Raw genomic sequence first — 57,671 nt, 5'->3', positions numbered from 1 at the left:
GTGTATTACTTGCCGATTTCAGGACCGGCGAATTACACGGTCAATGTAAATGGCGTGGACTATGCTTTCGCATTCGAACAACCAGATTTACCGGTCGGTGATTTGACGACAGGTGGTGGTAATAACGGCGGTGATAATGGTGGAACGCCGGGTACGTGCAGTTCAACGGGCGTTAACGCTTACCCTAACTTCCCGCAAACCGATTGGCAAGGCAACCCAAGTCATGCCAGCGGTGGAGACCAGATGAGTCACAATGGAGTGGTGTATAAAGCAAAATGGTGGACCAATTCTATACCAGGTAGTGATGGTAGCTGGGAAGAAGTGTGTACGTTGTAATAATCGAACTGTGCACGGCGTGATGAGTGCGAGTCATTCACTGAATCGTTACATCATGTAAAAAGCGAGAACGAATAAGCCCGCCTGACCATACTAGTCTGGCGGGCTTTGCATTAGGCAATCTTTTTTGATGTGTAAATTGTACTTGTTAAATTGCTATGGCTTTACTTGCTGCTAGCTAAATAGCTAAATAGCTAAATAGCTAAATAGCCAGCTAGTTAGCTAAATTGATACCCTTCTGAAACGACCACAATGCCTTTATCTGAAATAGTAAACCTGGCCTGATCTTCCGCAGGGTTTAATCCAATGACAGTGCCATCTGGGATCTGAACATGCTTGTCAATTATACAGCCTTGAAGTTGGCACTGCTCACCAACGGTGACACCATCAAACAAAATACTATCGGCAACGGTAGCACCATCATTAATTCTAACGTTTGACGACAAAACTGAACGGTGTACTGACCCACCTGAATTCACCACCCCGTTTGAAATAATCGAATTAATGAAAATACCTTCGTTTCCCGTCGCGGAAGAGACGGTTCGAGCAGGAGGGAGTTGTGGCTCATATGTTCGAATTCCCCAATCATTTTGGTACAGATTCATGGGGGGAACAGGCTCAAGTAGATCCATGTTTGCTTCATAAAACGAGTCGATTGTACCAACATCTCGCCAATAGCAGTCCTTGGCCACTCGACCGGTTTCTTCACCAAAGTGGTAGGCGAAGACTCCTGAACTATCAATCAGCTTAGGTATCAGGTCATGACCAAAATCGTGACTAGAGGACTCTATTTCAGCATCTTGGTTGAGTGCATCTTGCAGAGCTTTCATGGTAAAAACATAAATCCCCATTGAGACTAGAGACTTTGATGGGTCATTAACCATTGAGGCGGGATCAGTCGGTTTTTCTTTAAAATTAACCACTTGTTGTTTGTCATTGGTCTCGATCACCCCAAAAGCGGAAGCTTCGTCTCGTGGTACATCCATACAAGCGATGGTCAACTCTGCGCCTGTTTTTTTATGAGCGTCAATCATCGCTGCATAATCCATGCGGTAGATATGATCACCAGATAGCACCACGACATGTTCAGCTTCGCTGCGCGAGAGTAACCACATGTTGTGATAGATCGCATCAGCAGTCCCTTCATACCATTTACCGCCTTTACGCATTTGCGGAGGTACGACAGTAATGAATTCTTTCAGCTCAGGATTGAATATCGACCAACCATCTCGAATGTGTTTATGAAGAGAGTGTGACTTATATTGAGTCAGTACCAATATCTGTCTTAGTCCTGAATGGAGACAATTGGTCAGGGTGAAATCAATAATTCGATATTTTCCGCCGAATGGCACTGCTGGTTTTGCGCGGTCATCGGTAAGGGGACTAAGGCGAGACCCCATACCCCCTGCGAGTACGATCGTGAGAATATCTTGCATGTTGACTCTCCTGTTTGGTGCACGAGTGATTGAATACAGGGTTAACCTTACAAGAATCAAGCCAATAAGTAAGTACTTGAATGTTGGTTGATATTCATGTTTTTTTTCATGCTTTGCACCATTTTAAATCGACGTGTAAAACGTGCGCACTCATGTGGTGCAGTTGTCATTGCAAAATCAAGGCAAGATAATATTTGGTGTTATTACAAAGAGGTAGTGGCTACGATCACAGCTATGACCATCTGAAATTGTTATAGTTTACGTAATGTTGATGCGACGACTATTTTGACAACTATACAGAGGTAAGTGTCGATGAGATTGATGGCTCATATTCTATTTTTGGCTTTGTACTTACCCAGTACTGCGCTATTGGCTCAAACCCCGACTGAAATAATTGAGCAATCTGATCAATCCATGCGTGGTGACGCCAGTTACTCAGAGCTGACGATGAGGATCATTCGTCCAGAGTGGACTCGTAGTATGAGCATGAAGAGTTGGACAAAAAACCAAACGTTGTCATTAGTGTTAGTGACGGCACCTGCTAAGGATAAGGGGTCAGCCTCACTAAAGCGTGATCGCGAAATGTGGAACTGGATTCCAAATATCGAGCGAGTCATTAAGATTGCTCCTTCGATGTTGGGGCAATCTTGGATGGGGTCGGATTTTACCAATGACGACCTCATCAACCAGTCGTCAATTGTGGTGGACTATACCCATGACCTAGTGGGTGAAGAAACGTTCGACGGTGTGGATACGTGGGTGATTGATGCGGTTGCTAAGCCTGATGCACCTGTTGTCTGGAGTAAAGTAAGGCTCTGGATCTCAAAAACGTCTTATTTACAGCGTAAAGCTGAATTTTATGATGATTTTGATGAAAAAGTCAGCACGATGCAGAGTTTTGACGTTAAGACGTTAGGGAATCGAATGGTGGCGACGCGTATGGAAATGGTACCAGCGGATAAGCCAGGCCATAAGACAGAGATGATTACCCATGCTGCGCAATTTGATTTTGCTATTGAAGATAGCTTCTTCTCACAAAGCCAAATGAAAACACTAAGATAACCTGGCGCCACTCTGATAGCGGGTGATATTCAACAGTAACAAAGGGGACTCAATGCTGGTTAAGCTTGCATGGCGTAATTTGTGGCGACAAAAAAGAAGGACGATATTGACGGCGTCTGCACTGGCGTTGGCACTTTGTTTGTCGTTGCTCACACGAAGCTTTCAGGAAGGGAGCTATAACGCCAATATCGATAACGCGGCACGTTTTTATACTGGGTTGATTCAGTTACAAGATCCTGATTATGCAGACAATGCGAGCATTGATGACTTGTTATCCGGTAATCTAGACGATTTTAAATACCTGAAATCTGAGGCATCAATTGAATATATATTACCTAGGCTAGAAAGTGTCGCATTGGCAGCGGCGGGTGATCGTTCCAAAGGGGTGATGGTACTGGGGGTCAACCCTGAGCTCGAAGATCGTTACTCCGGCATTAGTGAGAAGGTTTCTCAAGGGCGTTTTATCCTTGATAGTGAATTCGAGAAAGGAAGCGGTGTCCTTATCGGGGAAGGACTGGCCAAGTATCTACGATTAGAGGTTGGTGACGAGATAATATTGTATGGGCAAGGCTACCAAGGGCAGACAGCTTCGGGTCTTTACACTGTAAATGGCTTGCTCAAATTCCCGGTAATGAGCTTAGATAATCAACTTGTTTATATGCCAATACGCGAGGCGCAGCGATTATACAGTACCGGAAATCAGCTGACATCTTGGGTTTTACACACACAAACGCTTAACGATGTTGGAACAGTAGAGGCTTCATTAGCGGCTCACTTTGGTGATGCGATTCGAGTGAGGGATTGGAAGGATCTTTCTCCCGAAATGGCGCAGCAAATAGAGATGGATCGAGCTGGTGGTATTTTTCTCATTTACTTACTGTATGGGATTGTTGGTTTTGGATTGTTTGCGACGATCATGATGATGACACTTGAGCGCCAACGAGAATTCGGCGTGATGCTGGCCGCTGGTATGAGCCGAGGAAAGCTGGTGTCTTTATTATTTATGGAATCGAGTTTTATTTGTATTTTGGGGATCGCTCTTGGTATTACACTTGCCATGCCTATTCTTGGCTATTTCCATTTTAATCCTATCCATATAACAGGCGAAGCCGCTAAGGTTATGCTAGAAGCTGGATTTGAGCCGATTCTTCCCGTCTATCTTAGTTTAGCTCTATTTATAAATCAGGCGCTTGCGATCACACTCATGTTACTCATATGCCTATTAGGTCCGACTTGGAAAGTGCTACGCCTGAATCTGGTTGGTGCATTAAAAGGAGGTGGTCATGATCATTAAACTGGCGTGGCGAAACCTTTGGAGGAACAAACTACGAACCAGCATTATGCTTGGGGCGATGGTGTTTGGTTTGACTGGCGTTGTTACCATGGTGGGCTTTATGAATGGGCTTGTTGATAACATGGTACATAATGCTATTGCTTGGCAAACCAGTCATTTGCAGATTCAGAATAAGCAGTTTAAGGAAAATGCGGACATCAATGCGTATGTTTTCGATTCTCAAGCGATCGCAGAACAGTTAGATAATCAGCCCGACGTGTTGAAATGGAGCTCCCGGTTTCTAGTTGATGGCATGATGGCATCTGCTCGCAGTACTCGTGGCGTGAGAATTGTTGGCGTGGATCACGAGATAGAGGCAGACTTTACTCCGCTGTCTCAACATATTACTGATGGGTCGTGGTTTGATGGGACAGGACGACATCCTATCCTAGTCTCAGAGAAAAATGCGGAGCGATTAAAACTACGAGTGGGATCTAAAGTCGTTTTAACGTTGACGGATCAAGGTGGTGAAGTCACGGGCGCCGCTTTTCGTGTTAAAGGCATTTTCAACACCCCCTCAACCAGCTACGACGAAGGTAATGTTTTAGTACAAAAGTCGGATATTCAATCCATAGTTCATCTTCCAGAAGTTCATGAGTTTGCTATTCTAGCCGCCGCTGAAATTGGCGCAGAGAGTCGACAATCTATTATGACACTCGTTTCCAAAATCAACGCGTATTTACCCCCAGAAAATGAAGCGCGAGCATGGTTTGATATACAGCCATTACTGGCATCAATGATGGCAACGATGGACGTGAGTAATCAAGTGATGCTGGCCGTGTTCGTGGTTGCGATGGGGTTTGGCATTATTAATATTATGCTGATGTCTGTGTTTGAGCGCACTCAAGAATTTGGTGTGCTGATGGCCGTAGGTATGCCTAAGTTTAAGATCTTTTTACTTATCATGTTTGAGACATTATTTTTGGGTTGCGTCGGAGCGGTACTGGGTGTGCTTAGTAGTGTATCCGTTATTGGCGTACTGAACTTCACGGGAATATCCCTTGGCTCACATTCAGACGGTCTTGGCGTGTATGGTGTGGACACTGTTTTGTATCCACAAGTCAGCGTAGACCAGTACATTATGGTTTTTATTATGGTTCTATTCGCATCTAGTGTTTCAGCGCTGTATCCAGCACGGCAAATATTAAAGCAGCGCCCCGTAGAAGCCATGGCCGAGAGGAATTAATGATGAGAATCCTTAAGGGGCAATTGGAATTCCGGCGTGTGACTTTTCAACGTATGGGGCTAAATACCATGATTAATCGAGCAACGGGTATGTAATTTATGACAATATCAATGAGCGCGTTGACCAAAACCTATAATGCGGACAGTGAATTTCCAGTTCATGCCGTGCAAGGGTTATCTCTAACGATTGAACAAGGTGAATTTGTCGCGATTATGGGGCCTTCAGGGTCTGGTAAAACGACCATACTTAACATGATAGGCGGCATTGATGAGCCGACGTCAGGCCAGATTATCATTGATGGGCAAGATATCGTTGGGTTATCTGAGAAACAACGTATTGTATTTCGACGTGATCATATTGGTTTCATTTTTCAAGACTACAGTTTGTTACCGGTATTGACGGCGATGGAAAATGTAGAATTTGTTATGCAATTACAAGGCGTAGAGGAAGCGAAGTGTCGCCAACGCGCGAATGAATTATTGGATCAAGTCGGGTTATCGAATCAAAAGCATAAACGTCCAGCGAAAATGTCGGGTGGGCAGCAGCAACGAGTCGCTGTTGCGAGAGCGCTCGCGTCTAAGCCACGATTTGTGATGGCAGATGAACCCACCGCAAATTTAGATGCAAAAAGCACAAGTGAGCTGTTAGACATTATGCAAAAACTGAATGAAGGAGAGGGGACCACATTCATCTTTTCTACTCATGACCCTCGCGTTATTAAAAGAGCGAAACGAGTGATTGTTTTTGAAGACGGGCAGTTAGTATCAGACATTTTGCAACGTGGTCAATAATCGCATGTTGTTAATCGTCAGCTCAATCATCAATTTACCCATCTATCGATATCGTGCGGTACAAGCAGGCGCAACGACCCAATGATGCTGAAGAAATTAGTCGCGAGCCTATTTATTGTCGGTGCTGCGTGCTACATGATAAAAGTCAAAGCTGAGATCCCAGGGTTGGTTCCAGAGAGTAATTGGGACCTTGGCGGATACGTTAAATATATGGCGACCGGTTCGGTGCCCGATCATAGTGATAACGCATTGGATCACTTAGTCCATCAACGCTTCAACTACGAATATCGTTTTACTTCATCATTTCGTTTTAACGCAGGAATGCGTAATCGAGTCCTAATGGGGGATAGTTTGTCGTTACCCTATTACTCGCAAGTGACGGAGTGGGATGCGGGGTATTTTGATCTATCACGCAATATTGTTGATAACGATAAGGTCATCGTAAATAGTCAATTTGACCGTTTGTATTTGGACTGGCAAGGAGAGAAATGGCGCTCTCGTGTTGGGCGTTATCGTGTTAATTGGGCGATGAATACGATATGGAACCCTAATGATATCTATAACGCGTACTCTATCTATGATTTTGACTATGAGGAAAGACCAGGGACTGACGCAATTTCTATTAGCCGTCAGTTAGGCTTTGCCAGTAGTGTCGATGTGGTGTACAGCCCAAGCAAAGACAGTAATTTACAGCGTTATTCCGCCCGTTATCTCTTTAACTATCACGGTTGGGATATGCAAACGTTGTTAGGACGTTCGGGGGTGGACAATGTGCTCGGGGCGGGTTTTGCTGGGGACATCAAAGGTGCGGGCATTCGCGGCGAGTTGACTTGGTTTGATCCTTGGTTGAAGGACTATCAAGGGCAAACGTACCAGCAAACCCCAATTTACCAGCAAACGATTGTGTCTAGTATCGAAACGGACTACAGCTTTGGCGGTCAGCGTAATTGGATTGCTCGGGCTTCTGTTCTATACATTAGTGAGCCTCAACAAGCGTTTGATGCGGCGACGTATTTAACCTTACCATTGACGGCAAGAACACTTAGTTTTACTCGCTATACAGGGTATGCTGATGTGAGTTTTGAACTGTCACCACTGAGTCAGTTCAGGGCATCAGCAAGTTACTACCAAGATGGATCGTATTTTATTGGTGTGTCTAACCGCTATTCATTAGCCGATGACTGGCAATTGCTCGCGGTCGTGCAGAGATTTGATGGTAGTGCAGAGAGCTTGTTTGGAGAAACGCCCTCTACACTGCTATTTGCCAATATAAAATGGTCATTTTAAAAGGTCATCGTATACCGTTATCCCAGCATACTAAGTTTAATTGCTCTTTTATTAACAAGCGACTTACTGAGCTGCTCAGCGGCCTAAGTCCCTTGCTACTTAGTTATTTAGCTATCTAGCTACTTACTTAGCTACTTAGCTACTTAGCTACTTAGCTATGAATATGCTGTTTCACTTTGTTATAAACAAGTGTAAACCAAGCGGTAAATTCATCGCGATGAGTGAGTAATCTTGCGTCGAGTTCGCCTTCTTTCCACCACTTGCAGTCACTGGCTTCATCGGGGTTTAACTCAGTACTTACCTCATCAATATTGGCAATCACCACATAGTCGAGCTCATTTTCTGTTAGGCCATTAGAGAACTTTGCACAGTAGCTAATGTGGCCTATCTCTTCAAGATCAAGCGTATCTTCAATGCCCATCTCTTCATAAAGACGTCGAGATGACCCTTGTGTGATTTTTTCGTCCGGACGCGGGTGAGAGCAGCAGGTATTGGTCCAAAGACCACCGCTGTGGTATTTGTTTAGCGCCCGTTTTTGCAGAAAATATTCAAATCCATCATTGGTCTTACGATAAAGCAACACTGAAAATGCTAAATGCCTTAGACCTAATCGGTGCGCGTTTAACTTTTCTTCTACACCAATTTGATTGCCTAATCGATCTACAATGATCACTACATCGTCATACATATCGTTTGCCTTATCGCTTTATATAAAGTGAGCAAAGCTCCAAGCCTTGTTTACTTGTAAAGATAGCTCACGATGCTCCTTTCGCGAGTGCCGGCGACTATAGCATAATTCCATTTCTACAACGCCAGTTAAAACAAGCGTAGTGTTGGCAGTTTTCAGAAGAATCTAATGTAGTAGGTTGCCAATGTAATGATGGGCTACCTGGGTATTAAGACAAGGCAGGCGGAGTTTTCGGGCTTTTGATGACAAAATTAAGCAGCATAAGCAGTGCGATTGGAAATAGTGAGGCAACTAGCATCCACGTCCAGCCTTGTGAGAACAACACCATGCCAGCCCCTAAGGACCCAGCGGCCTGAAAAGTAGTAATGGAAAAGTCGTTCACGGCTTGGACTTTAAACCGTTCGTGAGTGTGATAGGTTTGTGGTAATAAGCTGGTACCGCCGATAAACAAAAAATTCCAACCGATTCCAAGCGCCACCAGTGCCCACCAATAGTGATGTACAGAATGGCCAGCTAACCCCACAGCAATGCAGCCAAGGAAAACCACACAGCCAACAGTGATCAGTTTGTAGAGACCAATACGCTTAATAATTAAAGGCGTGATTAAAGAAGGGAGGTACATCGCCATAACGTGGCTCTGAATCACCCATTTTGCATTTTGAATATCGTGACCATGTTCCTGCATTGCTAACGGAGTCGCCGTCATCAAAAATGCCATCACTGCGTAGGCGGTTAGCCCAGATCCTATCGCTAACCATAATATTGGTTGTTGAAAAAGCTGTGGTATGGTTCGGACTGGTCCTGGATTGGTATCCGTTTCTCTGATTTCGAGTGGCTTCATAGCCACCGCCAAAATACACGCCCCCACCGCCTCAAGTATTCCTAGCGCAACATAGGCATTGGCGTATTCCGAGTCGAATATTGCGACCATTTGACCAAGATTTAGCAGTTCCGGACCTACCCATGCAGCGGCGATTCCACCCACTAAGACTAGGCTAATGACCGATGGATGTTGAGCAGGGGTGTGGCAACTTTCTATCGCCGCAAAGCGGTATTGCCCCACATAGGAAAGTTGTGTACCCAGGATAAAGGTGCTGAGTGTGAAGCCCAAAAAGTGACCTTGTTCAATGTTCCAGCTGGCAAAAAAGGCAGCTAGGCTGCTGACAACTGCTGCAATAATAAACGCATTTTTACGCCCAATAAGACGTTGAATTTTTGCTGCGGGGAAAACGTTTAGCGAGACACCAAGGATCAAAGTGGTGACTGGGAGGGTCGCATAAGCGGGTGAGTCGTGTAGGGCTGCACCAATGATACCACCAAGAAACACATTCAATGCACCGACCGACAACACAAAAGGTTGCACAGCAGCAAGTAACCAGGCATTCCATGGCAGGTTTTTCATTCAGTTGTTTCCGACGTTGAAGCAAAGACACTGACTGTTGTACAAGAAATATCTATAAAATGAAAGAGAAAGGCCTTAATAGTCGAATATCAAGGCCTTATCGTGCTGTTAGCTGTTAGCTGTTAGCTGTTTGAAGTTCTGCTTTAGCTTGTTTTTGAGCTAGGAACTTAGCGATAACGGTCACACCAGCAATATACATTGCGCCGCCTAGCAGGCCTGTCGCCATCCAAGAGAAGCCGTGCTCAACAACGTGATCTTTATGTAGGATACACATAACGACGTACGCGAAGGTAATGTAACTAAACGCAAAATGTGCAACAGGGCCTAAACCAATAGTAATCAGTACTACGCCACCGACATAGATGTAAAATGCATTTAGACCACCTACGTATGGTGCTAAAGCGCCAAGAACAGAAGGGATTAACATACCCATCGCGATGCCAGCAATACCTGCGGCAAAGATGTTCTTTAATTTGCTTAAGTCGAATTTTGCTTCAAAGAAGAAAATAAGCGCAAGGAAAGCTGGCCATTTGTCGTGAATGCCCAGCTCTTGAAGAATAGCGGTGCCCGCCACAATCCAAAGTGTAAGTAGGACAGTTTTTGTAATATGTGCAGAATTGAATACTTGATTCATGTTCAGGTTCTCTGTAGGGAGTGAAGTAAAACGGTTTGGGCGCGCATTCTATAGATACATGGAGATTGGGTCACTAGGGGGAAACCATGCAACTATCTGAATTATTGAGGTAAGTGGCCGCTCGGTATCAGCTATTTCTATTGGTGTGTAAAATTCAAACAGTAGTATTTTGTTTTCAGATGTAAGGCGGGCGTAGTACTGGCTTTGGTGGATTATATAGTGCGAGAGAATACTATTCACCATGGCAATTCAGTGGTGGCAGGGGCGCTGTTGTCTGGAATGTTTTAACGTTTTGGGCGTTAAATGAATAACGCTTAATCACAACCCAAGAGGCATGATTAAGCGTTATATATTATGTTGAACTCTCAATGATCCATACAAGCGCTGCTATTACGCAGCGTTATTCTTTACCGCGGACGGTTTCTCTTCATCGTCTGATTGAGACGTATCACTTAACACATCGGCCAGCGTTGATTTTGAAAGGTGACCTTGTAAGTCGCCGTTATCATCGACTACTGGCAGCGGGTGGTCACTGTCGAGGGTTTCAGGGATAACGGCTTCGAGCAACGCATCACTTTGAACCGCAGGGACATCATCAAGCATCTGAGATGGGATCTCTTTGTGGTAATCTTTTTGCTCGACTTGGTCTAACGTTTCTTGCGTAATCACACCTTGGTAACCCTCATCGTTAACGACATAACCATAGTCTTCTGACGATCGGCGCATTTGTGTTATGGCTTCACCCAGTGTTTCGGCGGTAATACGAGCAATAGGCGGCTGCATGACCGTTTCAACGGTAAGCGCTCTTGCTCGATTGACGTCTTTTACGAACGCTTCGACGTAATCATCGGCTGGGTTTAACAAGATGTCCACCGGTTTATCTTGCTGCACGACCACACCATCACGGAGAATTGCAATGCGATCACCTATGCGTAGCGCTTCATCTAAATCGTGTGTAATAAAGATGATGGTCTTATGCAGTTTCTCTTGAAGTTCGATCAGTTGATCTTGCATCTCACTTCGAATTAATGGGTCGAGTGCAGAAAAGGCTTCATCCATCAGCAAAATATCGGCGTCAGTACACAATGCTCGAGCAAGTCCGACTCGTTGCTGTTGTCCACCAGAGAGCTGGCTAGGATACTGTTGTTCATACCCATCAAGCCCTACCGTTTTGATCCACTCTCCCGCTTTTGCGTAACGATCTTCTTTACTTAAACCTTGAATTTGTAACCCATAAGCGACGTTATCGATAACGGTTTTGTGCGGTAGCAGGCCGAATCGCTGGAATACCATCGACATTTTATGGCGTCTAAAGTCACGTAGTTCTTGGTTAGAAAGCTTCATCACATCGGATCCATCGACAATGATTTCGCCCTCAGACGGGTCAATAAGTCGGTTGAAGTGACGAATCATCGTCGACTTACCCGAACCCGATAACCCCATAATGACGAATATCTCGCCGGGATAAATATCAAGATTAATATTTTGCAATCCAAGGGTATGACCGGTTCTAGCAAGAAGATCATCTTTGCTTTCGCCATCTTTTACCGCTTGCAAGTAGGATTTGTCTTTTGGGCCAAAGATCTTGTACAGATTTTTGATCTGAATAATAGGTTGAGGCTGAGTCATTAGTCTCTTCCTCCTAAATGTGCTTGCGTACGCTTAGCATAGCTTTGCGAGACGCGGTCAAAGATAATAGCCAGAGCTACGATCGCGAGACCGTTGAGCAGACCAAGAGTAAAGTATTGGTTAGTGATGGATTTGAGTACCGGTTGACCTAATCCCTTAACACCAATCATAGAGGCAATAACCACCATCGCAAGTGCCATCATGATAGTCTGGTTGATGCCAGCCATAATATTTGGCATAGCCAGTGGCACCTGTACACCAAATAAGCGCTGCATCGGGCTTGCGCCATAGGCAGTAGAGGCTTCTAACACATCTTTATCCACTAAGCGTATACCTAAGTCGGTTAGGCGGATAACCGGCGGGATGGCGTAGATAACAACGGCAATAACGCCAGGAATTTTACCAATGCCCAGTAGCATAACAACGGGTATAAGATACACGAAGGCGGGCATCGTTTGCATGATATCGAGAATCGGGGTAATGACGGCTCGGGCTTTTTTCGATTGAGCCATTAGTATTCCGGTTGGAATGCCCAGCGCAATGGCGACAAAGGTTGAGACGAGAATGATACTCATGGTTCGCATGGTATTATCCCACATACCAAAGAAACCAATTAAAAAGAAGGCGACGGCAACGGAAAGAGTCAGTTTCCATGAGCGACTGGCAACAAATGCCAGACCTGCCAGAATGCCAATAATGAGCCACCAGGGGCTACTTAGAAGCAGTTTTTCAAACCAAATTAGGAAGCTTAGAAGAGGATCGAATAGCGATTCAATCGTGTCTCCGTATTCTCTGGAGAATTCTCTATACGCACCATCAAGTGTTTTTCGTATATCGAGTAGTTGTTTTCTATCAAGCTGAGGAATTTCACTCAACCAGCTGGCATCGGACATCTGTCACTCCTTGACCACTTATGCCACTATTTTTTGCCATGTTAATGATTCACCACAAGGGCTTATCATTGGTGACCTCTTAAAAGGAAAACCATGGCTCAATAGCAAAAAAGGTCGCTCGGTTTAGCATCTTTGCCTAAAAGGTGAAGAGATTACGCTAATCCAAAGGCGACCATACTTATCTTTCTTATAAAGAGAGCATTGATCGAAACGGGTAACACTTGTCAATGATCAATGCTCGTTCGCTACGATAACTAGTAATTACGCTCGAATTACAGTGCGTCGATAGCAGCTTGTACTTTAGCGGCAACATCAGCAGGTAGCCACGTCGCCCATGTATCTTTGTATTCTTTCATGAAATGTTCAGCGGCATATTCACCGTCAGCTTGCTCATCTTCCATCCAAGCCAGTAGACCATTCATCTGCTCATTGCTGAAATCACGTTTAGCGAAGTATTCCATCGCGGCTGGTGAGTTTTCTGCAAATGACGTTGTCACAACCGTCTCGACAACAGAAGGTGGATACATTGTTGCTTTTGGTGTCAAACAGTCTTCACTCGTAATACATTCTTTGAAGTATTCTTCGTCAACGCCACTACCGAAATCGACCTTAACCATTTTGTATTTACCGAGTACAGCAGTAGGTGCCCAGTAGTAGCCAAACCATGCTTCTTCGCGCTCGTAAGCTTTAGCGATTGAACCAGAGAGGCCAGCGCCTGACCCTGGGTCAATGACTTCAAATCCGGCTTCTTCTAGATTAAGAGCGGTAAATAGGTTACCTGCCGAAATTTGGCAGTTCCAACCCGCTGGACAGGAATAAAAACCTGACTTAGCAGGATCTTCCGGGTGACTAAAGAGTTTGGCATTAGCGACTACGCCTTCAATGGTGCCAAGAGACGGATCTTTTTCGACCATATAAGCAGGTACCCAAAAGCCTTCTTCACCGCCATCAGACAGTGTCGTACCAGCGTACTTAATACGGCCTTCTTTTACACCCGCGTCTAGCGCTTCACGCATAGAGTTACTCCAAAATTCAGGAGCAATATCAGGCTGTCCTTTTGAAATCATGGATGCGCCGGTTGGCATGGTATCGCCCGGAACAAGTTCTGCTGGACAGTCATAACCATTTTCTAGGATAAACTTATCGATATTGGCAATGAGAGTAGCGGAGTTCCAGTTCATGTCAGCGATGGTGACAAGTTCACATTCACTAGCAGAGGCGGTTTGAAGGGATGAAGCGACGAACAGTGAAGAGATTAGCAATTTCCTTGCAAGGTGTTTCATAATGATTTTCCATATCAGGGTTCACTATTAAGTATATGAAATATGTCAAAATATTACAAACCCCATTCACATTCTGTTCACACCCAGCTCACTAATTGTCAATTATCGTCGATTTAATATGCGATCGATTGCGCTTTTTTTCTCGCTTGGTAAGCCAAATAATAGGCACGACGATCATCAAGGTTCCGATTGCCATAAAGATATCGGGCATTTCGCCAAACCATAATAGACCGACAACCACAGCGCCAATCAGCCCACTGTACTCGGCACTGGCGATTTTATTACTGTCTACGGCGCGGTACGTTAACACGCACGTCGCAGCGTAAATTAAAATAAATGTACTTGAAGCTGCAGCGGTGGGAAAGGCACTCCAATCCCAAGCTTCTCCTTCCAAATAGGCCAAGCAAAGCGCGACAGGGATACCCGCTAAGTTAGTCATGAGTAAGGTGTGCGCAACAGATTGATCCTTAGGTAATTTACGAATAAGCAAATTGTTAATCGCAATAGTGAGTGCGACCACTAATGCGGCAAGAGCAGCAAAATCGATTTGATCGGGGCGAATAATGACCAGTACTCCGGCAAATCCCATGATTGCCGCAGAGATGGTTTGTGAAGAGAGTTTTTCGCCAAAGAATAGGGCAGCCAGCGGCAACATTAATAATGGAGCAGCATAAAAAATTGCATTGGCGGTCGCTAAAGGCATGGATGAAATAGCGTAAACCATGAATACGGCCCCAAATACCCAGACGTGTGCACGAACAAAGTGCCATTTGAGTCCAGCGGTTAGTTTTTTAGGTTTACTAAGCAAAAATAGAGGTAATAAAAGCAAGACCGCTGAGATTTGGCGGAAAAAAACAAACTGGAATACGGCGACGTCATTACCCACGCTTTTAATCATCGCGTCAGACAAAATCGCAACTTGATTTCCAAAAACAAGCAATAACATTGCGGTGGTGACTGACATCGTTTTCATAACATTCCTCTTCATTTCTTTACCAGAGAATAGAGTTATCTTAGGATGAAGTTAAGTGATAAATATTTTCTTAGTATGAGTTATTTAGATAATGAAATTACCTCCATTGAGAGCGGTGCATTGTTTCGAATCCGTTGCGCGAAATTTAAGTTTTTCGACAGCAGCCGCGGAACTTAGCGTCACGCAAAGCGCAATTAGTCATCAAATCCGTTTGCTTGAAGATTATTTGGGTGAAGCGCTGTTTATTCGACAGGGGAGGAAACTGTCTTTGTCGGAATGTGGCGAGCAGTACTTAGAAGAAGTGAGCCCCGCAATTGCATCCATTGCTAAAGCGAGTCAGCGTATCAGAGAAGGTGAGCAAGGGACTATCCGCTTGGCGTTATACAGTTCGCTTGCAGTGAAATGGCTCATACCACGTTTATCAGAATTCAAGCGATTGTACCCAGATATCGAGTTGACGTTAAACATGGTCGCAGAGGATCCCGATCTTTCAGACAAAACTGGGGACTGTTTTATTACTGTTGAACAGCCAACCAGAAACTATGTCGCTGAACCACTATATAATGAAGTGCTTTACCCCGTCTGTAGCCAGAAAATTTGGAAAGAGATCCGTGATAAATCGTTACCAGAAGCGATTTGGGACTATCCGATACTCTCAACCGACTCGGTGTTTCGGGAACGAGGCAGAGATTGGAAAAAGTGGTGCGAAGCGGGAGGAATAGCGCTGCCAAAGAACCTCGATATGCAGCATTTTAGCCATATGTTATTGGCTGTAGAAGCCGCCAAGTACGATCAAGGGATCACATTTGCGAATGGTTATATGATGACGGAGCGAGATTTACAAGATTTGGTAATGATACCGTCCCACGGTTTGGAAACGGGGGATAATTTTTACTTTGTCTACAAGAATAGCAGAGCGCGTCAACCAGAAATCAAAAAACTGTCCAATTGGTTACAGCAACAATGTGTCCAGCGATACGTGGATTAAGACTTGTCAGTGTAGGAGAGGCCTCCTGACACTACACGAAAGACATCGTGAGCATCAGGACATGTGGCTAAACCATCTCTTCTACTTGATGGGTGTTGTGCAACAGTTGCAGCACTTTATCGATCGAGAAATGTTTATCGACTGCTAAGGTAAATTCACACAAGGCGACTTTAATGATCAACACGTTCAACTCAGGGAAAGTGGGATGAGGTTCCAATGCGATACTTTCGATAAGTCCTAACCGTATGAAGGTGTGACCAAACTTATAATTAGCATCCTTGACATCAATAATGTGCTTACCCTGGTTGGCGATGATCAAATCCACACCATCTGTCATTATCATTGAGCGAAGCAGTTTGTACTGCACGAAGTTGTGGTACAGATCCATCAGACTACTGCGTTTACGTTCGGTTAACGATAGCCCGCTTTGATAGGCCAAAATGTGTAAAGGGTCGAGGGGCTTTTCCGTACCGCAATAAAAGCTATAAGTGACTTTGTCGAGTAGACTTTTATCATTCAGCTCGTTAGAAACTGGGTAATGCTTACGTGGTGATACCATTTCGCGTAGCAATTTGATGACATGGCTCGCGACGTCTTGAGAGACAAGATTATACTTGATGACCATCTCACCTTGAATGGACTGCAATCCAATATAGTTATCGAGTAAATCCCCTCCGTGAGTGAGAAAGAGTACATCGGTATACCACATTTTTTCAGCCTGAATGCGTTCACCGTCTATCTTTAAATGCAAAATAAAGTCTTTTTGAATGATGACCACTTCAGGGTAGAGCAGCATGCCTGGTTTCATGTTCCTACGTTCTTGATGAACCGGTATTTTGAAACTGTAGACGGCATCGTCAAAAAACTGCTGTTGCTCGGAAAACTGCGGCGGAATATCTTGTTCTGACTTGATTTCGACCAACCAAGGGCCGAACTGGTCATACTCTTTTTTTAGGTCGTACATACCTTACCTTCCTTGCTGTCTAGTAATTAATCAATACAACTCTATGTAAAATAATAGCACTTTGTTGTGATCTTTCTCGAAAGACACTGGAAAGGAGGCTCATATAAAGAGAAGTGAAAGGATAATTGCAAGTTCCTGGTTCCTAGAGATAGATGTTAGGTGGCAAGTGACAAAAGAAAAAGGAAACAAGAAAAATCGTTTCTCATTTCCTTTTTGATTAGGGTTCTTTGTTAAAGGCGAGCCATATCGGTCTCGTCGTTTGGGCGATATCTAGTTAGAAAAATACCGCTGCGCCAAGGAAGAAGTGGCGGTTTCTGCCATAGTAGTCATGCGTCCCTCCTGTGACCCAGTTGGTAGAGCCATTTAAAGTCACCGCGTCAGAGTAGGACTCAAGGTATACTTCTCCCCAAGGCACGGGCGCCCACGCGGTGCCAAGGTTGAACATGGATGTTTTGGTGCCCACGGCGTTAGTGTTGTTGTCCCGCTCGATACCAAATTCATACCCGCCATAAATGCGCACAGAATCTAATACATATAAGTTTGCGCCTAGACCGAAATTATCGGTGGTGGTGTTCAAATCTGTCCCACCATTACCGTTGCGCGCTTCAAAACGCTCAAATCTGGCAGATAAAGAAGCGCCACCATCGAAAAAGTGGTGTTCTACGCCAAGCGCCAACTGTTTGATATTGGCATTGCTTAGTGTGATCTCTTGATTGGCGTCGCCCAGTAGATCAATCACTTTTCCAGAAATATTATCGGCTTGGTTATAAGCGGCGACAAAGTAGGTGCCGAAGGAGGTGGTATAAGCGGTGGCGGCGCCAAAACCACTATCGATGGTGATTTCGTCACTTACGGCAGGCAGGAATGCACCAAAGTTTAGGCGGTTACCAAATCCAATATGGTCTTCGGAACGCTTGGCTTGATATTGCAGTCCAACATAGAAGTTATCGGTTTCTTTCTTCCATATTAGGGTGTTTTTGGTGCGACGACTGCCCAGCTGGTCTGACTGCATCATGTTTAATCCGCCCGCAAAATAGGCGTAGTAACCAACGTCGGACTTCACATAGGGGCTTTCTTGGCGACCAATCGTAATGTCGCCATAGGTCGTATGGCCAAAGCCTACATAGGTTTGTCGTTGGGCTAAAGCGACATCGGATTCATCGGATTGAGTGCCAAAGTTGACATCGTATTCAAGTTTAACAATGGCGCGATAATCTCCGAGGGTATGGGTGATGTCAAATCCAATCCAGGAGCCGGGATCTTCGATGTAGAGATTGCCGGACTCGTAACCAATGGCATCGCCACTGCCCATTGGAGATTCTGGGTCATAATGATAGCTGCTCAAATGCGCGGCAATGGCACCATACATCGTCAGATCTGTGTTGTCATCGTTGTAGAGCTCCACTGCAGTGGAAGAAAAAGTTGCCAAAACTAGCAGGGAAAGGGCGTGCGAAAAATTTAAATGCTTCATATTCTTGTACTTATATTAGGTAATTAAAAGCGAGTATTTGTTTAAAACACCAGCGACTACTTTATTAATTAGATAATACTTTGATTATTGATATGTATAATATTTGTTAATGTGAATAATGGTCTTAATAACCAGTAATTATCGCAAGCAGTCTATTAATAAAACGCCATTGCATTTATGAGGATTATCACAGTTTATTTTTTTATAAGTTTTTATGCATTCGATTGTCAGGGGGTAATGGAGGTGTTGTATTGATAAATTTAATTGATTCTGTGATTTGTACCATTATTGGTAGTTATAACGAGTTTGAGGTGAAGATGAGTGATCTGGAGTATTGTTGAAGAGATGTAAAAAAGCCCTTAAGAAAACTTAAGGGCTGGATTGGTCAGTACGTTTTTATCTAGATTTGGCTTAGAAGAATACGGCTGCGCCTAGGAATACGTGAGTGCCTTTACCTGCCTCTACTTCATAAAATTCATTTTTATCATTATAGGCTTCAAGGTAAACCTCGCCCCAAGCAACAGGCGCGTAAGCGGTACCAACAGCAAACATGCTGAAGTCGCTAACTGCTATATCAAGTATGTTGCTTTCTTCTTTGCCCATTTCATAGTTAGCGAAGATTCGCCATTGATCGCTTAGGTACATGTTTGCACCAATACCGAAGCTGTTACCGCTTACATCGTAAGTCGCTGTCGCTGCGCCATCTTTTGAATCATAGTGCTCGTAACGTGCTGAAAGTGATATACCGCCGTCCATAAAGTGCTGCTCTGCTGCAACCGAGTATTGTGAAAACTCTGCATTTGTAAGAGTAGTTTTAGGAGCTGTTACTGGGTCTAAAAAGCTGTTTAGATCACCGTTAATATCATCGTTTCTGTTATACGCTGCAGCAATGTAAGTTCCGGTGCTTTCAAAAGTGTAAGCAATCGCTGCCCCAAAGCCGCTGTCGATGGTTGTATCGCCCACGAATACCTCGCCATACGTACCACCATTACCAAATGCAATCTGGTCTACTGAACGCTTGGCTTGGTACTGTAGGCCGACATAGAGATTATCAAAATCATTTTGCCAAACGACAGCATTTAGAGCACGACGAGAGCCTAGCTCGTCAGAGAAGCTTTGGTTAAACCCGCCAGCCCAATAAGTGTAGAAGCCTTTATCTGTCTTCATGTAAGGGCTGGTTTGCCGACCAATAGTTACAGCACCAAAGTCGTCATGGCCAAAACCGGCGTATGTTTCGCGAGCTGACAGTGGTTCTTCTTGCTTAATGGATGTCTCTGATGTTGGAGATGTTTGGAAGTTTAGATCCCACGCGACACGAGTAAGACCGTAGAAACTCCCTTGCTGGTGTCTAATGTCAATATTTAGGTAAGAGCCTGGATCTTCGATAAGCATATTTTCGCTGTCAAAAGCCTCGCCTAAGGCACTATCTTTATCGTAGCCATAAGAAGCCATCTGGGCTGCGACAACGCCTGATATTCCGGCAGTTGTTCCTTCGTTATTATAAAGCTCAATCGCACCAGCTTGCGAAGCGGCAAAAACACTGATTGCAAGCGTAGAAACTTTAAATAGACCTTTCATAGTTATTTCCTTTTTATTGTTATCCATTTTGGGAGTTTATTACCCCATTTAAAAATAGATTCTATTTTTAAATACCACTGTTGGGGGACAGGTTTACATATTGCTAGTATTTCAGTTTTGTATATTTTTCTTGTATTTCACTTCGCGAATTCATCTACGCGTCATTTGAGTTAAGTGTAAAATATTTCTTTCAAACAGGTGTTTAATCTAGGTCACATAAATTGGACCGATGAATTTATAACTATTATGTTTGTCAATAGGTGGTTGGGGGCAACTGACAGGAAATGAGATTGATGTTAACTGGATGTTTCTTGTTATAAGTGTATTGCTATCGCTTGAGGTTTTTATATTGCTTCTGTGAATGATAAGGATAACTCTTTTGGGTTGGCTTTTGGCGGATTTTAGGGCGATAGGGTGTTGTCTGGCGTTTGGTTGCTTGTGTGTATTTGTGATGTTTTGGTTGGATTGATGATTTTTTACCTTTTATTTGTCATTTTTAGGAGGGGTAGGTGGGCGGTGCGGGGGCTATTCACCAAATTCGGCAATTAGTCATTGAGGGGGATGTGAAAGCAGCTTAGGATATCGCTAGGTAAAATAAGGAGTCAACCTATGGTTTCAACAGCGGTTTCAACAGCGGTTTCGAAAGCAGTTTCTAAAGTCACCACCGCGCCAAGCGGACCAGAGCTTTCACAGTTGGTTCAAGGGTATTGGCGACTCGCCGACTGGGGTATGACCCCGCAAGAGCGACTCACGTTTCTTAAGCAGCATATCGAACTCGGTGTCACGACGGTTGATCACGCTGACATTTATGGCAACTATGAATGTGAGCAGTTGTTTGGTGAAGCGTTAGCGTTAGATAGCCAAATCAGGGATGAGATTCAAATCATCACTAAATGCGATATCAATTTATGCAGTGAAAAATTTGCTGATCGCAAAATCAATCATTACGACACCAGTGCAAAACACATCTACCAGTCTGTAGATAACTCATTGCAGCGACTTGGGGTTAATGAGATAGACGTGTTGTTGATACACCGTCCGGATGTGTTGATGGATGCCGATGAAGTGGCAGAAGCATTTACTGAGCTTCACAAAGTCGGCAAAGTGAAGCATTTTGGTGTGTCTAATTTCTCACCTCGCCAATTCGATTTGCTGCAATCTCGCCTTAGCAAACCATTAGTGACTAACCAGGTGGAAATCAATCCACTGAACTTTGAAGTGGCGCATGATGGTACGCTTGATCAGCTACAGCAACTTCGCGTTTCTCCTATGGCATGGTCAACGTTAGCAGGTGGTGAAATCTTCTCCGGACAATCTGAGCAAGCACAACGTGTCCGCGGTGAACTGGAAGCGATTCGTCAGGAAGTAGGCGCGAGTAGCATTGACCAAATTATCTTTGCTTGGGTGAAACGTTTGCCGTCAAAGCCATTGCCTATTGTTGGCTCAGGTAAAATCGAGCGCGTTAAAGCGGCGGTAGAGGCGATGGAAATTGAACTCACTCGTGAACAATGGTATCGCGTTTGGGTTGCGTCTAAAGGCCATGGTGTGCCATAACCATCATTCAAAAAAAGGGCATTGATACACAGAGACGAATTGAAACGTTTAACGTTTGACGCCTTAAAAATAACCGCACGTGCTAGGTTTAACTACCTAAATGAAGCGACTTCATTATGCCGTGCGGTTTTTTGTGTCTGTAATTTGCTTACCCTTTGTTTTCTAATAAAAGTGCACCGCTTCATCAGACTATTTCTTTTTCTTTAATTTTAATTTAGAGTTTTAAACTAAAAACCCCATTAGAAACACCTTGAAACGAAAGGTATGGTAAAATAAGAGCTATGATTGTCTTTTATTATACTGTTATGTTATAACATAACAAATTTTCAATTCATTTTTATCATGTCCTATAAATTCTCTCCTTGGATGCTTTGCCTCTTTTTCGTCACGACGCTGGTTGTTGGTGTATCACTTTTCGGCAATAGCCACCGTTCGTTCATTACCGAGGTATTTTTACCAACAGCTAATCCAGAGCCCCATGATACGGTGAAAATTACCCCTTATGATGGCAAGCTTTCAGGTGAAGCGACGAGTACCGCTTCACCTGAAAGGGACCTAACCAACATTGAACGTGTTCATTACTTCATTCAGCCAGGTGACTCGTTAAGCACAATCTTTGAAACGCTGAGGGTACCTCTCGCAACGATACCAGAGTTATTGTCGGCAGATATTTCAGATCTAAAGCTCGATAATCTTGTACCAAACAAGCGATTAGAGTTTGTCGTTGATAGGTCTACAGGCACGCTTATCACGTTGACGTATCACCTTAGCCTTGTTGAGCGCTCGGTCTACTCTCTTGTTCACAGCGAAGAATTACCAAACCAGACTTTGTATCATTATGATTTCATAGAAGAGAAGGGGGAGTGGACGCCCCGTATGGTTATCGGAGATATCGTTGGCAGTTTCGCCGCATCTGCCCATAAGCAAGGTTTAAGTTCTCGTCAAATTTCAACTGTCAGCCGTGTTATGGCTGACAAAATCAACTTTGCGCGTGATTTAAGGCCTGGGGACAGGTTTGAAGTCTTAGTGAGCGAGCAATACCTTGGTTCGTATGCGACCGGAAATTCTGAAATACAAGGTGTGCGCTTTTACTTGGGTAGAGAGGTGGTGTCTGCCTTTTTAGCGCGAGATGGTCGATTCTATGATCGTGATGGAAATAGTTTGGAACAAGCCTTTAATCGATACCCGATTGCTAAAGAATATCGCCGGATCACTTCTCCATTTAATCGTTACAGAAAACACCCGGTTACGGGAAGAGTCTCGCCTCATAATGGTACAGATTTCGCCACGCCTGTCGGAGCGCCAATCTACTCAACTGGGGATGGCAAAGTTGTGGCGGTAAGAGAGCATCCGTACGCAGGAAAATATTTGACGATCGAGCACAATAGTATTTATACGACCCGCTACCTGCATCTTAGCCGCTTCCTTGTTAAACCGGGCGAATTGGTTAAGCGTGGTCAAAAAATTGCCTTGTCTGGGGCCACTGGCCGTCTTACTGGTCCTCATCTTCATTTTGAGGTGTTAGTACGTAACCGACCAGTTGATCCTATGCAGGTAGACTTACCATTGGCACAATCGTTAGCAGATCAAGAGAAGGATTCATTTGCCACACTGATCGCAGCTTTTGATGATGTGTCTTCACAGCAATGGCAGCGTCGTGACGAAGATTTGGCGGCTCGTCATGCTTCCTAGCAGTCGATCTGAAGATGGGATGTTTGGTCGTTCGAAACATCGAACCACGACAGCACGCCCGTTTGCTGCGCTGATACTTTTTTTGTCACCACTTATTTGGTCAGCACTTTGTTATGGCCATCCACACTCATGGATAAGCCATACCTTAACCATTCATGGTGAAGAAACTAGAGTCGATAGTCTCGAAATGGAATGGGTGTTTGATCCTTTTACTAGTGCCTATGCCTTAGATGGGGACTTTACCGTTTTTGACAACGAGGAACGTGCGTCAGAAGAGGCGAGGCGCTTAATGTTAAATTTACTCAATACCCATTATTTTACCTACCTGTATTTGGATGGGGAGCCACTTAAGTTTCGAATACCCACATCGTACTCATTAACAAAACGTGGTAAGCGAATGGTATTGGCATTTTTGTTGCCACTTTCGAAACAAGTTGAACTCTCTGGGCAGCACTTGTCAATTCAGACTTATGACAATACCTACTTTATCGATATTGCGTGGAAATCGGTACGGTCGATTAAGCTCGATTCGAGCGTCGCGTCTCAATGTCACGTCGGTTTAGTACAACCATCGCCGTCACAAGAGATTCAAAATTACGCCATGTCGCTCGCACGAGACAGCGAAGAAGATTCGGAACTAGGTCAACATTTTAGCCAAACCGTGAGTATTCATTGTGGATAACCACCGATATCAATTTAAGCAAGCTGGTGTCATTTTACTTGTTAGTGTTGTGCTGATTGCGGGTCTGTACTGGATAGTTGAAAACTGGGTTTATCTTCGTTGGCAGCTTCACTCACTGCAACGGATGCTACTAGAGCAGCTAACAGACGCTCTAGAAGCGAGTCAGCGAGAAGAGGGGGCACAATTATTCAGCACCAGCCAGTGGGCGCAGTGGTTGGTAGTCCTTGCGGTTTGTGGCTACGGTTTTGTCCACTCACTGGGGCCTGGTCATGGTAAGTCAGTATTGTTGATTGCAATGCAAGCCTCTAAACCGACCTTACGCCGGATCGCTGGTTTCTCCCTAGCTATCAATGTTGTGCAGGGGCTCAGTACTTGGTTAGTCGCATCAGCTCTGCAGTGGATTTTAGTCTTAGGGTTTAAAGATACCATTGCGTTAGTGGGTAGCCTTAATCAGTGGGTTGGTGCAGGGATGCTCGCCATTGGGGGATTTGGTGTGCTTAAACGAGTGTTTTTGTTAAGCCAAGCACCGAAAGAAAAACAGACCGAACCCTCTCAGCGCCCTTTCTCCGGATCTTCCGCAATCTCGTCGTCTTATGGGGTAATGTTGGTGGTGGCGCTGAGACCTTGCTTAAGTACCAGCTTAATCTTTCTCTATACGGCCTTGTGGTTCGAGCAATCTATCGCAAACCTTTTGTTGATTGCTAGCTTTGTGGGCAGTTTTTTATCCTTGTTACTGGTGTCTTTTCTAGCGTTAAGCGTCCAACGTCGTTTTGTTGGTCAAACCAAAGAGGAAGGGGCAGGATTTACAGAGCATAAACGTTGGCAAAATGTCACAGTGCTCGCGATCAACTTCTTTTACATGGCGTTAGGCTGGACATTGTTAGTAAATGCAAAGGTGACAATGTCACCGATATTTTAAGGAACAGTCTCAAGGTGGGGTTTGCCTCAAGGAGTGAGTCTGTCTTGAGGTACGGGCTTGGCAAAAACAAAAACACTCTCATAAAAGAGAGCGTTTTGCGGCATAGCGTTAAAAATTCTATCTTTAAGAATTAGCGCTTGTTCTTCAAATAGCGTTTACGGCGCTCTTCTTTCTTCTTAATCTTCGCTTCTGTTTTACGTGCTTCTTCAATCTCGACTTCAATCAACTCTTTGGTGATCATTTCTGGTAACTCAAGTGTGATTTGTCCAAGCGTGCCACTACGTAGCTCATGTAATAATATCTCAGAAGCTTTATGAAGATTGACTCGACCGCCAGATTGCAGCGCACCACGCTTCTTACCAATCAACTCCATGAGTTCTAGGTCAGATTCAGGTAGCGCTTCATCAATCTGGTAGCGCTCTTTAAGTCGCTCTGCGTAGTACTGCGCAAGGTATTCAACCGTATAAAAGGCCACTTCATCGTATTCAATCGCGGTATCTTTTACTGCACCGGTAGCCGCAAGGCGAAATCCACTGTGTGGGTTCTCCACTTTTGGCCACAATACGCCTGGAGTATCAGATAGCACGACGCCATTTTGCAGGTTGATTCGCTGTTGGCGGCGAGTCACCGCAGGCTGGTTACCAGTAACGGCGATAGTGCGACCCGCAAGGCTATTAATGATGGTGGACTTACCTACGTTAGGGATACCCATGATCATGGTGCGAATGTTTTTACCAATCGCTTCGCGATTTGGAGCCAGCTTTCGACAAAGTTCAAGGATCTGCTGCACTTCATGCTGATTACTCGTGGTAATTGCAATCGCTTTCACGCCTTGCTCTTTTTCTAAGTGTGCGATCCACAACTCGGTTTTCTCTGGATCGGCTAAGTCGCGCTTGTTCAACACTTTAACGACAGGCTTATCACCACGTAGGCTCGCAATCGTTGGGTTCTCACTACTAAAAGGGATACGAGCATCAAGAACTTCGATGATGACATCGACTTGCGGAATCACTTCCTCAATTTCTTTAAGTGCCTTGTGCATGTGGCCCGGAAACCATTGAATGGACATGAATGAAAACCTCAGTGTTAAATTTTTTGCCCATTTTAGGGGGATCTTACAGATAGTAAAGGGTTAGCGGCGCTAGATTGCAATTTATTGCTAAGAAAATGCTCTCTTGAGTACGCTGTTAGGTGAAAATACTGGTCTAGAGATTGGTTGATTGAGCAACGAAGCTAAAACGAATAACTAACAAGATAAGTACTTGTCCATGACTATATTACTTGGAGAATCGCACAAAAAGGGGAAAGGCGGCCTAGTCGCTTGAAATAAACCAAAGCCTCTTTAATATAAAGAGGCTTTAAATAAAGATAGATAAATATATCGTTTAAGTAATTAATATCTAAAACAGGATATTAGCTTAGTCTTTTACACGCTCTAATACAGAAGCGTCAGTATGGGAAAATACACCATCATAAATTTCTAGCATCGTAGATTGAGAGTAGGTGAGTGTGTCACCCTCAATATTTAAATTCATGGTGAAGTCAGTTGTGGTTGCATTTTCAGTCATAAAGTTAGATTCAGCAACACCACGACTAGACATCTTTAACGTCATGTTATTTCCAGCAGGGCCTTCAGCTGTTACACATGTTGTCCTAGGTACACAGAAAGAGTTGTAGACGATTTGGTTTTCTTGGTCGTAAATAAAATAACCGCGCTGGTCATGAAACTTAGAATCGTCCGTCTTTCTGAATACTTCTTGCTTGTAATAAAGGGCAACAAGCGTTTGTTTACTGGCATTCACGGCATCTGCTGCGACTTCAAAGGTCATCACTTCGTAATATGGAGTCACAGCCGGTGCACCTTGGCCTTGTGGTGTGCCTGCTTGAGCTGGAGACATATCTACGCCGCCAGTATCAGCTGTCTTCCAAGTGCCCACAAGTTGAGCGAGTGGGCCAAAGTCTAAGCCGTCAATGGTGGTATGATCTGCGTACGATGACATTGGTATTAGTGCTAGAGATGTTAAGGCTAACGCTTTCGCTAATTTCATTGTTACTTCCTTTTATTTATAGTTACTTCGTTGTTATGACGTCATATTAATGCCTTGAATATATTTAGTAATTAATAAAAATCAATTTTTTGTTGATCAAAATAGAAGTAGTGAATTATCAGGCCTGGTTATTGGTGGTTGTATTTTTATTAATGGTAATTGGCGAAAGTTAGGCTGGTTATCATAACCATTACTGTGATTAGTGGTTATTGGTGAGGTATTTATGACGTTTCGTTGTGAGTTGTCCTATTGTTATTTATAACAATAGATGTATCGCGATGTAATATTACGACCTGGTATCAATAGTGTTGTCTGATAAATGTCATTTTTTAATGTTGAGTGTTGAATAGTGAATAGTGAATAGTGAATAGAGGATGATAGGTGATAAGTGCTAGATATTTGTACTGGTGGGTATGCTAAAGGTCCCCCCAAATTGCGTAGTCTATCTACGCAATTTGGGGCACCTCATTTTTATAACCGCTGTGTGGTGTTGGAATCAAAGATAGAACAGCGCGCCGCGTCGACTTTTACAGTAATGTTTTCTCCAGCATGGATTTCAAACTCTGTGGTCGTGCGATGAGATAACGTATGTTCACTATCAAACCGTGACCACACGAGAGTATCTGAACCCATCGGTTCAACGAGTTCAATAACACCAGTTAGGCTGTTTTCGTCTTCATCTTGTGTTAATGACGTGAACAAATGCTCTGGTCGCATGCCGAGTGTGACAGCCATGCCATCAACAGCCGGTGATTTAAATGGGTAATCAGTGACATTGAGTGACAGTTGATGGGATTGAAAATATGTGTTCTTTCCGTCAACCCTTAACTGACCTTCAACACAGTTCATAGCGGGAGATCCTAAGAATGTCGCCACAAAAAGATTTGAAGGTTTGTTGTAAACATTATGTGGTGTGTCCAGCTGTTGAATGATGCCATCTTTCATGACTGCAATGCGATCCGCTAAGGTTAGCGCTTCAATTTGATCATGAGTGACGTAGATCATGGTTGATTTAAGGGTGCGGTGGAGTTTTTTAATTTCGAGCCTGAGCTCGGCCCTTAGTTTCGCATCCAGATTGGAAAGAGGTTCATCGAACAAGTAAATGTCGGCATCACGTACGAGTGCACGCCCAATCGCGACTCGTTGGCGCTGGCCCCCGGATAGTGCGGATGGCTTACGGTCGAGCAGGGCTTCGAGTTGCAGCAATTTAGCCGCCCATTGTACTTTTTTGTTGATGATCTCCTTATCAACCCCGGCAATTCGAAGCCCAAAAGACATGTTTTTCTCAACTGACATCGTTGGGTAAAGTGCGTAGGACTGAAAGACCATGCCAATGCCACGATCCTTCGGGTCAGTCCATGTCACGTCTTTTCCATCAAATGAGATGCTGCCACCACTGGAGTCAATAAGTCCCCCAATCGCATTGAGTAGGGTGGACTTTCCACATCCTGATGGTCCTAGAAGCACGAGAAACTCGCCATCATTGATATATAGGTCTAATTGTTTGACGACTTTAGTGCTCTCATAACTGATATCGAGCTTATTAATATTGACTATACCCATGATGATTATCCTTTTACTGCACCAGAAGCGATGCCTCTGACAAACCAACGTCCCGATGCCACATAGATGATCAGAGGAACAAGAGAAGTAAGAATGGTAGCGGCCATGTTGACGTTGTATGCGCGCTCACCGGTGGTGGTGTTAACAATGTTGTTGAGCTGTACTGTCATTGGTAAGTTCTCGGTACCTGCGAAAACCAAACCAATCAAGAAGTCATTCCAAATATTGGTTACCTGCATAATCACGGCCACGATGATAATAGGCACGGACATCGGTAGCATGATGGCAAAAAATACTTTGAAGAATCCCGCGCCGTCGATTCGGGCCGCATTAAACAACTCCATTGGCAGCGTACTGTAGTAATTGCGAAATAGTAGCGTCATGATTGGCATTCCAAAAATAACGTGCGATACCACAACGCCAGTAAGCGTGCCGTAGATACCTAAATCAGCGTAGACGCGGATAAGTGGGTATATAAACACTTGATAGGGAATAAATGCCCCAAGTAATAAACACGCAAACAGCAGGTTGGCGCCTTTTATGCGCCAAAAGGAAAGGGCATAGCCGTTAATCGCACCAAACAGAACAGAAATCAGAACGCTGGGAATCAAAATCTTAACTGAGTTCCAAAAGCCAACTTGTAAGCCATTACACTGGAGTCCTGTACATGCACTACTCCAAGCGACTTTCCACGAATCAAAAGAGAGTTGCTGTGGTAACGCAAAAATGCTGCTCATGCGAATTTCATCGAGCTCTTTAAATGACGTCACAAGCATGACATAGAGAGGCAGCAAGAAAAACAGTGCTGTGATGATCAAAAAGCCATAAATGCCGATGCGTCCCCAACGCGCTTTGGTTGATATTGGTCGTTTGGTGACAGCTGGCGTCATTGTAGGTGAGAGAGTATTCATAGCCTACCTACCTTGTTTCTTGATGTAATTGGTATAAATGAACGGTGCAATAAGACACAGAACGGTGGTGAGCATCACGGTTGATGCAGCAGTGGCAATACCTATGTTTGCACGTTCAAAAAGGTTATCCATAATGAACTTTGCAGGTACTTCACTAGCGACGCCGGGTCCACCTAACGTCATAGCTACCACCACGTCATACATTTTGATGATGCTGATGGAAAGCAGTACCACGGTGGTGATAATCATTGGGCGAAGCATAGGTAATATAATGCTGACATAGACGCGCCATGTTGGAATGCCGTCTATCTTGGTTGCTTTCCACAAGTCCTCATCGATACCACGAAGTCCTGCAAGAAGTAATGCCATGACCAAACCTGAACCTTGCCAAACCGCCGCGATAATAACGGTATAAAGCACCATGTCTGGATTCACGATCCAATCAAAAGTAAACGACTCCCAACCTAAGCTGCGCATCGCACTTTGAATACCTAGCTGTGGATTGAAAATCCATTGCCACACTAATCCTGTTACGATGAAAGACATCGCATAGGGGAAAAGGAAGACGGTTCTAAAAAAGCTTTCAGCTTTGATTTTTTGATCAATAAATATGGACAGTAAAAAACCCAGTACAAAACAAATCGCCAAAAACAAAAAGGCAATAATAAGTAAGTTTTCGAGCGACGTTACCCAGCGTGATGTTTCGAATAAACGTTCATATTGAGAAAATCCGACGAAGTCATACTTAGGCAGCATTCTGGAGCTAGTGAATGATAGCCTCACCGACCAAAACATCGTGCCCATGTAAGCCACAATAACGGTAAACGCCATTGGAAGGATAGCGACATAGGCTAGCGTGTTTCTTCGAATATGCCGTTTAATGGCGACTAGATCCATAGGGGGGATCTCCCTTGTTGATTGGATACAGAGAAAAGGCATCAGCCGCAAAGCGATTGATGCCTATCAGATTAATCTCTTAAAGCACGCTCAAAAACAGTGACGGCTTGCGCAGTGGTGATATTTGGAGAGTTCCAAACTTCGGTTACCGCATCTTTTAGTGAGCCATAAAGGTACTCTTCCATCAACATGGAGCCATCAGGAATTTGACGTTCTGCCACTTTCAAAATAGCGGCACCTTTTTGTGCACAAATGTCCATAGAAGAAACATCTATGTCGGTTCTCACTGGAACAGAGCCTTTTAAATTATTGAATTTAATCTGAGTCTCTGGATTAAGCATGGACTCAACCAAGCTTTGCTGAGCTGCAATCTGCTCTTTGTCATCGGTTTTAGGGAAGACAAAGACATCGCCACCGACGATATAGAGAGAGTCATCGCCTAAACCAGGAAAACAACCGTAATCTTGGCCAGGGATCTTGTTTGCCTGAGTGAATTCGCCTTTTGCCCAATCTCCCATTACTTGAATACCAGCTTTGTCGTTGATAACTAAGCTGGTGGTATCATTCCAGTTACGACCAGGTGAGCCCGTATCAACGTATGGTTTTAGTTTTAAGAAGGTGTCTACTACGGCTTTAAATTCATCAGAGTTCAACGTTTTCGAGTCTCTTTTACCCAAAGCGTCAAGATAGAGCTGTTTACCGCCAATATTACTCAGTACGGTGGCGAACAAAAGGTTCTCTTGCCAGTTTTGACCGCCTAATGCGAGTGGGATATAACCAGCTGCCTTTAACTTATCTAATGCGGCAAACAACTCTTCTGGGGTTTGTGGTTCTTGCTGAATTCCCGCTTTATCAAACGCTTCTTTGGAATACCAGAACCAACCAGGCATATGAATGTTGACAGGCGCAGCGTAAAAATGGCCATTTACTTTGATGGCATCTAGCGTTGGCTGCGGCAGGATTTGTTCCCAGTTATTCGCTTTAGCGACCGCATCGATGTTATTGAGCATGTCTTCAGCGATCATCTCATGATATTGCTGCGAGGTATTAAACAGTGCGGCAGTCGTAGGCGAGCCACCAATCATACGGTTAATAGCAGCAGAGCGAGCGTTTGAGCCACCCGCTACAGCACTGTCTTTCCAAGCGCCCCCATCGGCTTCATAAGCTTCCGCTAATACTTTTATTGCAGCGGATTCTCCGCCAGATGTCCACCAGTGCATGACTTCAGCTTCTTCTTTGGCAAAAGCAGGTGAGACGGAAATGGCGATGGCAGCAACGAGTGTCACGTTCTTGATCATGAGAATACCCTTTCGTTAATTTGTTATTGTTCCTAAGTAGTATTTCTTTCAATGGAATCGATTCCATTTACTATTTTATATCGCTTCTTTATTTTCAGATCTAGGAACTTTTTGAGTAATTTATAAACATGAGAATTGGGTCACTAATTTTACGACTTTGTATGATAACTGTAAAAAGTGGTGTCTAAAGTGATGAAATTTAACTAATATGAATAAACTATAGTTAGGAATATTCCATAGGGCAGCGACCAATGGCAACGATAAAAGATGTGGCAAAACTTGCAGGAGTGGGTGTTGGAACTGTTTCCAGATATCTATCAGGGAATGCCTCGATTTCGCAAAAGACAATGGACAAAGTTGCAACAGCGATGGCGGAACTTAATTACCGTCCGAACAGTATGGCGCGATCGCTGTCCTCTAAAAAGTCGAACATTATCGGTCTTTGGGTCCCGTCATTTTCAGGTTCGTTTCATCGCAAAATGTTGCAAACGATAGAAAGGGAATTACGCAAGCGTGACAAACATATTATCTTAGCAAATGCCGAGGATGCGACTACAGATGAAGAGCGGATTGCGTGTCTGGATTACCTCATCGAGCGCGATTGTGACGGGATTTTGATGTCATGCCCAGAGTTATCCGTTATTGAGTTGGCAAAGATCGAAGCGCGTTACCCAAAAGTGGTTTTCATTAACCGTGACATCGAAGAATTGCATCAAAAAACGTTTAGCGCCGATCATTATCAAGGCGGAAAGCTAGCTGCACGCCATCTAGTTGAACTAGGCCATAAAGATATTGCGGTGGTCAGTGGAAGAATGAGCGCACAGGATGCAAAAAAACGCCATCAGGGCTTTGTCGATGAATTGAAATTATCAGGCATTGAAGTTGATGCTGATCTTATCGAATCTGGCGGCTATAGCTTTGAGCAAAGTGCGATTGCCACCCAGCGCTTGTTGAGTAAAAACAAGCCATTTACCGCTGTCTTTTGTGGCAACGATAATAGTGCAATGGCGGCGATGGCGACGCTGCACCGTCAAGGGTTGCGTGTTGGTGAAGAAGTATCAGTAGTGGGGTATGACGATATTGATATTTCAAGTTACACCTCGCCAGCAATGACCAGTATTCATGTACCACTCGAAGAGATATCTCGTAATGCTTGTCACCAACTACTGAATTTATGTTACGACGAAAAACTGCCTATTGAGCAGAATTTCACGCCCACTTTAATGATCAGAGAATCCACCGCCATCGCGAGGAAGTAGCTTAGTTTCCGCGTGAGGTACAAATTTGTTTCAACGTTAGTATGCCAGTAAACCGGTCATAAAAGATCATAACCATAATGTGTAAAGAGGTCTCATCATGTCTACCTTTCTCGAACAAGGAACCCGGTTTTCACTGTCGGATCCTACGCTTCTTCCGAACTCCGCAGGGTATTTGTGGAATCGTAAGATGATGATACATGTCAATTGCCAGGGTTATGTCGTGGCACAGTATATGAATCCAGAGCCAAAGAAATATACGCATGTCCCAAACCTCGCCGCAACCAGCTTTATGCAACCAGAGCAACCCTATTTTGCTCATCATCCGGGGCGATTTTTTTATGTAAGGGACGAAGAAACTGGCGAGTTATTTTCCGCACCATTTGCGCCTATCAAAACCCAACTGGATAGCTTTGAGTTTCAACCGGGGTTAAGCGATGTTAAATGGCTGGTGAAAAATAATGATATTGAGCTGGTTGTGACCTTAACATTAGGCGAAAATGAAGCGGCAGAGCTTTGGAATATCACAGTACGCAATGTGGGGACTAAGCAACGTAAACTCTCTATCATTCCTTATTTTCCTGTGGGTTACATGTCTTGGATGAACATGGGGGCGCATTACGACGCTTCGCTCAATGCAATAGTTTGTACCTCGATTACGCCTTATCAAAAGCTAGAAGATTATGAGAAAAATAAACATCTTAAGGACATGACGTTTTTCTCTGCCGATGTCGTCCCTGATGCTTATGAAACAAGCCTACCTAGGTTTGAAGGGCAAGGCGGGCTTCACAATCCTAGTGCACTTCAGCACAACAGCGATCTGAGCTGTAAAGAAGCCAACTATGAGATGCCGACATGTGCAATGCAATTTAAGCTCAATCTTAGCGCCGGAGAGAAGAGACCTCTTAATTTTATTTTTGGCCCTGCGCTGAATAAGCAAGAGATCCAGGACATCATTAACACGCATTCCGGTGATGAAAAAGATAAGGTCACTCAAGCGTATGCGGAATATGTATCCTCAGGGTCTGGTGTCGTGGAAATTGACACACCAGATGACACATTTAACCATTTTGTTAACCATTGGTTGCCGAGACAAGTGTTCTACCATGGGGATACACATCGTCTAACGACAGATCCTCAAACAAGAAACTATTTACAAGATGGTATGGGGATGGCGTATGTACAAAGTGAAGCAACTCGAAAGGTTATTCTGACATCGCTTTCCCAGCAAAAGGCCGATGGAGAGATGCCAGACGGTATCTTACTCACACCAGAAGCCACCTTGAAGTACATTAACCAAATCCCACATACCGATCATTCGGTTTGGCTTGCTCTGATTATTGAAGCTTATTTAAATGAAACCAATGATTTAGAGCTTCTACAACATCCGGTGAGTTGGGCTGATGATGATAGACCAAGTTCAGTGTTGGAACACATGAACCGAGCCATGATGTATATGTGTGAAGCGCGCGATTATCGTGGTTTACCTTTTATCGCACAGGGCGACTGGTGTGATCCTATGAATATGGTAGGACCGAAAGGCAAAGGGGTATCGGGTTGGTTAGCACAAGCACTTAGTGTCGCATTACAAACGTGGGTGAAGATCTCACGCAAGTACAACGATGCAGAGATCATCAAACAGTTTGAATCAACGATAGAGCAGTTAGCGACCATTTCCCACGAATATTTGTGGAAGGGAGATTGGTACGCCCGTGGTATTACAGATGACAATGTGACTTTTGGCGTGCCTGAAGATAAAGAAGGGCGCATCTTTTTGAACACACAAAGCTGGGCGTTTTTAGCGGATATGCCAAATCCTGCTCAGAAAGAAAAAATGCTTGCAGCTATTGATGAACAATTAGATACACCATACGGTGTCATGTTATGCGCGCCGGCCTTTACCGCCATGCGTGAAGATGTGGGGAGGGTTACACAAAAATGGCCGGGTTCTGGCGAAAATGGGTCCATTTACAACCACGCAGCGGCATTTTACGCCGCGAGTCTTTATGCCATCGATGAACCCGATCGCGCCTTTAATGTGTTACGTAAAATGGTCGCCGATCCTCAAAGTGATACGTTTGAGCGCAGAGGGCAACTGCCAGTTTATATTCCTAATTACTATCGTGGAGCTTACTATCAATATCCGGACACAGCCGGTCGTTCAAGTAATCTATTTAATACGGGGACAGGTGCTTGGTTTTATCGGATGGTTATTGAAGAAATGCTAGGCTTAAAAGGCTGCGAGGAAGGGTTAATGATTGATCCTAAACTGCCTTCTTGTTGGTCAGATTTGACGGTGAAACGAGACTTTAGAGGGGCTCAGTTTCACGTAACATACCATCGTTCGCCCGACATACAACAAACAGAGATACACATAGATGGTATTAAGTTACAGGGTAGCGTAGTGAACAATATCCAAGCGTGTTCTAATTACCGAGTGACGGTGGCTTTGCCTCAGAGCGAGTGATAGCCGTCATTTGAAGGCTATTTTTGGTGAAAACACATAATTGAGTCTCTAGAAAAGAACAAAGCCAGTTGGGAATACCAACTGGCTTTATTATATTTAGCAAATGAAGAGCTTATGCCTTATCTGATGAGGACGGTTCTTCTGGGGCTGGCGCGGCTACGGGCTCAGCAAACACTTCAACTGGTTTCGCGACAATGCTACGTGTGTCAAGATTCACATCTGATAGTAGAACGCTAAGAGTATCGCCTAGACGGTAAACCAGGTTCTTATCAATCGACACGGTGCCATTTTCGTTATTACTGACAATACGCTCTTTATTACTCACAATTAGCGAGTTTGGAATAAACACCGCTGCACCATTTTCTGTCAAACGTGCACGCATGCCTGCACGGTTAATATCGAAAATCTCAGCAGTAAACTCAGTACCGTTTTGTGGTTCATTGACTAAAGTGCGCGCGTAGAGCCAATCACCCACCGTACGCTCAGCCATTCTATGGTGCTTGCGGTGGATTGCCAACTCATCACCCAATACATCATCTGGTTTTTGGGTAGGCTCAGTTTGAGTGATATGTGCCTTAAGAAGACGGTGGTTAACCATATCGCCGTATTTACGGATTGGTGAGGTCCAAGTTGCGTAGACGTCAAGCCCCATCGCGTAATGAGGAAGAGGTTCATTACCTACTTCGCTGTAAGCTTGGTATTTGCGTACACGGTTATCCAAGTAACTTGACTCTAATCCACCTAAATCACGACGCAGCGCGGCAAAACCGTCTAGTGATGTGATTTGCTCATCGGTGTAAATAGGCTCTTCATTGATTGGGTTAACCAGCTCAAGCACGTCTTTAATTTTTTCTGGCTTGAAACCTGCGTGAGTATTGAAGACGCCGTAGCCAAACGCTTCTTTTAACGTACGACCCGCACAAATGTTAGCGGTGATCATGGCTTCTTCAACCAGACGGTTAGCACTGCGTCTAGAGTCTGCGTGAATAGCGATAACATCATTATCTTCGCTTAGCTCAAAGCGGTAATCCGGTCGGTCTGGGAAAACCACGGCGTTATTTTCACGCCACGCTGCACGAGCTAATGAGAAGTCATAGAGATCACGAACAACCGTTGCGATTTCATCACTTGGTTGCCAAGTATCACTAGAGCCCGTTTCCAACCAATCGGATACGTGTTGGTAAGCCAATCTTGCATGAGACTTCATGGTTGCCGTAAAGAACTTGATGTCATCTTGAATAACACCCTCTTTATCTACGGTCACTGAGCAGCATAGTGCTGGGCGTAGTTCATTTTCAATTAGTGAACAGACATCGTCAGCGAGATCGCGGGGAAGCATAGGAATATTGCGACCTGGTAGGTAAATGGTGTAACCACGTTGTCGGGCAACCACATCCATTTCATCTTGAGGGGTAATATAGGCGGTAGGATCAGCGATGGCGATAGTGACTTCAAAGTCGCCATTGTCCTTTTTCTTTGCAAACAGCGCGTCATCCATGTCTTTAGTAGACTCACCATCTATTGTTACAAATGGCATTGCAGTAAGATCAGCGCGCTCTAATGCTGCGTCATCTTTGATTTCCCATGATTCTAAACCTGCAGGCTCACTGTTCGGTAAATCATTTTGCGCCAAGGTGACCCACCAAGGAGCAATTTTGTCGTCGCCATCGGTGATCTTCTTCGAAATTTCAGCCAAGAAACCGTTATCCCCTTTTAAAGGGTGGTTGATAACGTGCGCGACTACCCAGTCGCCGTCGTTAAGATCGTCGGCTTTAATCCCTTTTTGAGTCTTAGCTTTTAATGACAGCTTTCTAAGAGCAGGGTGATCAGGTGTAACGTTAAGACGCCCTTTAAAGCGTTTTACTCGTGCAATAAAACGAGTGATACCTTGCTCGATAAGTTCTTGTGGTTCTGCTAATTCACGATCATTTTCAGTTCGGATAATGGCCACGACTTTATCACCATGCATACATTTCTTCATTTGCGGTGGTGGGATAAAGAAACTGGTTTTAGCATCAACTTCTAAAAAGCCGAAACCTTTTTCGGTGGCCTTGATTGTGCCTTCTTTTTTAGGAAGGTTCTCTTGAATCTGCTGTTTGAGTTGAGCGAGTAGCGGGTTATCTTGAAACATGTATCTACTTCTTAGCAATGAAAGTGCGAACACTATACCCAAAGGCTCGGTCAATGCCTAGTTGAAACTCAAGGGTGAAAGGGGAGTAACATAAGAGGGCAGCGCTTAAAAAGTTGTCAATTTGGTGGCACATTACTCAATAATGGCTATGTAAGAATAAAATTGTGATGTATTTCAATTTTTTCTGGCTTTTTTTGTGCATTTAAGGAATAATCCGCCTCCTTGTTTACGTCCCTAGTGGCTTGATGCGATTTGTCACTTTTCCGCATCTGAATGGAATCAGCTCTTATCTACTGTTTTTAAAGCAGTATTGGATCAGTTTGGAATTGGTAGAGCTCATGGGACCTGTGTTTATATTTACTTTAATGGGATCCCAATGCAAGATTCTGCAATTCAATTCAATGAATTAGCTCTTAACGACAACATTCTTTCAGCTCTAGACTCTATGGGCTTTGTATCGCCAACTCCAATCCAGGCGGCTGCAATTCCTCTATTACTAGAAGGAAGAGATGCGTTAGGTAAAGCTCAGACGGGTACGGGCAAGACAGCAGCATTTTCTTTGCCGCTTCTTAACAAAATCGATCTTAACCAGCACAAACCTCAAGCGATCATTATGGCTCCTACACGTGAGCTTGCGATTCAGGTTGCTGCTGAAATCAAAAACCTTGGCCGTGATGTCAAAGGTTTGAAAGTTTTAGAGATCTACGGTGGTGCTTCTATCGTTGATCAAATGCGTGCTCTAAGCCGCGGTGCTCACATTGTTGTGGGTACACCTGGTCGTGTTAAAGACCTTCTAACTCGTGACCGTCTACACCTAGACCAAGCTCACACATTCGTTCTTGATGAAGCGGATGAGATGCTAAAAATGGGCTTCGTTGACGACGTTACTTGGATTCTAGAAAAAGCGCCAGAAACAGCACAACGCGTTCTGTTCTCTGCAACTATGCCTCCAATGGTAAAAACAATTGTTGACCGCTACTTGCGTGATCCAGCACGTGTTGACGTTGCAGGTACAAACCACACGGTTGATAAAGTTGCTCAAAACTACTGGGTAGTGAAAGGCGTAGAAAAAGACGAAGCAATGGCTCGTCTACTAGAAACTGAAGAGACTGATGCTTCTATCGTTTTCGTTCGTACTCGTCAAGATACTGAGCGTCTAGCTGATTGGCTAAGTGCACGTGGCTTTAGCGCGGCAGCACTACACGGCGATATCCCTCAATCTCAACGTGAGCGTACTGTTGACAACATCAAACAGGGTTCAATTGATATCCTAGTAGCAACAGACGTTGTTGCTCGTGGTCTTGATGTACCGCGTATCACTCACGTATTTAACTACGACATCCCGTTCGATGTTGAGTCATACATTCACCGTATCGGTCGTACTGGTCGTGCTGGACGTAAGGGTAAAGCTATCCTTCTTGTTCGTACCAACCAAATCCGTATGCTGCGTACGATTGAGCGTGTAACTAAGTCTCAAATGGAAGAGATTCAACTTCCTCCACGTGACCAAGTTGCAGAAGCTCGTCTAGTTAAGCTTGGTGCTGAACTTGAAACTGAGAAAGGCCACAAGTCTCTAGAGAACTTTGCTGAGCTAATTGAAAAGCTTCAAGAAAGCCTAGAAATCGATGCAGCAACACTAGCCGCGATTCTACTTAAGCGTCAGCAAGGCAAACGTCCATTGTTCTACGTTGGTGCCGATCCGATGATCGAAGCGATCGAGCGTGACAAGAAACGTCGTAAAGAGCGTCGTGATAACCCAGATGCTGGCCGTGATGGTCGTCGTAGCTTCAACGCTCAAGATTGGGATACATACCAACTTCAAGTGGGTCGTGAGCAAGGCGTTCAAGTTAAAGACATCGTTGGCGCACTAGCGAATGAACTAGGTCTGACTAAAGGTTCTATCGGTGCTATCAAGCTAGATAAAGGCCAAACTTACGTTCAACTGCCTAAACAAATGACTTCTGACGTTGCTGGTAAGCTTCGTAAGCTTCGTATCCGTCAGAAAGAAGTTGGCGCAGTAGTTGTTGAATTCAATGACTTCCGTGAGTCTCGCGGTCCTCGTCGTGATGGCGGCGGCAGCCGTGATAACCATCGTGGTGCTCGTCGTGAAGGCCATCGTGGTCAACGTGACGGCAACCGTGAAGGCGGCAATCGCGAAGGCGGCGGCTACCGTGGTAACCGTGACGGTGCTAACCGTGGTCAACGTGCTGAAGGTGAACGTCGTTTCGACCGTAACCGTGGTGGCGATCACCGTGGCAGCCACCGTGGCGAGCGTGGTCAATCACGCAACACTGAGTCTTAATGCAAAATAGCATTATAGATTGATTGAAGGCCGAGCGAATGCTCGGCTTTTTTGTGCCTGTGAGTAAACTTTTTAAATAAATAGTCATTAATGATAAAAAACACAATTAAATTCAATGGGTGAATTAATTTAAAATTTGATCTTTATCAAGAATTTTCGTTTTGAAACAAATATTCTTATAAAACAAATTTGAAAGATTCAAAAATTATTGAATAATACAATAAGATTATATGGGAAGGCTTCTTTTCCCCTTTTCGCTCAACAACAGGATACATTTTCATGTCTGATTCGTTTGTTCTCGTCATAAACTCCGGTAGCTCGTCTCTTAAATTCGCCGTCATCGACTCACAAAGTGGAGAGGCTGTATTAAGTGGCTTAGGTGAGTGTTTCGGTTTGCCTGATGCACGCATGGCTTGGAAATTTAATGGACAAAAAACCGAAGTTGCCGTTGAAGGCGAAGGTAACCACCACAAACTAGCGATTGGTAAGTTGGTTGGTCTAACTGAAGAATTAGGTTTTGCTGATAATATCGTTGCGATTGGTCACCGAATTGTCCACGGTGGTGAAAAATTCACTACGACCGTTCGCATTGACGAGACGGTGACACAAGAAATTGAAAAACTCGCTGACCTAGCGCCGCTGCATAACCCAGCGGGTGCCATTGGTATTCGCGCTGCAATTGAAGCATTCCCAGCGCTTCCACAATTCGCTGTATTCGATACCGCTTTCCACCAGACTATGCCAGAGAAGGCATTTACTGGCGCTATCTCAAATGAGTTGTATAAAGACTACGGTATCCGTCGCTACGGTTTTCATGGAACAAGTCACTACTTTGTTAGCCGTGAAGCGGCGAAGATGCTCAACAAGCCAGTAGAAGAATCGAGTTTCATCTCGGTTCACCTTGGTAATGGCGCATCAGTTTGTGCAATTAGCAACGGTGAGAGTGTTGATACCTCTATGGGCTTTACACCGCTATCTGGTTTGATGATGGGTACGCGTTGTGGAGATTTAGACCCAGGCATTATTGAATTCTTGATGAAGAAAGGCTGGAGCCAAGAGAAGGTCTTTGAGACGCTAAATAAGAAGTCAGGCTTCTTAGGTGTGTCAGGCATTACTTCTGACGCTCGTGGCGTGCTAGAAGCGATGGAAGACGGACATGAAGGGGCTAAGCTTGCCTTTGAAGTCTTCACATACCGTGTAGCGAAGTACATTGGTTCTTACTTGATTCCTCTAGACCACCTAGACGCGGTTATCTTTACCGGTGGTATTGGTGAAAACTCACTACCTATTCGTCGTGAAATCATGCGTAACCTTAAATTGCTTGGCTTCGTCGAAGACGAGAAGGGTAACGAAGACGCGCGCTTCGGTGCAGCTGGTATCGTAGGCAAGTCTGAGCTTCTAGGTGCAGTGGCGATGGTTATCCCAACCAATGAAGAGCTGGTAATTGTAAGACAGAGTGTTGCACTGCTGTAAAACTTGTGTAAGTGTAAGAGCCTCCATATATTGGGGGCTTTTTTATGCACGAAACAAAACCAACCACACGAACTGCTTACATATACTCACGAGTGTCTAAACTCATTCAGGCTGAACAGGGGCAGGGGTTAGTACGTCAGCAAGATAAAGCCACTCAGTTTATCACCTTCTTAAACACATCAAACCCTGATCACCAATACGTTATAGCTGATGGTCTGATTATCGATAAAGGGCTTTCGGCTTTTTATGGTTTGAATACTGCTGAGAATGGTGGCTTAGGTGCGTTTATAGCTGCTGCTGAGAAGGGTGAGATCCCACCTTACAGCCTTTTGGTAGTAGAGAACGTCGATAGGATTAGTCGCCTACCTGCTGATGATGCCAGAAACCTGTTCATAAAATTGAAGGGTTTGAAAATAGATGTTGCTGTGACCAAATTTAACCTTGTGATTAGTCATGATTCAAAAAGTGATCTAGCAAGTGACTTAGTTCTAACCGTAGCCTTCCACCTAGCGCATTTGGAGAGTGAACAGAAATCACAGCGTATCAGAGCAACGTTCGATATTAAACGTCAGAATGAAAAGCTAGGGGGTGAACGTAGAACTAGCGTTTGTCCCGCTTGGATGAAATTATCAGGTGATAAGAAATCCTTCGAATTGATCCCTGAACATGCCACTACTATCAAACAGATTTTTGAGTGGAGGATACAAGGACACGGGGCACATGTGATTTGTAACCGGCTTAACGAGAGTGATACCCCTAGACCTGCTAAACCAAAAGAGGGGGCGCGAAAGGCGTGGTCGAAGCGTATGGTAGAGAAGTATTTAAAAATGCCACAAACCTACGGAGAATTTCACCCCACTACTCACAAAATGGTTGATGGTAAAAGGGTCAGAGAACCATTAGGCGAACCGATACAAGGTTATTACCCTGCTGTTGTAGATAAGGACACTTTTATACAAGCACAACAAGCTTTTAAAACGGGCAGACACACCAAAGGCAGGAGAGCGGCGCAAGGTGCAAACCTGTTCGGGTGGTTGTGTAAGTGCCCCAGCTGCGGAGAGAGTATGACCTATTTTAAACCAACTAGAGGTAGGAAGAAAGTTCGTTGTCGAAACCAGCTCGATAAGAATCACTGTACCCAAAAGGCTATTAACTATGAAGAAATGGAAACCCTGCTTGTTGAAAAACTTTCAGGACTCGACTATTCAAAGCTTCGTGGTGACTCTTTCGAAAAGTTGCAGAGAGATATAGACCTTTTGAAAGCACGTATTGACGAAGAAACCCAAGCTATTAATGAGTTACAGGAACGCCTTGAAAGTGCTAGTCCTTCGCTAATGAGTGTTTTGATCAGCACAGTCGAGAAGCGCACTCAAGCCTTAGACAAATTCAGAGAAAACCATACCCAAAAGCTACAGGTAAGATTTAACTATTCCGAAGAATCCTTAAATACATTAGAACTGACTAATACAGATGACAGGGAGAGGTATAATAAGTTTCTGCGGCAGTATATCGAGTATGTACTTTGTGGTGATGAATCAACGGGGGTTGTGTATGTCAAACTTAAGCAGATCCCTAAGATATTACCTTTTTATTATGGTGTATCCCCACTTAGAATTAACAAGGCTAGGGCAGCTTCAGAGGACGTTATTAAAGAGGTTTACACTCATAACAGTAATGATATTAAGATCCCATTTGGAGCGTTCCCTGCTGTGGATACAAGACTTTTTGAGGTGGGTACAGTACCAGTACCTGATAACCTAAATGATCCTCTTACACGCCTTAAATACCTCCATGCGGTAAATCGAGAACTATCCTTAAACCCCAGTAAGTGGAAACCAATAGTCGAAGGGTGGAGACTAGATGAAAGCGAGTTTTGAATTCTCTGAATTTTGATTAGCCTTGAAGAGTATTGCTTATAAATGCTAACATTATTAATGTCATAGCATAACGCCCGTTCTTCTAGGAAGAACGATAAGCAATTTAGTGCTATGTAGGACTGCGTACATTTGTGAAGCGGTAAGGCTGCTAAGCAATAATATGTGCGAGTTTGACAGTCTGCGGTAGAGTTCAAACTCTCTGCCATTTCTCAACAACGTCGAACACTGTTGAGACTTCGTTTCGAATGCGAAGTGAAATAATTTATTGGGATTATTTTTCCAAGTCGACTTGGGAGCGTTCATAGGGGAAACAATTATGTTTTCACTCGAAACTTCCACTGTAATACTATCAATTGATGTCGCAGAGATTTTTTATTATGCAGGTTTATTGGTAGTTCTACACCTGAAAAGGTAGTAGAGGGTTGGTGGGCTTGTCCCACCGTAAACCCCCTATTCTCTTAAAGGAGTAGATTTGTCATGTGATTGTTCCTTTTCTGGTTTTGTGTGCTTGCATTGTTTAGCCTGCATTTAGGTATACCCCTGTTTACAAAAGTTGTGTGGGAAATATCCTGGGGCTTATTGTTTGTGCTTTTTGACGATACGTTGAACACTCGACAAGCTGATATCCACTTGCTCGGCAATTTTGCGCTGTGACATACCTTCTTCAAGTAATTTCAAAACCTCAGCACTTTGGCGCATGGCTGTAGTTCTGCCTTCGTAAACGCCTTTCTCTTTTGCCTTGGCAATACCTTCAAGCTGCCGCTCTTTTCTAATTGCTGTTTCGAATTGATATACGCTGGCAAGCATATTAAGCAATAGCTCGTTCATGGGGTTTGATTTATCCGCCGTGAAAGTTAAGTTTTCTTTTAGAAAGTGGACGGAGCAGCCTGCACCAGTGATTTGCTGAATTAAGTCGTGCATGTCACTGATCGAACGGGCGAGGCGGTCGATACTCCACACGTGTACCTCATCGCCTTCTCGAATACTTCTGAGCATTTCTTGCAGCTGTGGGCGGTCTGTGTTTGTGCCTGTTGCTTTGTCGGTATATGTCTTGTCTGCGGTGATTTCTTGGCGGTCGGTGTGCTGATCTGTACTCGATACTCGTAGGTAAGCAATCTTCATTTTGTAATCCCTTTCTGCTGAATCTGTAGATATTGTATCCACTTTAGACTGTATTCACAAGTTTAGACCCAAGAAAGTTTAGAAACTTGGTAGCTGTCAGCCCAACAAAACGGTGGTTTTTGTATTCAGCTTTAGGTGTATTCAGTGGGTATACTTATGAATACATGAATTAAACCCTATTAATGTATGGGTATTTGGCTGGTGGATGTAGCTGTGGTGGGGTTTACCGTCAATCATGCCGTTAAATTGATTTTTATGTAAATTGTGACAACGAGAGGAGGTTGTTAAGCATTTTGATGAGTATTAAGTGAAATGTTGAACTAACATAGAAAGCGAAAACTGGGGTTAGCAACACTCCAAGTGTATCTTCGTTAAAAAAGGGCAGGATTATGGCAGTAAATTTTACTATTCTGAAAGGTGAGTTCGAAGGTACCAATTGGATACTTGATGGAACGACACTTTCTAGTGGGTTTTACAAGAAGCTTGATATTCCAATGTCTGAGGTAATACGCCTTAAGGAAAGGGATAGGATTGGTAAGGATTTATATATCGACTTTGAACTAGGGACAACCCAAGCATTTACAGCCAAGATGTCGGAAAAAAGTTATAAGAAAATCTATGACAAGTTTCTTGAGGTAGGTAACAACCCAAAACACAATAAATTACCTCTTGAAAAAAAATCTATGGGTAACGTACTTTTCGCTGTATTTGGTGTTTTAGTCGTAATTGGCATGCTATCAGGGAAAGCAATACTTCAAGTAGCAGTTCATCAAGTAGTAAAGATTGGGCTGATGTTGATGCTATTACGTACTGTCAAATTGCGCTGGAAGGTGCCGCCAAGTATGGTGCTCGGTTTCCCTTTGGTATGGATAAAACAGCATCCCCTTACCCAAGTAACAAGAACAAATTTAGTGTTCTAATGAGCGCTGAGCTTAAAAATGCTTATGGTACTTGGGCAAAAAGTCGAGTTAGTTGCGTAGTCAACGGTAAAAGTGTTGAAAAACTAGTGGTCGATGGTTCCGTTATCTGGGGTAATTGAACTATTAGCCACAACTCTCAAAATGGGGGCTCTGATTCATCGAACACAAACGGTTCTGGGTTGTTGTCTGGCGTTGTAACGGTTCTTTTTTCCAGTGGCGGAGCTACTAACGTTAGGTTGTGCACTTTGATAGCTGGATGGTCGGTTAGTCTTTTAACTAAACGCTGGGAAGTTTGAAACTCCTCGCCAATGTAATCCTCTGGCAATGCTTGCAGTGGGTCAGTTTTGGCTAGGTAGCTTAGATGATGGAATATACCCACTTCTGAGGCTGTTTCTGTGCGCTTTGTCGGTTTAGTTAATGGGTAAGTGCCATTTTTTCCTTTCCCTTCCTTTAAGGTATCGTGAGAGCCGTAGAATGCGTTTTTATTTACGACACCGCCTAGCTTTTCCCACTGCTTAGTTAAAGCAGCTTCTACTTTTGCGCTGCTATACAAAACATCTCTGTTCCAAATTACAACAAGGTGGTAGTGATATCCCACGGCTTGATCTTTGTGCTTAGCACTAGGTCGATATTCTAATTTCCAGATGTGATGAAGTGGTACTTTTTCACCATTTACCTTTACCGCTCTGCGTAGGTGGCGAAGAAGGTTGGTAATGTTGTCCGGATTATGCTGGCTGCCGTCCGTGTAGCTTAAAGTTACGTTTAAAAATTGATAGCGGTGGTGGTGTAACTGGAGGTAGTTGTAAAAGTCTAAGAGACTTTGGAGGCGATGCTGATCGTACTTGTATTTACTATTCAAACGGTAGCTACCTCTGTAAAGCATACCACCTCCTTAAAAAGTGTACTTACGTACTATTATATAACCCATGTAAAACCTTTAAACGTAAAACAATGCTTTGAAGCTTGCTGTATAAAGTCTCGCTACTAATTATTGTAATTACCACGCCACCAGCTAAACAATGCCAATAATATCTAAAAACGCTATGTATAACGGTACTTTTGGCATATATTTGGTGCAAAACTACAATAAAGCAAAAATGTTCAACACTCTATATTAAAAAGCATAAAATCAATTGTGTAAAGTGATGGGCGGTGGTTACTTGCTAAGTGCTTCGAGTAACTGTTGCTTAAGCGTCTCTTGTCGTTCCTTTAACGCCTTTTCCGCATCCTTTGCTTGTTCCTGTAGCGTTTGCTCAACTTGCTCATTTATCCACGTCTCTACAAGGCTCTGGCGGTATTCTTTCACTTGCTGATTGATATCTAACTTGCCTTGCTTAATTGCTGCGCTGATCTCTGCATCAGTTCGTTTGTAGTAAAGTTTAAAGCCTTTCGCCTCCGGAAATACAACCAACTTGCTTGCGTCTACTTCGTAGCCTGCTCGGGTAAGTTCAGCCGTTAACGTTACAAGCTGCCGTGTGTTGGTTGCGCTTTTGGTATGGTACTTAAAGGTATCTGTGCGGTGTTGTGCTTCAAGCGATGCCATTAAATTGGCTTTATATGTAGCAACTTCTTTTTTAAAATCGGGGGCTTCTGCTCTAAGTGTTTCGATTAATTTATCCATTAGATAATCCCTTCCTTTTTTAATTGACGTCTACAGCTGTAATACTGGCTGATTAAATTTGAGGTGCTTACATTTGGCAGTAAGCGCATGTTTATTACTTCTTGAACTGTTAAACCTTCCAGAAGTGCACTGATTAAAATGACTTTCGTCTGGGTGTGTTTGTGCATGTCACAATAGTGCTTATAACTATCTGTGTTTATTACTAATTCCATAAAATTTAAATTCCTTTTATTTAGGGGGGCACAAACGCAACCAAGGCAGGCTGTTAAACCAGAAAAAAGCCTACTGGAAGTGTTTGGATTGCGTTGTGCGAATAGGTGTTGCTGGGGGAGTGGTAGATGGGCTGATAATTACATTATAGCAGGAAAAAGATGCAAATGCAAATCATTCTCACCTATTCATGTGAAGTTAATTATTGATATATATTACCGCAAGCAGATTGTGACTTTTGTCTTATAAATAGCATTCCAACCAATGAAGAGTTCGTGATTGCTCAACAGTCGGTAGAACTTCTGTAATAGAGTCTAAGCAAATCAGATAACGAAAAGCGAGCCCAAGTGGCTCGCTTTTTTTGTTTTTCGCTACATAGATATTGCAAACGGGTAGAGCACTTGTCGTTAACACGGCACACCTAACGTTATATCGATCTATTTAAACTTGTTTCGTTCAGTTCTAATAAGCTTTACTGGCTTTGGAATCGTCATTAATGCAGCCCCCAAACATTGGAAGCTGGCCTAATAGAAATAGGATACCAAAGAAATTCGGACGTCTTTACGATGATTTAATCTAAGTTGCTCACTTATTTGTGCGCTTTGAGAAACCCTCACTTTTGTGAAGATGACGGATACTACTATTGGAAAAAAGGACACGACACCGCCCTTAACCATGATTAGGCTTGTGCACTAATATTGATAGTATTGCACCAAAAAAGGCCATCTTTCGAGAATATTAGTAACCGCAGATTTGATTTAAGCTACTGATAGTAAGGGCTTTAAGTTTTGGCATGTAAGTTGCTTATTCTAGTGTAAGTTCATGAGAGCATAAAGTTTGTTGGGCGGCTAAGCGCATCAAATACAATTTGGCAATAGACATCTAGGGTTCCGGCTGCCAAAGCAGTGTCTGGGTCGAGAGTTGTCAACCTCGCACGGGGTCACACGGAGGGATAGAAGCCCGGGAGAATAAACCAAGCCAGTTGGTTATGTCTCTTGTGTTGATATCTAGTGACTCATGGAGGAGATTCCAATGAAAGCTCAAATCAAAAAAAACCTACTCGCGACTGCTGTCGGTACCACTCTACTCACCTCAGCCTTTTCTCCAATGGCGTTAGCCGAAGAAAAGCAGAAATTCACTCTGGCATGGTCTATCTATGTCGGATGGATGCCATGGGATTATGCTGACCATACCGGAATCTTAGATAAATGGGCCGATAAGTACGGCATTGAGATTGATGTGGTACAAGTTAACGATTACATCGAATCTATTAATCAGTTTACCACTGGCCAATTTGACGCAACCGTGATGACTAACATGGACGCTCTAACGATTCCAGCGGCAAGCGGTATCGACTCAACTGCGCTTGTTGTTGGTGATTTCTCAAATGGTAACGATGGTATTGTTCTTAAAGGCGATAAAGAGTTAAAAGATCTCAAGGGGCAATCTATCAATTTAGTGGAGCTAAGTGTTTCACATTACTTGATGGCTCGTGCTTTAGAGAGTGTCGGTATGAGTGAGCGCGATGTGAGAGTGGTTAATACCTCAGACGCTGATCTTGTGGCCGCGTTTAGCTCCAGTGATGTGACTTCGGTGGCCACTTGGAATCCGTTACTGAGTGAAGTGACTTCACAGCCAGATACCTCTTTTGTTTTTAACTCTTCTGATATCCCCGGTGAAATCATTGACCTGCTAGTGGTTAATACCGATACGCTTCAAGAAAACCCCGCACTAGGTAAGGCTCTCACGGGCGCATGGTACGAAATCATGTCGATCATGCAATCACAATCGGCAGGGGATGACGCTAAATCTTATATGGCTCATGCATCCGGTACTGATCTTGATGGGTACAACTCTCAGCTAAAGGCCACGAATATGTTTTACTCTGCCGATGATGCGGTGAGCTTTACTCGCAGCCCAACACTTGCTGCGACGATGCAGAAGGTAAGTGAGTTTTCCTTTGAGCATGGGCTACTTGGTGATGGCGCACCAGATGCGGGTTTCATTGGCATCGAAACCCCAGCGGGTGTTTATGGGGATCCAAGTAATATTAAGCTTCGATTTACTTCGGAATACATGCAGATGGCAGCAGACGACAAACTGTAACCACCGTATTCGGTCATTGTAAATGGAGTCGTTATGACCAAAGTAATAAATCGTCAGCCTTCAAAGCTCGGGCGAGTCATGTTGGGTGTCATGCCGTTTCTCATTCTGCTCGCGGTCTATGTGACAGCATCAGATGCGAGATTAGCAGCAAACTCAGCAGATAAGCTATTGCCCGCTTTTAGCAGTTTTGCCGATGCAATCGACAGAATGGCTTTTACGCCAAGTAAACGTACGGGTGATTACCTCCTGTGGAACGACACATTCGCAAGTCTTACCAGGCTTGGGTGGGGGATTGGAATCAGTGCACTTATTGGCTTATCGCTCGGGATCGTCACGGGCATTATTCCATTGGTTCGATCATCATTGTCACCGGTGATTACTGCGGTGTCGCTTATCCCGCCAATGGCTATATTGCCTATCCTGTTCATTTCGTTTGGTGTCGGTGAGGTATCCAAAGTGGTGCTGATCGTTATCGGCGTTTGCCCTGTCATTATTCGTGACATTCAGCTAAGAGTGCAAAGCTTACCAGATGAGCAGCTTATCAAGGCGCAAACCTTAGGGGCGAGCAGTTGGCAGATCATTATTCGCGTTATTCTGCCACAAATTGTGCCTAAGTTGATCGAAGCCGTACGTCTTACTTTAGGGAGCGCGTGGCTGTTTTTGATTGCAGCTGAAGCAATAGTCGCTACAGAAGGTTTAGGCTACCGAATCTTCCTCGTTCGACGTTATCTGTCCATGGATGTGATTTTGCCCTACGTATTGTGGATCACCATTCTAGCGTACTGCATGGATTGGCTATTGCGCATTGCATCGCAAAAGCTAAGTCCTTGGTATCACCAGTCTCAAGGAGAAAATAATGGCTGATAAGTTACCCATTATTCAAGTCAAACAGGTGTGGAAAGAGTACGGTGACAACATTGTATTAGAACGTTTGAACCTTTCGGTGAACGAAGGGGATTTTGTCAGTATTGTTGGCGCCTCTGGTTGCGGAAAAACATCCTTCCTCAACATGTTATTAGGAATAGAGACACCATCGAGAGGTCAACTTTTACTTGATGGTGAACCTCTTTCCCAAGAACCAGGAATTGAACGAGGGATTGTGTTCCAAAAGTACTCGGTCTTTCCTCATTTAACGGCGCTGGAAAACGTTATGCTCGGATTTGAATTCGAGGCGAGCGGAGTTGCCAGTACCGTTCTGGGGCGTCTGTTTGGTCCAAAGAAGCGACAAGCAAAAGAGCAAGCGTTAGAGATGCTTGATCAAGTAGGGCTACTGCCTGCGCAAAATAAGTATCCCCATGAGCTGTCTGGAGGGATGAGGCAGCGTCTTTCTATTGCTCAAGCATTGATCAAGAAACCAAGAATACTGCTACTCGATGAGCCCTTTGGTGCATTGGATCCGGGCATTCGAAAAGACATGCATGTATTGGTGAAGTCGTTATGGAAAAAACAGAACTTAACTGTATTTATGATCACCCATGATCTCAGTGAAGGGTTTCATCTCGGGAATCGTCTGTGGGTATTTGATCATGTTCGTCATGATGAGCAAGCCCCGGAGAGATTTGGCGCGCAGGTCACTTTTGATATTCCCACTGCTCAATTGGAGCAAACCCCGCCAGATGTACTTTTACAGAAAATAGCGTAAGGAATAAACATGTTAGAAAAACGGGAAGTGAATTTTTCAGATACTCTGCCAGGTGCTGCGCACTGGTCGATGGTGGTACCGAAAGGGAAAACGGTTAGGTTTAAAGATCTTGAGGGCGGCGCAAATATGAGTGTGTTGTTCTATAACCCCGCAAACCTACTGGAGCGTTATAACGCACCTGATACCTTGAAGTGCCAACATACCTTTAAGCTCTCGACTGGGAATTGCTTGTATTCAGATATGGGACGTATCTTCTGCTCAATTGTCCGCGACGATACGGGCTGGATTGACACAGTATGTGGCGTCGCGAATAAACAGAAGGTTGCGAACAAGTGGGGAGAGCGAGACTACCAACAAGACCGAAATCAATGGAAGCAAAATGGCTATGACGCGCTATTAGTTGAGGTAGCTAAGTACGGATTAGGGAAACGCGATCTCGCCGCTAACTTGAATCTATTTAGCAAGGTGGCGACAGACGAGCAGGGTAATTTAGCTTATGACCGGACGCACAGTAACGCCGATGACTGTATTGAGCTTCGTTTTGAGATGGAGACGTTGGTTGTCATGACGACTTGCCCGCATCCTCTAAACCCATCGGAAACGTATCCTTATAAGCCCGTTGGGGTGACGGTATTTGAGTCCGAGCCGATGCGAGAAAGTGATGCTTGCCTCAATCATCGGGAAGAGAATGAACGAGGTTTTGAGAATAATCGCCGTTATGTCAACGCGGATCCAAAACAAATGGAACCCTCTCATGTGACTCATTGTTGTTAAAGGAACTGAACATGATAGTAGAAAGCCAATTAGAGCCAAGTGATGCGTTGTATCGTGATGTTGTCCCTGCCGGGGATTACTACATGAAAGTGATAAAAAAAGGACAGACGGTACGGATTCTCGATCTAGAGGGTAACCAGGCCGCCGATACCCTGTTTTACAACGCTGATGATCCTTCAGAGCGTTACAGCGCCATTGACACGATTCGCGAGCAGGGCAATGTTTATCTTACGACAGGCACTAAAATTTTGTCTGATCAAGGTAACGTGATGCTTGAGATTGTCGCTGATACCTGTGGCAGACACGATACTCTTGGCGGCGCATGTGCCACAGAAAGTAACACGGTGCGTTACGCTAACGAGAAAAAGTGCATGCACGCTTGTCGTGACAGCTGGCTACTGGCCGTGGCTGAGAATGAACATTTCGGCCTGTCTAAGCGAGATATTACGCACAACATCAACTTCTTCATGAATGTGCCAGTGACCGCGGAAGGAGGGCTCACTTTTGCCGACGGCATCAGCGGAGTAGGAAAGTACGTTGAGCTAAAAGCACATATGGACACTATTGTTTTGATGTCTAATTGCCCGCAATTGAATAATCCGTGTAACGCCTACAACCCAACCCCTGTCGAGATGCTTGTCTGGAAATAAAGTAGGGGTATTCGTAGTAAAGATAGAGTAAGGGACGACCCTATTGGATGCTCTTTATATCTCCGGGACGACCCGGATTAGGGACGAAATTATGTTTAGTAAGGTGTTGATTGCTAACCGTGGTGCGATTGCTTGTCGCGTTATCCGTACATTAAAACAACTTAGTATCGAAAGTGTGGCTGTTTACAGTGACGCTGACTCTCAAAGTTTACATGTCGTCGATGCCGACGTCGCTTTTTCTCTTGGAAAAGGTGGCGCATCGGAGACATACCTCGATCAAGATAAGATTATCTCAGCTGCAAAACAGTCTGGTGCACAGGCGATTCATCCCGGTTATGGTTTCCTCAGTGAGAACCCTGAATTCGTCGAACGCTGCGAACAAGAAGGTTTGGTTTTTTTAGGACCAACCGCACAACAAATGCGTTCGTTTGGCCTCAAACACTCGGCAAGAAATATCGCGACTCAAGCCAATGTGCCCCTGTTACCGGGAACCGATTTACTCAAAAATAAGCAACAAGCACTCACCGAAGCGGAGAGTATTGGTTACCCAGTCATGCTGAAGAGTACCGCGGGTGGCGGTGGTATCGGCATGCAGTGCTGCTTCACGAGCGATGAACTCGAGCAAGCGTTTGATAGTGTAAAGCGACTTAGCGAGAACAACTTTAGTAACAGTGGCGTTTTCCTTGAGAAGTTCATTCAGCAAGCGCGTCATATTGAAGTGCAGATTTTTGGTGACGGACAAGGCCAGGTGGTGGCACTTGGAGAGCGTGATTGTTCCGCACAGCGTCGAAACCAGAAAGTGATTGAAGAAACGCCCGCACCGAATCTCAGCGATGAGATACGAGCAGAGTTACAAAATACCGCGATTCGGTTAGCAAGCGAAGTGAAGTATCGAAATGCAGGCACGATTGAATTTGTCCTTGACCAACAAAGCCAAGCTTTTTATTTCCTAGAGGTGAATACACGTTTACAGGTTGAGCACGGTGTGACTGAAGAGGTCTTTGGTGTGGATTTGGTTGAGTGGATGATTCGCCAAGGCGCAGGGCAGTTAGACTTAGCAAGTTTAGACACCGATCTTAAATCAACCGGTCATGCTATCCAGGCTCGCCTGTACGCGGAAGATGCGAATAAAAACTTTCAGCCGTGTGCTGGTCTTTTAAGTCAAGTTGAATGGGCTCAACAAGATAATCTGCGAATCGAGCATTGGATAGAAGCAGGGATTGAAGTCTCGCCATTTTTTGACCCTATGCTGGCGAAAATGATTGTTCACGCTAAGGATCGAGAAACTGCACTTACCGAGCTAAAGCAGGGGTTAGACAATAGTGCTATTTATGGCATCGAGCACAACCAAGCGTATTTGAGTCAGCTACTAAGCAGTGATTTGGTAAAAAAGGGGGAAGTGCTGACGCAATCACTGAATGCGTTTGAGTTTAAACCGAACACGTTTGATGTATTGAGTGGCGGTACTCAAACCACTATTCAAGACTACCCTGCACGCACGGGCTACTGGGATATTGGTGTGCCACCTTCTGGCGCAATGGATAGTTTAAGTTTCCGTTTAGCTAATGCACTGCTTGGTAATCATGAGTCGTGCGCAGGGCTGGAAGTGATAGTGTCGGGGCCAACATTGAAGTTTAATCAAGCCACGTCGGTTGCACTAACAGGGGCAAGCATACAAGCATCACTGGATGGTGAGCCTGTTTCGATGAATACTCGGTTGTGTGTTGAGCCGGGACAAACATTAAAGCTAGGTAAAGTGCTGGATGGCGCTCGTACTTATCTGGCGCTTCAAGGCGGCATTGATTGCCCTGAATATCTCGGCAGCCGTTCAACCTTTACCCTTGGTCAGTTTGGTGGCCATGCTGGTCGTGCTTTGGTCGCGGGCGATGTGTTGCACATTAACCAAGCAACTCCGTCAGCGGTACCTCAAATCCCCTCAATCAAGCAGCCTGCTTTCAATGGTGAGTGGGAGATCCGCGTAATTTATGGTCCCCATGGTGCGCCCGATTTCTTTACTCAACAAGATATAGATACCTTCTTTGATGCCGAGTGGAAGGTGCATTTTAACTCTAGCCGAACTGGGGTTCGTTTAATAGGACCTAAGCCGAACTGGGCAAGAACTGATGGCGGAGAAGCAGGTTTACACCCATCCAATATTCACGACAACGCCTACGCTGTGGGTACTATTGATTTCACTGGTGATATGCCGGTTATTTTAGGGCCAGACGGTCCAAGCTTGGGTGGCTTTGTTTGTCCTGCGACGATCATCAAAGCGGATTTGTGGAAGGTGGGCCAGCTCAAAGCAGGAGATAAAATTCGTTTCACTCCGGTAGCCGTTGAAGATGCAGAGATTGCGGAGCGGGCGCAGTTGACTCAAATACAGACGGGTATGATTGATGAAGTTGCTATTCCTAGCTCTGAATTGTCGTCACCGATCATCAAAACCATTCCTGCGCAGCGATATGGTGAGCAAGTGGTTTACCGTCCAAGTGGTGAAGATTATTTGTTAGTCGAATATGGTCCGCAGGTGTTAGATATTCGTCTTCGTTTCCGTGTGCATGCCTTGATGATTAAGCTACAACAACAGGCGTTAGTGGGGGTTGAAGAGCTCACCCCAGGTATTCGCTCACTACAAATTCACTACGATAACCTTGTTCTATCCCGCGATCAGCTACTCATTGAACTCGAAGCCATTGAAGCGGAGCTGGACAACATCGACGAACTCATTGTTCCGGCTCGCGTCGTCCATTTACCTCTCTCTTGGGATGACGAGGCGACACGTTTAGCAATACGAAAATATGATGAAGTGGTTCGAAAAGATGCCCCATGGTGCCCAGACAACATCGAGTTCATTCGTCGAATTAATGGCTTAGATTCTATTGATGATGTGAAGAAGATTGTCTTTGATGCTAGCTACCTCGTGATGGGGCTAGGCGATGTCTACCTTGGTGCGCCGGTTGCGACGCCAATGGACCCTAGACATCGCTTGGTCACAACGAAATACAATCCAGCGCGAACATGGACACCGGAAAATGCCGTTGGCATTGGTGGAGCGTATATGTGCGTGTATGGCATGGAAGGCCCTGGTGGCTATCAGTTTGTTGGTAGAACCTTACAAATGTGGAATCGCTATCGCCAAACCGAGGCGTTTTCTAACCCGTGGTTGTTACGTTTTTTCGATCAAATAAAGTTTTATGAAGTGAGCGCTGAAGAGTTGCTTGATATTAGAGAGCAGCATCCATTGGGTCATTACCCTGTGAAAATTGAAGAGACCGAGTTTTCTTTGGCGACTTATCAGTCACTGCTTGAAGAGCATGCAGACGAAATTAAATTGTGTAAAACACGCCAACAGAAAGCATTTGAAGAGGAGCGTCAACGCTGGGAAGCATCAGGGCAAGCCAACTTTGTCGCGACTGAGATCGAGCAATCTTTAGTTCAAACTGAGCTAGAAGAAGGACAAGAAGCGATTGAAAGCCATGTGGCGGCTAACATTTGGCAAGTTCTGGTTGAACCGGGGCAGCACGTTAAAGAAAACGATGTGGTGATGATTTTGGAAGCGATGAAGATGGAATTGGAAGTCACGGCCAGTGTCGCAGGGATCGTGGACTCGATTTGCCATGACGCAGGTGCTCAAGTGCATGCCGGCGAGCCACTTCTTGTAGTGAATACTTGAGCCACTTAATCATTTTAAAGGAATAAGAAACATGACAGATTTAAAGACACCATGCTCAGAGACATCGTTAGAACAAGCGGCACTGTTAACCATTGATGGCTTACTCGGCGCTTACCGTAGCGGGAAGATTCATGTCGCAGAGTTTTTGCGCACCAAGCTGAATGCGGTAAGGGCAGACAACTCGAATGCATGGATTTCGGTCATCTCAGACCAGCAGCTTGAAGCGTATTTAAGCCATTTAGCGACTCAAGATCGAGAGTCATTGCCATTATATGGTGTGCCCTTTGCGATAAAAGACAATATCGATCTCGAAGGGCTAGACACCACGGCTGGTTGTGAAGCGTATCGCTATCAACCATCAGAATCGGCGTATGTCGTACAGCAACTGATCAGCGCCGGTGCAGTGCCATTGGGCAAAACAAGCCTTGATCAATTTGCCACTGGTTTGGTTGGCACTCGCAGCCCTTGGGGAGCAGTAAGCAACAGCTTTAATTCAGATTATATTTCTGGCGGCTCAAGCTCTGGCAGTGCTGTCTCGGTTGCTTCTAATCAGGTTTATTTTGCGTTAGGCACCGACACGGCAGGGTCAGGACGTGTACCTGCAGCGTTTAATAATCTCTATGGTTTGAAACCAACAAAAGGCTTACTTAGTTGTAGCGGTGTTGTACCCGCTTGCCGAACGTTAGATTGCGTGACTTTCTTTGCTAAAAGTGCGCAAGACTTGACTACGCTTTACCAAGTGGGAGCAAGTTATGATGGGACAGATTGCTTTGCGCGTGAAGCCGTTGAGAAAGGGCGGGAAGAGTGCACACAATTCTCTGGTCTGCGTGTTGGGATTCCAGCTGACGATCAGCTAGAGTTTTTTGGTAATCAAGAGTATCGCACGCTCTATGCTCAGGCGGTGTCACGTATTGAGTCACTCGGTGGCAAGGTGATTCCGTTTGATTTAGCGCCTTTTATTCAGGCAGCAAACTTGCTTTACCAAGGCCCTTGGGTCGCAGAGCGGTATGCAGGGATAGATGCGTTCTTTGATGGTAACAAAGAACAATGCCTAGAGGTGATTCAAACGATCGTCGGTGGGGCGAAAAACCTCTCTGCAGCCGATACGTTTAAAGCAATCTATCAACTTCAAGCGTTCAAGGTGCAATGTGATCAATTGATGGACAGTGTTGATGTGGTATTAACCCCAACTGCAGGTACGATCTACACCAAAGATGATGTGAACTCCGATCCCATCGCTTTAAATTCCAACCTCGGCTATTACACAAATTTTATGAACCTACTCGATTATAGTGCGATTGCGATGCCGTCTGGGTTTACTGGCTCGGGGCTTCCATTTGGGGTCACTTTGTTTGCCCAAGCATTCCAAGACGAAGCGCTTATTTCGCTTGCGTCTGAATGGCAGACGGTGATGGGCTTGCCGCTAGGAGCGACTCAAGTTGAGCTTGAGAGTGCAGAGTGTATGGACCTATTGGTGTGCGGAGCACATATGAACGGTTTGCCATTGAACCACCAACTCATTGAACTAGGTGCAAACTTTAAGCGCCGGACCACCACCGCTGACCGCTATTCTCTATATTGTTTAGCGGGTGGCCCGCCACTTAGGCCTGGACTCGTACGAAACCAAGTACAAGGTGAGCGAATTGACGTAGAGGTGTGGCGTATTCCTAAAAAGCACCTGGGTGCGTTGTTAGAGCAAATACCACACCCTCTCGGCCTAGGCAGCGTTGAACTGGCGTCTGGCAAGTGGGTGAAAGGTTTTATTTGCGAAGGTATTGGTATTGAAGAGGCAACCGATATTACAGAGACGGGAGGTTGGAGACATTTCCTCACGCAATCATAATTATACTTTTCACCCAATGAGTAGGCTTAGGTGATTCTCTAAGCCTCTACTACTCGTAGATAATGTTTGTACAAATCTTTAATGCATAAAGGTACTTATTCTAAAC

44 protein-coding genes, 1 pseudogene and 1 riboswitch (1 of these 46 running past the window's edge) are annotated in these 57,671 nt (G+C 44.5%); of the genes and pseudogenes, 24 read left to right on the top strand and 21 right to left on the bottom strand.

The features are described from left to right. Positions 1-336 (top strand): annotated as a pseudogene (locus tag M9196_RS02610) (chitinase C-terminal domain-containing protein); its annotated part reaches 1,995 nt to the left of the window's first position; the annotation flags it as partial. 218 nt (positions 337-554) lie between these two features. Here M9196_RS02610 and glgC read toward each other — a convergent pair. Further along, positions 555-1,772 (bottom strand): glucose-1-phosphate adenylyltransferase, encoded by a 1,218-nt coding sequence (gene glgC / locus M9196_RS02605; protein ID WP_250615973.1) that lies wholly within the window; start codon positions 1,770-1,772, stop codon positions 555-557. 312 nt (positions 1,773-2,084) lie between these two features. Here glgC and M9196_RS02600 point away from each other — a divergent pair, with 312 nt between their 5' ends. The 5 genes from M9196_RS02600 (at position 2,085) to M9196_RS02580 (ending at position 7,431) form a co-directional block, all read left to right on the top strand. Continuing rightward, positions 2,085-2,834 (top strand): outer membrane lipoprotein-sorting protein, encoded by a 750-nt coding sequence (locus tag M9196_RS02600; RefSeq protein WP_250615972.1) that lies wholly within the window; start codon positions 2,085-2,087, stop codon positions 2,832-2,834. Between the two features lie 52 nt (positions 2,835-2,886). Continuing rightward, a complete protein-coding gene (locus M9196_RS02595) occupies positions 2,887-4,128 on the top strand; it encodes an ABC transporter permease (RefSeq protein WP_250615971.1) in 1,242 nt (413 codons plus the stop codon). After that, entirely contained in the window at positions 4,118-5,353 is a 1,236-nt protein-coding gene (locus tag M9196_RS02590; RefSeq protein WP_250615970.1) for an ABC transporter permease, read from the top strand. Before M9196_RS02595 ends, M9196_RS02590 begins: the two co-directional genes overlap by 11 nt. A 98-nt stretch (positions 5,354-5,451) precedes the next feature. Beyond that, positions 5,452-6,144, top strand: coding sequence for an ABC transporter ATP-binding protein (locus M9196_RS02585; RefSeq protein WP_250615969.1), 693 nt, complete (start codon positions 5,452-5,454; stop codon positions 6,142-6,144). 84 nt (positions 6,145-6,228) lie between these two features. Beyond that, positions 6,229-7,431, top strand: coding sequence for a hypothetical protein (locus tag M9196_RS02580; protein WP_250616268.1), 1,203 nt, complete (start codon positions 6,229-6,231; stop codon positions 7,429-7,431). A 151-nt stretch (positions 7,432-7,582) separates the two neighbouring features. Here M9196_RS02580 and idi read toward each other — a convergent pair whose 3' ends face one another. The 7 genes from idi to M9196_RS02545 form a co-directional block, all read right to left on the bottom strand. Further along, the gene (idi, locus tag M9196_RS02575; protein ID WP_250615968.1) at positions 7,583-8,119 is read right to left on the bottom strand and encodes an isopentenyl-diphosphate Delta-isomerase; all 537 of its coding nucleotides are present in this window, start codon (positions 8,117-8,119) and stop codon (positions 7,583-7,585) included. 208 nt (positions 8,120-8,327) lie between these two features. Then, entirely contained in the window at positions 8,328-9,521 is a 1,194-nt protein-coding gene (locus M9196_RS02570) for an MFS transporter (RefSeq protein ID WP_250615967.1), read from the bottom strand. A gap of 115 nt (positions 9,522-9,636) precedes the next feature. Beyond that, on the bottom strand, positions 9,637-10,155 hold the full coding sequence (locus tag M9196_RS02565) for a hypothetical protein (RefSeq protein ID WP_250615966.1): 519 nt from the start codon (positions 10,153-10,155) through the stop codon (positions 9,637-9,639). Between the two features lie 390 nt (positions 10,156-10,545). Beyond that, positions 10,546-11,784 carry a quaternary amine ABC transporter ATP-binding protein gene (locus M9196_RS02560; protein WP_250615965.1) on the bottom strand — a complete coding sequence of 413 codons (1,239 nt, stop codon included), beginning with the start codon at positions 11,782-11,784 and terminating at the stop codon, positions 10,546-10,548. After that, positions 11,784-12,677, bottom strand: coding sequence for an ABC transporter permease (locus M9196_RS02555; protein WP_250615964.1), 894 nt, complete (start codon positions 12,675-12,677; stop codon positions 11,784-11,786). The genes M9196_RS02560 and M9196_RS02555 overlap by 1 nt, the downstream gene beginning before the upstream one ends. 272 nt (positions 12,678-12,949) lie before the next feature. Continuing rightward, positions 12,950-13,960 (bottom strand): ABC transporter substrate-binding protein, encoded by a 1,011-nt coding sequence (locus M9196_RS02550; protein ID WP_250615963.1) that lies wholly within the window; start codon positions 13,958-13,960, stop codon positions 12,950-12,952. Between the two features lie 91 nt (positions 13,961-14,051). Beyond that, the gene (locus M9196_RS02545) at positions 14,052-14,933 is read right to left on the bottom strand and encodes a DMT family transporter (RefSeq protein ID WP_250615962.1); all 882 of its coding nucleotides are present in this window, start codon (positions 14,931-14,933) and stop codon (positions 14,052-14,054) included. Positions 14,934-15,024: 91 nt separating this feature from the next. Here M9196_RS02545 and M9196_RS02540 point away from each other — a divergent pair, with 91 nt between their 5' ends. After that, complete coding sequence (locus tag M9196_RS02540; RefSeq protein ID WP_250615961.1) at positions 15,025-15,921, top strand: LysR substrate-binding domain-containing protein; 897 nt, start codon at positions 15,025-15,027, stop codon at positions 15,919-15,921. Between the two features lie 67 nt (positions 15,922-15,988). Here M9196_RS02540 and M9196_RS02535 read toward each other — a convergent pair whose 3' ends face one another. The 3 genes from M9196_RS02535 to M9196_RS02525 all read right to left on the bottom strand — a co-directional run bounded on the left by M9196_RS02535 (position 15,989) and on the right by M9196_RS02525 (position 19,934). Next, positions 15,989-16,885: a hypothetical protein gene (locus M9196_RS02535; protein WP_250615960.1), complete on the bottom strand. Its 897-nt coding sequence runs from the start codon at positions 16,883-16,885 to the stop codon at positions 15,989-15,991. A 274-nt stretch (positions 16,886-17,159) separates the two neighbouring features. Further along, on the bottom strand, positions 17,160-18,314 hold the full coding sequence (locus M9196_RS02530) for a porin (protein ID WP_250615959.1): 1,155 nt from the start codon (positions 18,312-18,314) through the stop codon (positions 17,160-17,162). A 453-nt stretch (positions 18,315-18,767) separates the two neighbouring features. Next, positions 18,768-19,934, bottom strand: coding sequence for a porin (locus M9196_RS02525; RefSeq protein WP_250615958.1), 1,167 nt, complete (start codon positions 19,932-19,934; stop codon positions 18,768-18,770). A gap of 609 nt (positions 19,935-20,543) precedes the next feature. Here M9196_RS02525 and M9196_RS02520 point away from each other — a divergent pair. The 4 genes from M9196_RS02520 (at position 20,544) to M9196_RS02505 (ending at position 24,781) form a co-directional block, all read left to right on the top strand. Beyond that, positions 20,544-21,488 carry an aldo/keto reductase gene (locus M9196_RS02520; RefSeq protein ID WP_250615957.1) on the top strand — a complete coding sequence of 315 codons (945 nt, stop codon included), beginning with the start codon at positions 20,544-20,546 and terminating at the stop codon, positions 21,486-21,488. 342 nt (positions 21,489-21,830) lie between these two features. After that, a complete protein-coding gene (locus M9196_RS02515) occupies positions 21,831-23,180 on the top strand; it encodes a peptidoglycan DD-metalloendopeptidase family protein (protein ID WP_250615956.1) in 1,350 nt (449 codons plus the stop codon). Next, on the top strand, positions 23,146-23,862 hold the full coding sequence (locus M9196_RS02510) for a DUF1007 family protein (protein WP_250615955.1): 717 nt from the start codon (positions 23,146-23,148) through the stop codon (positions 23,860-23,862). Before M9196_RS02515 ends, M9196_RS02510 begins: the two co-directional genes overlap by 35 nt. Next, positions 23,855-24,781, top strand: a complete 927-nt coding sequence (locus tag M9196_RS02505; RefSeq protein WP_250615954.1) for a HoxN/HupN/NixA family nickel/cobalt transporter — start codon at positions 23,855-23,857, stop codon at positions 24,779-24,781. Before M9196_RS02510 ends, M9196_RS02505 begins: the two co-directional genes overlap by 8 nt. Before the next feature lie 130 nt (positions 24,782-24,911). Here M9196_RS02505 and ylqF read toward each other — a convergent pair whose 3' ends face one another. The 6 genes from ylqF to M9196_RS02475 form a co-directional block, all read right to left on the bottom strand. Then, positions 24,912-25,850 carry a ribosome biogenesis GTPase YlqF gene (gene ylqF, locus M9196_RS02500; RefSeq protein WP_250615953.1) on the bottom strand — a complete coding sequence of 313 codons (939 nt, stop codon included), beginning with the start codon at positions 25,848-25,850 and terminating at the stop codon, positions 24,912-24,914. 349 nt (positions 25,851-26,199) lie between these two features. Further along, entirely contained in the window at positions 26,200-26,829 is a 630-nt protein-coding gene (locus tag M9196_RS02495; RefSeq protein WP_250615952.1) for a heme-binding beta-barrel domain-containing protein, read from the bottom strand. Positions 26,830-27,300: 471 nt separating this feature from the next. Beyond that, entirely contained in the window at positions 27,301-28,392 is a 1,092-nt protein-coding gene (locus M9196_RS02490) for an ABC transporter ATP-binding protein (RefSeq protein ID WP_250615951.1), read from the bottom strand. Between the two features lie 5 nt (positions 28,393-28,397). Continuing rightward, complete coding sequence (locus tag M9196_RS02485) at positions 28,398-29,282, bottom strand: carbohydrate ABC transporter permease (protein WP_250616267.1); 885 nt, start codon at positions 29,280-29,282, stop codon at positions 28,398-28,400. A gap of 24 nt (positions 29,283-29,306) precedes the next feature. Further along, positions 29,307-30,200, bottom strand: coding sequence for a carbohydrate ABC transporter permease (locus M9196_RS02480; protein WP_250615950.1), 894 nt, complete (start codon positions 30,198-30,200; stop codon positions 29,307-29,309). Positions 30,201-30,271: 71 nt separating this feature from the next. Next, positions 30,272-31,498 (bottom strand): ABC transporter substrate-binding protein, encoded by a 1,227-nt coding sequence (locus tag M9196_RS02475; RefSeq protein ID WP_250615949.1) that lies wholly within the window; start codon positions 31,496-31,498, stop codon positions 30,272-30,274. 251 nt (positions 31,499-31,749) lie between these two features. On the opposite strand from M9196_RS02475, the gene M9196_RS02470 reads away from it, so the two are divergent. Both M9196_RS02470 and M9196_RS02465 read left to right on the top strand, forming a co-directional pair. Further along, positions 31,750-32,757, top strand: a complete 1,008-nt coding sequence (locus M9196_RS02470) for a LacI family DNA-binding transcriptional regulator (RefSeq protein WP_250615948.1) — start codon at positions 31,750-31,752, stop codon at positions 32,755-32,757. Positions 32,758-32,854: 97 nt separating this feature from the next. After that, positions 32,855-35,221, top strand: coding sequence for a GH36-type glycosyl hydrolase domain-containing protein (locus M9196_RS02465; protein WP_250615947.1), 2,367 nt, complete (start codon positions 32,855-32,857; stop codon positions 35,219-35,221). A 112-nt stretch (positions 35,222-35,333) separates the two neighbouring features. Here the strand turns inward: M9196_RS02465 and rnb are convergent, their stop codons facing one another. Beyond that, positions 35,334-37,352: an exoribonuclease II gene (gene rnb / locus M9196_RS02460; RefSeq protein WP_250615946.1), complete on the bottom strand. Its 2,019-nt coding sequence runs from the start codon at positions 37,350-37,352 to the stop codon at positions 35,334-35,336. Positions 37,353-37,728: 376 nt separating this feature from the next. On the opposite strand from rnb, the gene M9196_RS02455 reads away from it, so the two are divergent. The 3 genes from M9196_RS02455 to M9196_RS02445 all read left to right on the top strand — a co-directional run bounded on the left by M9196_RS02455 (position 37,729) and on the right by M9196_RS02445 (position 43,004). Further along, positions 37,729-39,654, top strand: a complete 1,926-nt coding sequence (locus tag M9196_RS02455) for a DEAD/DEAH box helicase (RefSeq protein ID WP_319946317.1) — start codon at positions 37,729-37,731, stop codon at positions 39,652-39,654. A 279-nt stretch (positions 39,655-39,933) separates the two neighbouring features. Continuing rightward, a complete protein-coding gene (locus tag M9196_RS02450) occupies positions 39,934-41,127 on the top strand; it encodes an acetate/propionate family kinase (protein WP_250615945.1) in 1,194 nt (397 codons plus the stop codon). Between the two features lie 44 nt (positions 41,128-41,171). Next, complete coding sequence (locus M9196_RS02445; RefSeq protein WP_250615944.1) at positions 41,172-43,004, top strand: recombinase family protein; 1,833 nt, start codon at positions 41,172-41,174, stop codon at positions 43,002-43,004. 576 nt (positions 43,005-43,580) lie between these two features. Here the strand turns inward: M9196_RS02445 and M9196_RS02440 are convergent. Then, positions 43,581-44,126 carry a recombinase family protein gene (locus M9196_RS02440; protein ID WP_250615943.1) on the bottom strand — a complete coding sequence of 182 codons (546 nt, stop codon included), beginning with the start codon at positions 44,124-44,126 and terminating at the stop codon, positions 43,581-43,583. Between the two features lie 389 nt (positions 44,127-44,515). Between M9196_RS02440 and M9196_RS02435 the strand changes: the two genes are divergently transcribed. Then, positions 44,516-45,046 carry a hypothetical protein gene (locus tag M9196_RS02435; protein WP_250615942.1) on the top strand — a complete coding sequence of 177 codons (531 nt, stop codon included), beginning with the start codon at positions 44,516-44,518 and terminating at the stop codon, positions 45,044-45,046. Between the two features lie 136 nt (positions 45,047-45,182). Here the strand turns inward: M9196_RS02435 and M9196_RS02430 are convergent, their stop codons facing one another. Together M9196_RS02430 and M9196_RS02425 are read right to left on the bottom strand one after the other, a co-directional pair. Further along, positions 45,183-45,929: an inovirus Gp2 family protein gene (locus M9196_RS02430; RefSeq protein ID WP_250615941.1), complete on the bottom strand. Its 747-nt coding sequence runs from the start codon at positions 45,927-45,929 to the stop codon at positions 45,183-45,185. A 273-nt stretch (positions 45,930-46,202) separates the two neighbouring features. Next, on the bottom strand, positions 46,203-46,667 hold the full coding sequence (locus M9196_RS02425) for a hypothetical protein (protein WP_250615940.1): 465 nt from the start codon (positions 46,665-46,667) through the stop codon (positions 46,203-46,205). Between the two features lie 1,081 nt (positions 46,668-47,748). Continuing rightward, positions 47,749-47,846: riboswitch (guanidine-I (ykkC/yxkD leader) on the top strand. 63 nt (positions 47,847-47,909) lie between these two features. Between M9196_RS02425 and M9196_RS02420 the strand changes: the two genes are divergently transcribed. The 7 genes from M9196_RS02420 to atzF all read left to right on the top strand — a co-directional run bounded on the left by M9196_RS02420 (position 47,910) and on the right by atzF (position 57,565). Further along, positions 47,910-48,983, top strand: coding sequence for a putative urea ABC transporter substrate-binding protein (locus M9196_RS02420; protein ID WP_250615939.1), 1,074 nt, complete (start codon positions 47,910-47,912; stop codon positions 48,981-48,983). 33 nt (positions 48,984-49,016) lie between these two features. Continuing rightward, positions 49,017-49,847, top strand: coding sequence for an ABC transporter permease (locus tag M9196_RS02415; protein WP_250615938.1), 831 nt, complete (start codon positions 49,017-49,019; stop codon positions 49,845-49,847). Next, the gene (locus M9196_RS02410) at positions 49,840-50,625 is read left to right on the top strand and encodes an ABC transporter ATP-binding protein (protein ID WP_250615937.1); all 786 of its coding nucleotides are present in this window, start codon (positions 49,840-49,842) and stop codon (positions 50,623-50,625) included. The genes M9196_RS02415 and M9196_RS02410 overlap by 8 nt, the downstream gene beginning before the upstream one ends. Before the next feature lie 9 nt (positions 50,626-50,634). Beyond that, positions 50,635-51,399 (top strand): urea amidolyase associated protein UAAP1, encoded by a 765-nt coding sequence (locus tag M9196_RS02405; protein ID WP_250615936.1) that lies wholly within the window; start codon positions 50,635-50,637, stop codon positions 51,397-51,399. An 11-nt stretch (positions 51,400-51,410) separates the two neighbouring features. Then, a complete protein-coding gene (locus M9196_RS02400) occupies positions 51,411-52,049 on the top strand; it encodes an urea amidolyase associated protein UAAP2 (RefSeq protein ID WP_250615935.1) in 639 nt (212 codons plus the stop codon). A 91-nt stretch (positions 52,050-52,140) separates the two neighbouring features. Next, positions 52,141-55,722 (top strand): urea carboxylase, encoded by a 3,582-nt coding sequence (uca, locus tag M9196_RS02395; RefSeq protein ID WP_250615934.1) that lies wholly within the window; start codon positions 52,141-52,143, stop codon positions 55,720-55,722. Positions 55,723-55,753: 31 nt separating this feature from the next. Beyond that, the gene (gene atzF / locus M9196_RS02390; RefSeq protein ID WP_250615933.1) at positions 55,754-57,565 is read left to right on the top strand and encodes an allophanate hydrolase; all 1,812 of its coding nucleotides are present in this window, start codon (positions 55,754-55,756) and stop codon (positions 57,563-57,565) included. Positions 57,566-57,671: the final 106 nt, after the last annotated feature.

Origin of the sequence: Vibrio methylphosphonaticus (assembly GCF_023634655.1) — a bacterium.
GTDB classification, from domain to species: domain Bacteria; phylum Pseudomonadota; class Gammaproteobacteria; order Enterobacterales; family Vibrionaceae; genus Vibrio; species Vibrio methylphosphonaticus.
The sequence above is the reverse complement of the archived record's forward strand: the minus strand, read 5'-3'. Positions and strand labels throughout refer to the sequence as shown.

Excerpts from the sequence above, each read along its gene's own strand:
- M9196_RS02570 (WP_250615967.1), bottom strand. The coding sequence starts at position 9,521 with ATGAAAAACCTGCCATGGAATGCCTGGTTACTTGCTGCTGTGCAACCT.
- M9196_RS02565 (WP_250615966.1), bottom strand. The coding sequence starts at position 10,155 with ATGAATCAAGTATTCAATTCTGCACATATTACAAAAACTGTCCTACTT.
- M9196_RS02445 (WP_250615944.1), top strand. The coding sequence starts at position 41,172 with ATGCACGAAACAAAACCAACCACACGAACTGCTTACATATACTCACGA.
- M9196_RS02480 (WP_250615950.1), bottom strand. The coding sequence starts at position 30,200 with ATGGATCTAGTCGCCATTAAACGGCATATTCGAAGAAACACGCTAGCC.
- M9196_RS02405 (WP_250615936.1), top strand. The coding sequence starts at position 50,635 with ATGTTAGAAAAACGGGAAGTGAATTTTTCAGATACTCTGCCAGGTGCT.
- M9196_RS02580 (WP_250616268.1), top strand. The coding sequence starts at position 6,229 with ATGCTGAAGAAATTAGTCGCGAGCCTATTTATTGTCGGTGCTGCGTGC.
- M9196_RS02520 (WP_250615957.1), top strand. The coding sequence starts at position 20,544 with ATGGTTTCAACAGCGGTTTCAACAGCGGTTTCGAAAGCAGTTTCTAAA.
- idi (WP_250615968.1), bottom strand. The coding sequence starts at position 8,119 with ATGTATGACGATGTAGTGATCATTGTAGATCGATTAGGCAATCAAATT.
- M9196_RS02475 (WP_250615949.1), bottom strand. The coding sequence starts at position 31,498 with ATGATCAAGAACGTGACACTCGTTGCTGCCATCGCCATTTCCGTCTCA.
- M9196_RS02490 (WP_250615951.1), bottom strand. The coding sequence starts at position 28,392 with ATGGGTATAGTCAATATTAATAAGCTCGATATCAGTTATGAGAGCACT.
- M9196_RS02415 (WP_250615938.1), top strand. The coding sequence starts at position 49,017 with ATGACCAAAGTAATAAATCGTCAGCCTTCAAAGCTCGGGCGAGTCATG.
- atzF (WP_250615933.1), top strand. The coding sequence starts at position 55,754 with ATGACAGATTTAAAGACACCATGCTCAGAGACATCGTTAGAACAAGCG.
- M9196_RS02435 (WP_250615942.1), top strand. The coding sequence starts at position 44,516 with ATGGCAGTAAATTTTACTATTCTGAAAGGTGAGTTCGAAGGTACCAAT.
- M9196_RS02450 (WP_250615945.1), top strand. The coding sequence starts at position 39,934 with ATGTCTGATTCGTTTGTTCTCGTCATAAACTCCGGTAGCTCGTCTCTT.
- M9196_RS02545 (WP_250615962.1), bottom strand. The coding sequence starts at position 14,933 with ATGAAAACGATGTCAGTCACCACCGCAATGTTATTGCTTGTTTTTGGA.
- M9196_RS02485 (WP_250616267.1), bottom strand. The coding sequence starts at position 29,282 with ATGACGCCAGCTGTCACCAAACGACCAATATCAACCAAAGCGCGTTGG.
- M9196_RS02515 (WP_250615956.1), top strand. The coding sequence starts at position 21,831 with ATGTCCTATAAATTCTCTCCTTGGATGCTTTGCCTCTTTTTCGTCACG.
- M9196_RS02420 (WP_250615939.1), top strand. The coding sequence starts at position 47,910 with ATGAAAGCTCAAATCAAAAAAAACCTACTCGCGACTGCTGTCGGTACC.
- M9196_RS02455 (WP_319946317.1), top strand. The coding sequence starts at position 37,729 with ATGCAAGATTCTGCAATTCAATTCAATGAATTAGCTCTTAACGACAAC.
- uca (WP_250615934.1), top strand. The coding sequence starts at position 52,141 with ATGTTTAGTAAGGTGTTGATTGCTAACCGTGGTGCGATTGCTTGTCGC.
- M9196_RS02400 (WP_250615935.1), top strand. The coding sequence starts at position 51,411 with ATGATAGTAGAAAGCCAATTAGAGCCAAGTGATGCGTTGTATCGTGAT.
- M9196_RS02430 (WP_250615941.1), bottom strand. The coding sequence starts at position 45,929 with ATGCTTTACAGAGGTAGCTACCGTTTGAATAGTAAATACAAGTACGAT.
- M9196_RS02465 (WP_250615947.1), top strand. The coding sequence starts at position 32,855 with ATGTCTACCTTTCTCGAACAAGGAACCCGGTTTTCACTGTCGGATCCT.
- M9196_RS02410 (WP_250615937.1), top strand. The coding sequence starts at position 49,840 with ATGGCTGATAAGTTACCCATTATTCAAGTCAAACAGGTGTGGAAAGAG.
- M9196_RS02440 (WP_250615943.1), bottom strand. The coding sequence starts at position 44,126 with ATGAAGATTGCTTACCTACGAGTATCGAGTACAGATCAGCACACCGAC.
- M9196_RS02600 (WP_250615972.1), top strand. The coding sequence starts at position 2,085 with ATGAGATTGATGGCTCATATTCTATTTTTGGCTTTGTACTTACCCAGT.
- ylqF (WP_250615953.1), bottom strand. The coding sequence starts at position 25,850 with ATGTCCATTCAATGGTTTCCGGGCCACATGCACAAGGCACTTAAAGAA.
- M9196_RS02585 (WP_250615969.1), top strand. The coding sequence starts at position 5,452 with ATGACAATATCAATGAGCGCGTTGACCAAAACCTATAATGCGGACAGT.
- M9196_RS02425 (WP_250615940.1), bottom strand. The coding sequence starts at position 46,667 with ATGGATAAATTAATCGAAACACTTAGAGCAGAAGCCCCCGATTTTAAA.
- glgC (WP_250615973.1), bottom strand. The coding sequence starts at position 1,772 with ATGCAAGATATTCTCACGATCGTACTCGCAGGGGGTATGGGGTCTCGC.
- M9196_RS02550 (WP_250615963.1), bottom strand. The coding sequence starts at position 13,960 with ATGAAACACCTTGCAAGGAAATTGCTAATCTCTTCACTGTTCGTCGCT.
- M9196_RS02535 (WP_250615960.1), bottom strand. The coding sequence starts at position 16,885 with ATGTACGACCTAAAAAAAGAGTATGACCAGTTCGGCCCTTGGTTGGTC.
- M9196_RS02555 (WP_250615964.1), bottom strand. The coding sequence starts at position 12,677 with ATGTCCGATGCCAGCTGGTTGAGTGAAATTCCTCAGCTTGATAGAAAA.
- M9196_RS02560 (WP_250615965.1), bottom strand. The coding sequence starts at position 11,784 with ATGACTCAGCCTCAACCTATTATTCAGATCAAAAATCTGTACAAGATC.
- rnb (WP_250615946.1), bottom strand. The coding sequence starts at position 37,352 with ATGTTTCAAGATAACCCGCTACTCGCTCAACTCAAACAGCAGATTCAA.
- M9196_RS02595 (WP_250615971.1), top strand. The coding sequence starts at position 2,887 with ATGCTGGTTAAGCTTGCATGGCGTAATTTGTGGCGACAAAAAAGAAGG.
- M9196_RS02495 (WP_250615952.1), bottom strand. The coding sequence starts at position 26,829 with ATGAAATTAGCGAAAGCGTTAGCCTTAACATCTCTAGCACTAATACCA.
- M9196_RS02590 (WP_250615970.1), top strand. The coding sequence starts at position 4,118 with ATGATCATTAAACTGGCGTGGCGAAACCTTTGGAGGAACAAACTACGA.
- M9196_RS02525 (WP_250615958.1), bottom strand. The coding sequence starts at position 19,934 with ATGAAAGGTCTATTTAAAGTTTCTACGCTTGCAATCAGTGTTTTTGCC.
- M9196_RS02470 (WP_250615948.1), top strand. The coding sequence starts at position 31,750 with ATGGCAACGATAAAAGATGTGGCAAAACTTGCAGGAGTGGGTGTTGGA.
- M9196_RS02540 (WP_250615961.1), top strand. The coding sequence starts at position 15,025 with ATGAAATTACCTCCATTGAGAGCGGTGCATTGTTTCGAATCCGTTGCG.